The following is a 52203-nucleotide window of genomic DNA, read 5'->3' as shown; positions in this document are numbered from 1 at the left end:
CCCCTCACCCCTCACCCCTCACCCAAGGATCCGCACCATGGCGACCAGCCACGATCAAGGCTCAGCCGAGCTGAGCCTCGACGAGAAGACCGCACTGCTCTCGGGCCGGGACATGTGGACGACCGAACCCGCCGAACGGGCGGGGATTCCCTCACTCGTACTGAGCGACGGTCCGCACGGCCTGCGACGCCAGCGTTCGGACTCCGACATCGGCCTTCACAACAGTCGTCCGGCGACCTGTTTCCCGCCCGCGGTCGCGCTGGCCTCCAGCTGGGATGCGGAACTGATCGGCCGTGTGGGAGAGGCGCTCGGCCGTGAGGCCCGTGCGCTCGGTGTGGACGTACTGCTGGGCCCCGGCGTCAACATCAAGCGCTCGCCGCTGTGCGGCCGCAACTTCGAGTACTTCTCCGAGGACCCGTTGCTCAGCGGCGTGCTGGGTGCGGCGCATGTGGCCGGTGTGCAGAGCCAGGGTGTGGGCGCGTCGGTCAAGCACTTCGCGGCCAACAACCAGGAGACCGAACGGATGCGGGTCAGCGCCGAGGTGGACGAGCGCGCCCTGCGTGAGATCTACCTCCCGGCGTTCGAGCGGATCGTGGTCCAGGCCCGTCCGGCGACCGTCATGTGCGCCTACAACAAGATCAACGGCATCTACGCCTCCGAGAGCCGGTGGCTGCTCACCCGGGTGCTCCGCGAGGAATGGGGCTTCGACGGCCTGGTCGTCTCCGACTGGGGTGCCGTCAGCAACCGTGTCGCCGCGCTGCTCGCCGGCACCGACCTGGAAATGCCCGGCACGCATCGCGACACCGGCGCCGAGGTCGCCGCCGCGGTCCGCTCCGGCGAGCTGGACGAGACCGTCGTCGACACCGCCGTCGCCCGGCTGCGCGGTCTGGCCGAGCGGGTCCGGGCCCGGTCAGGACCCGTGACGGTGGACTTCGACGCGCACCACCGGCTGGCCCGCGAGGTCGCCGCCGACTCCCTGGTGCTGCTGAAGAACGACCACCAGGCCCTGCCGCTCGCTCCCACCGGCCGCCTCGCCGTCATCGGCGAGTTCGCCACGGCCCTGCGCTACCAGGGCGGCGGCAGCTCCCACGTCAACGCCACCCGTGTCGACAGCCCGCTGGAGGAGCTGCGTTCCCTGCTGCCCGAGGCCCAGGTGGACTTCGCGCAGGGCTATGACACCACCGGGTCCGCGGACGCCGGGCAGCTGCGCGAGGAGGCCGTCGCACTCGCGGGCCGGGCCGGGACCGCCGTACTGGTGATCGGCCTGCGCGAGACCGACGAGTCCGAGGGCTTCGATCGCGAGCACCTCAACCTGCCCGCCGATCAGGTGGAGTTGGTGCGCGCTGTGGCCCAGGTGGCCCCACGTACGGTCGTCGTGCTCCTCAACGGTGGCGTGGTGAGCCTGGAGGGCTGGCACGACGAGGTGGACGCCGTGGTGGAGGCGTGGCTGCCCGGGCAGGCGGGCGGCGGCGCGATCGCCGACGTGCTGACCGGCCGGGTCGACCCGTCAGGGCGGCTCGCCGAGACCGTCCCGTTCCGGCTGGGCGACACGCCTTCCTTCCTGAACTTTCCCGGCGAGCAGGGCCACGTCCGTTACGGCGAGGGCGTCATGGTCGGCTACCGCTACTACGAGACCGCCGACGTCGCCGTCCACTACCCCTTCGGCCACGGCCTGAGCTACACCTCCTTCGAGCAGACCGGCTTCCAGGTCACCCCCACCGGTCCGGACACCGCCACGGTGAGGGTCACGGTCACGAACACCGGCGGCCGCTCCGGCAAGCACGTGGCGCAGGTCTACGTCACCGCGCCCAAGCGCCCGGTCAGCAGCCCGGCCCGGGAACTGCGCGGCTTCGCCAAGGTGGCGGTCGCCCCGGGTGAGAGCACCACCGTCGAGATCGCCCTCGACCGCCGCGCCTTCGCCTACTGGGACATCTCCCGCGACGACTGGACCGTCGCCGCCGGGCAGTACGAGGTGCAGCTCGCCGACAACGCCCACGACGTCGTCGCCACCGCCGCCCTCGACCTGGCGGGCGACAACCTGCTGCGGCCGCTCACCCTCGACTCCACCGTCAGCGAGTGGTTCGGCCACCCGGCCGTCGGCCCCGCGCTGACGGCGGCGATGGTGTCCGGCCTCCCCGAGGAACAGGCCGCCGCAGCCGCGGAGGGGAACGCTGACGCGGTTCTCATGCTGTCGTCCATGGCGATGCGTCAGTTCGTCGGCTTCCTTCCTCAGCCGATTCCGGACGAGGTGCTGGAGCGGCTCATGAGGACGAGCGAATCGGCCCCGGAGTCCGCCGGCACCTGATCACCCGCGCCCGGTCCCGGAACCCGGCCTCACCGACCGCGGCCCGCTGTGTCCTGACACACAGCGGGCCGCTTGCTGTCCCCGTCAGCGGCAGCGCGCCGCTTCACGCAGAGCGTCGGCGAAGAAGTCGAGTGATCGCCCGACCTCGGCGAGAGCCGGGGTCCGGTTGAGGTGGCCGTGCGGCATGCCGGCGGCCAGGTAGGTGCTGGCCTCGACCTCGGACGCGGTCAGCTGCCGCGCGAGGAGTTCGGCCGACGGCCGGAGGTCGTCGTACTCGGAGATGAGCAGGTGGACGGGCGGGAGGCCGTGCAGCGGAGCCGCGCCCGGCAGCGCGTCGCGCGGGAGGTCGGTGAGCCGGCCGACGTAGTTCCGCACCATGAACTCGACGTCGGTCGCGGAGAAGCGCATCGTCGGCGGGAGAGCCGTCATCTCGGTGGCCGTGGCACTGTCCAGAACGGGGACGGGGAAGTGCGCGAACGGGTAGGCGAGCAGGAGGAGATCGGCCGGCCGCAGTGCCTGGTCGCGGTCCCGGAGGGCTGAGGACAGCGCCAGGGCCGCGCCCGCACTCGCCCCTCCGAGGGCCACGAGCTCCGCGTCGGCGGCCAGTTCGGTCCTGAGCCAGCGCCACGCGGCGCACACGTCGTCCAGCGGAACCGGGTAGTGGACACCGCCCGTCGCCAGCCGGTAGTCGACGGAGACCACCACCGCCCCGGCCCGCGCCGCCAGTTCGGCCGCGACCACGTGCGCCTCGGGCATGTCGAGGTCACCGCCGAGGAAGCCGCCGCCGTGCGCCCACAGGACGGCCGCGGTACCGGGGCGCCGCGGGGTGTACGTCCTCACCGGCACCGGGCCATGAGGGCCGGCGATCTCAAGGTTCTCGACCGCGACGTCGGGCTGTACCCAATCCGTCGGGTCCCGCATGAACTCACCGAACCGCGACAGCGCGCCCGGGTCGGCGAGATCGGCGAAAGTCATGTCGGCGACGAGGTGCAGTCTCTCCGCGAGATAAGGGTCGAGGGGCATGGTGGCCACTTTCTGTGAGGTCGGGACGTGGGGCCGCTGGGGGTGCCGGAACGGACCGGGTCCGGGAGCGGGTCCGGGTGCGTGTGCGGGTCCGGGTGCGTGTGCCGCGGGCCGTGCGCAGCCGCTCCTCAGCGCCCCTCACAGGACATGGCCCGCCGCCCGGCGGGCTCTGCGAGGGGGCTCCTCGGGGTCCACCGGCGGAGGGCGTGCACGCGCACCGGGTCAGCGGGCTCGGATGTACTGGCCCGGGCGCTCGGGGCGTCCATACGGGCGACCGGGTTCCCTGCGGTGACGCAGGCGATCAGCTTGGCCGGAGTTGCAGCCGGGAACCCTGCCGACGCGGCCGAACCACGGTGGCCGACAGGCCGACAGCGGGCGCGCCGGTTCGGCGCCACCCCCTGCAGCGGCCTCCACCGGGCCGGCGCAGGCCGTCACGCAGACTCGCGGACCTCGAGCCGGATCTGCGGCTCGACCGGGTTCCCGGGGGACTGTGCGCCGTCGAGCGCGACCGTCACCGTGTCCGCGTACAACTCGGCGATCGCGGGGAGGTCCTGGACGACGCTGGTCAGCGGTGGGCAGGACACCGCCGCGGCGGGGCTGTTGTCGACGCCGATCACGGCCATGTCCCGAGGGGCTTGGAGGCCGAGGTGCCGTAGACCGGCCAGCACGGTCATGGCCACGTCGTCGTTGAACGCGCAGATGCCGGTCACGGGGGGATCGGCAGCGAGCCAGGACCGGACGGCGTCGGCGGCCGCGCTCGGGGTCAGCGGGACGGTCCGGACGTCGGGGTCGGGCAGTCCCAGTTCGGCGCACACCTTGCGGACACCGTCCAGGCGCGGCCTGGAGAAGACGGCGACCCGCTCGTCGTCGGGGTACGCGTATCCCAGTCGACCGTGGGAGGCGGCCAGGTGGCGGGCCTGCGCGGCACCGATCGCGTTCGCGGTGGTGATGCTCTCGTCCGACCCGAGTCCTTTGTCGTCGTACAGGGCGGCGATCACCTCGATGCCCGCGGACCGCATCGCCGCCGCGTCGGCGTCGGAGAACGGTTCGAAGGCCAGCACGGCGGCCGGTGTGAGGGCCTTCCAGATCTCGCTCAGCGAGCGGGCGCCCCGGATGCTGGAGTGGACGACGAAGGTGAAGTTGCGTTTCGCGAACGCAAGCGTCAGCTCCTGGATGAGCTGCCCGGCCGCGAAGCCGAGGGGCCAGTCGGGCAGCAGGCCGAGGACGACATCGGAACGCCCGTACCGCAGGGTTCGCGCCGCGGCCGACGGCGCGTAGCCGAGCCTTTCCGCCGCAGCCAGCACCCGCTGACGTGTCGCTTCGGTGATCTTCTGATGCTGCGTGTTGTTGAGGACGAAGCTCACCGTCGCCCGCGACACACCGGCCTCACGGGCCACGTCCGCACTCGTCACCCTGCTGCTCCGCGGTGCCATCGATGACCACCTTCCACGAACCTCTTGCGCAACGCAGGAGACACAGTTAGTTTACGGGCACCCACTATAACGTGTTAGCGACACGTTATAGCTACTCAAAGTAGCCATGATGCGAGGTGGTGCGATGAGACGCCCTCCCGAGTCATCCGGTCGTCGACATTGAAGCAGACGGCCCGTGTCCCTCACGAGACGGAGTAATTCTCCGGGCGAATTGCATACGTGTTGCTCCCTGGGTCCGGGACCCACCGGTACTGCACGCCGTTCTGCGATGCGGCCGTGCTGCGACGACCTGACGGCCGGTCGGCCGCGATGGGCGATCGGCATCACGCGAGCGAGTACCCGGCACCTATGACCCTGTATGACCCCGTATGACCCCGTATGACCACGGCGGATTCCGCCACCCCTGCCGCCGTCACCGGTCACCCCGGTCAGGCGCATCGGCATCGCTCAGTGCCTCTCGCGCTGAGATCCCCATCTGAAGACGCGCAGCCCACAGTCCAGGCCATCCGCCTCGGTGTCCCCGCTCGCGGGCTGCGCGCCCATACCACCCCTGCTCCCCCGGCATCCCATACAACGGAGAACCCTCGATGAAGAGAAGAACCGCACTCCAGGCCTCCATCGGCGTCGCGGCATCGCTCGCGCTCGCGGCCTGCGGCGGCGGCCAGACCAGCGGCAGCGGCAGCGCCGGCCCGGTCGACCTGACCATCGCCCTGTCCTCGGCGCCCAACAGCCTGGACCCCGCGCAGATCGCTGTCGGGCCCTTTCTGAACTACATGGACCCCGCCTACGCGACGCTGCTGACGCGCAAGGCCAACGGCGACCTGGGAGCCGGACTGGCCGACAAGTGGGGCTACGTCGGCAAGGGGAACACCAAGTTCGAGCTCCACCTGCGCAAGGGCGTGAAGTTCGCCGACGGCACGCCGGTCACCGCCGCCGCCGTCGTCGACTCGATCAAGTACTTCCAGAAGGGCAGCGGACCGGGAGGCTCCTGGTTCCAGCCCCTGACCTTCTCCACGCCGGACAGTTCGACGGTGGTGGTCAGCAGCCCGACGCCGAACCCCGACATGGGGGCGCTGTTCACGCCCGCGTACCTGGGCGGGGCCATCATCAGCCCGGCGGGGCTGAAGGACCCGAAGAAGCTCGCCTCGGCGACCTTCGGCGCCGGGCCGTACGTGTACAGCGCCAAGCAGTCGGTCTCCGGCGACCACTACGTCTACGTTCCGAACAAGAACTTCTACGACAAGTCCGCCATCCACTTCAAGAAGATCACCGTCCGTGTGATGCCGAACGTCAACTCGCAGGTGCAGGCCCTGAAGTCCGGGCAGATCGACCTCATGTTCGGCACTCCGGAGGTGGCGCCGACCATAGCCGGCAACAAGTCGCTCACCACGATCAAGAAGCCCACCACCTGGGCGGGCCTGTTCCTCCTGGACCGCGAGGGCACCGTCGTCGAGGGGCTGGGCGATGTGCGGGTCCGGCAGGCGCTGAACTTCGCCATCGATCGTTCCGCGATCACCAAGGCGGTCTACGGCGACTACGGGGCACCGACCTCCCAGCCGACGATGCCCGGTTACGACGGCTACAGCCCCGCGACCGCGGACATGTACCCCTATGACCCGGCCAAGGCCAAGAAGTTGCTGAAGGCGGCGGGATACGGCAAGGGACTGACCATCCCGGTGAACTACGGGTCCTTCGACCCCTCGACGACCAAGATGGTCCAGGCCCTGCAGGACCAGCTCGCCAAGGTGGGCGTCAAGCTGAAGCTGAGGGCCGCGACGAACTTCGGCGGCTGGATCAACGACCTGCTGACGAAGAAGTACGCGGCCACCGTGCTGTCCCCCGGCCAGGGTGGCGATTCCAACTTCTACGCACAGCAGCCGGGCTTCACCAAGACGGGCATCATGAACGTCTTCGGTGTGGCCGACAAGGACGTCGATGCCGCGTACGCCCGGCTTGCCGAGTCCGACCCCCACTCCAGCGGGGCGGCGGCGAAGGATCTCACCGATGTGATCGTGCGCAAGGCGCTCGCGCTGCCGGTGTCCGGTACCGACACGATCGTCATGTACAACACCAAGCTGCACGGGGTGCAGTTCCCCGAGGGCGGCGCCCAGCTGGTCTCGAACACCCTGTGGACCACCCGCTGACGAGGGCCGATGTTTCCCATCATTCTCCGCAGGCTGGCGTTGTCCGTCCCGCTCCTTGTGATCGTCTCGGCGATCACCTTCGTCCTGGAGTCGTTCGTGCCGGGAGATCCGGCACGGACGCTGCTCGGGATCAACGCGACGCAGGAGCAGTACGACGCGCTCAGGGCCGCGATGCACCTCGACCAGCCGGTCGCCGTGCAGTACTGGCTCTACCTCCGCGACCTCCTTCAGGGTGACCTCGGCAACTCGCTGTTCACCAGCGAATCCGTGCTGGATCTGATCGGGCAACGCCTGCCGGTCACCCTAGCGCTGGTGATCGGCGGCACCGTGCTCGCGAGCCTGGTCGGCGTCGTGCTGGGCGTGTACAGCGCGACGCGCGGCCGGTTCAGCCGCCGAGCGTTCGACATCGTGTCCCTGCTGGGCAGCGCAGTGCCCAACTTCTGGATCGCACTGGTGCTGGTCGCCGTGTTCGCCGTCAAGTTCGCCCTCTTCCCCGCTACCGGGTACACCCCGTTCGCCGAGTCGCCGGGGCAATGGGCAGCCGGCCTCGTCCTGCCCGTTGTCTCCCTCTCGATCGGCGGAGTCGCCTTCATCTCCAAGGTCACTCGCGACGCGATGCTGTCCACCCTCGGCCTCGACCACATCAGAACGCTGCGGGCCTGTGGCATCCGTCCCTCCTCGATCGTCTGGAAGCACGCCCTGCGGGGCTGCGGACTGCCGGTGGTGACCACCATCGGCCTCATGATGATCACGTTCATCCCCGGCACGATCCTCATCGAGAACGTCTTCACCCTGCCCGGTCTGGGCACCACGGTCGTGGACGCGACCAACCAGCACGATCTGCCGGTCGTGCAGGGCCTCGCCATCACCTTCACGGTCATGGTGATCGTGGTGAACCTTCTCGTCGACATCCTCTACAGCCTCCTCAACCCCAAGGTGCGTACGGAATGACCACTGCCGAGCCGCCCCCGAAGGCGCGATCGCGGGCGTGGACCAACCCCTTCGCCGGGATCTGGCGCCGTCCCGTTGCTGCCGCGGCGCTCGTCGTGGTCGCCGGGATCAGCCTCGCCGTGGTCCTCGCCCCGCTCCTGGCACCGCACCCACCGCTGACGCAGGACCTGCTCCACACGCTGTCCGGCCCCTCGGCCAACCATCTGCTGGGCACCGACGTCCTGGGCCGCGACGTGCTGAGCCGGCTCCTGTACGGCGGACGGCCGACCCTGATCGGGGTGGGACTGGCCGTGCTCGTCTACGCCTTTTTCGGCATGTCCCTGGGCATGCTGGCCGGCTACCTGCGCGGCTGGACCGACCGCGTCATCGTCGCCGCGCTGGACGTCATGCTCTCGGTTCCCGCGGTCATCATCACGCTCGCCGTCCTGGCGATCTTCTACCAGAGCAACGTCGCCGCCATGCTCACGATCGGCTTCTTCGCCTCCGCGGGCCTGGCCCGGATCATCCGCAGCTCATGCCTCGCGCTGCGCGAGGAACTGTTCGTGGACGCCGCCAGGGTGTCCGGGCTCGGCCCCGCGCGGATCATGGCACGGCACATCCTCCCGAGGCTGACAGGGCAGTTGCTGGTCCCGGTCTTCCTCTTCTCGGGCAACGCCCTCGCCATCCAGACCGGCCTCGGATTCCTCGGACTGGCCACTCCGGCGCCCGCCCCGAGCTGGGGCGGCATGGTCGGCGAGGCCGCCCAGATCATGCAGCAGGACCCCTACCTGCTGTTCGTCTCCGGAGGCGTCATCGGCCTCATGTCCCTGTCCTTCGGGCTCATCGGCGACGGGCTGCGCGACCTCGAACAGGACCGGCGGCAGGCCACCGGTGGCCGGTCGCGGCAGCCGGTTCCCACAGCGGCTCTCCAGGATGCCGCCAAGCCGTCGGAGAAACCGTCGGACGGGGCGGTGCTCGCCGTACGCGACTACTCGATCACCTTCGCCACCGCGCAAGGACCCCGCACCGTCGTCGACTCCATCGGCTTCACGGTCCGCCCCGGTGAGATCTTCGGTCTCGTCGGGGAGTCCGGCAGCGGAAAGACAGTGACCGGCCTGTCCCTGCTCGGACTGCTCCCGCCCAACGGAGCCGTGACGAGCGGCTCGGCCTGGCTGGCCGGCCACCGGATCAGCGGCCTGCCGGAACGGGAACTGCAGCACATCCGCGGTGGCGAGATCGCCCTGGTCTCGCAGGAACCCATGGTGGCACTCGACCCGTACTTCACCATCGGCTCCCAACTGGGCGAGGTCATCCGCCGCACCGGCACCGCACCGGGCGGGAAGGAGGCCGTCAGGGAACGGATCCGCGAGCTGCTGACCAGCGTCCACCTGCGCGACCCAGACGACGTCGCACGCCGGCACCCGCACGAACTGTCCGGCGGCATGCTCCAGCGCGTCGTCATCGCCATGGCGCTGGCCGGCACGCCGAAGGTGCTGATCGCCGACGAACCCACCACGGCACTCGACGTGACCGTGCAGGCGGGGATCCTGGACCTGCTCCGGACACTGCGCGACGAGCGCGGCATGGCGATCATCCTGATCACCCACGACCTGGGAGTGGTGGCCGACACCTGCGACCGCGCGATCGTGATGGAGAAGGGCCACATCGTGGAGGAAGGCTCCATCGAGGACATCTTCTACCGGCCCCAGCACCCCTACACGAGGAAACTCATCGAGAGCACACCCAGCATCGCTCGGACCGAGGGCAGGATCACGTGAGCGCAACACCCGTACTCCAGATCGACGGGCTCGCGGTCCACTACCCCTCCCGCGGCCTGCGCAAGCCCCCCACCACCGTCATCGAGAACGTGTCGTTCGAGGTCGGTCGGGCCGAGACGGTCGCGCTCGTGGGCGAGTCCGGCTCGGGCAAGACCACCATCGGCAGGGCCGTGCTGGGACTGACCCCGGTCAGCGGCGGACGTGTGCTGCTCGACGGCCGGGACATCACCCACCTCACCGGCCGCGCCCGCCGCGCACTGTCCACCGACATCCAGGCGATCTTCCAGAATCCGTACGGCTCACTCAACCCGGCGCTGCCGGTGGGACGGACACTGGCCGAGCCCCTGCTCGCCGGTTCGCCCCGCTCACGAGGCGAGGTCCGTGACCACATCACCGGCCTGCTCCGCCGCGTCGGCCTGCCCGAGGACGCGGCCGACCGCTACCCGGCCCAGTTCAGCGGAGGCCAGCGCCAGCGCATCGCCATCGCCCGCGCGGTCGCCCGGCAACCCAGGATCATCATCTGCGACGAACCGACCAGCGCCCTCGACGTCACCACCCAGGCCGCCGCCCTGGACCTCCTCTCCGAGCTCCAGACCACGCTGGGGTGTGCCTACCTGTTCATCACTCATGACCTCGCCGTGGTCAAGGAGTTCGCGGCGCGCACGCTGGTACTGCAGCACGGACGCATCGTCGAAGAAGGACCCAGCACCGACGTGTGCGACCGGCCACGGCACGAGTACACCCGTCGGCTGGTGGCGGCCGCCCCCGTCCCCGACCCGGTCCTGCAACGCAAGCGCCGTCAGCAGCGGACGGAGGCGGAGGCAGAGGCAACCGCATAACGGACGACACGACCACCGCGGTACGACTGCCCACCGCGGTACGACTGCCACCCGCGCCGGGCGTTCCGGCGGGCGCGGGTGGCGGCCTGACGCGATGGGCAACACGCTCGGCGCCGGGGTGTCCGGCTGCCCGAGGAGTGTCCGCGAAGGACGGGGCTCCCGTGCTGTTGAGGGAGGTACTCCACACCCCGACCCCTCAGCGCGGGGGCCTCGTCGGTTCCGTGTCCTCCCCGAGGGTGTCCGCCGTTGCACGGTGCGGCCGGCGTACGACCGCGACGCCTCCCGCGGGGACGGTGACCGAGCCGGTGACGGGCTTGCCGGTGAGAAGTTCCGTCTCGCCGGAAGGGACCGGGACTTCGGCGCCGTCTCCGGTGTGGTCGATGAGGAACAGGTAGTCGGCCTCGCTGCCGCGGCGCAGGGCCACCTCGATCCCGGCGGGCGCCCGGTGCTGCGGCGTCACGTCGGCCTCCCGGCGGATGCGGTCGAGCAGGGCGGCGAGCGTGTCGGGGTCAGGACGGGTGGCCAGGTACCAGGCGGTTCCGCTGCCATGCTGGTGGCGGGTGACGGCAGGGTGGCCGGCCAGCGGGCCATCGGCGTAGGAGGCGACGGCCTGCGCGCCGGCGGGACGGACCCGTTCCGACCACAGCTCGGCCGTGGCACCCGGAGGCACTTCGCCGGCCAGGCCGGTCGTCTCTCCGGGCAGCAGCGGGAACAACTCGTCGGTGAGCACCCCGAGGACGTCACGGAACGCGCCGGGGTAGCCGCCGAGGCGAACGTGCCCGTTCTCGTCGACCATGCCGCTGTGGAAGCCGACGGCCAGCGTGCCCCCGTGTTCGGTGAACCGGACGAGGTTCGCCGCGGCGGCCTCCGTCACCAGGTACAGCGACGGCACCAGGACGAGTTTGTAGCGGTCGAGCCCCGGGTCGCCGGGGCGTACGAAGTCGACGGCCACCCCTGCCCGCCACAAGGGGGTGTACCAGTCGCGCACCAGGTCCTGGTAGCGCAGTTCGCCGCTGGGCTGCGAGGGCAGTTCCAGCGCCCATCGGGCGTCCCAGTCCCACACGATCGCCACCTGCGCGGGGACGGTGGAGTCCCGTACCTCGGCCAGGGCCTTCAGGTCCGTGCCCAACTGGACGACGTCCCGCCAGACGTGGCTGTCGGTGCCGCTGTGCGGCAGCATCGCCGAGTGCCACTGCTCGGCGCCCGCCTTCGCCGCACGCCACTGGAAGAACGCGATGCCGTCGGCGCCGCGGGCCACATGTGCCAGGGCGTTGCGGCGCATCTCCCCCGGCCGCTTGGCGCGGTTGACCGGCTGCCAGTTGACGGCACCGGTCGAGTGCTCCATGAGGAACCACGGGCCTCCTGCGAGCGACCGCATCAGGTCGCCGCTGAGGGCGATGTCGATCTCCGCCTCCGGGTCGTCGGACATCAGGTAGTGGTCGTTGGAGAGGATGTCCAACTCGGGCGCCCAGCGCCAGTAGTCCAGAGCGTCGAAGGTGCGCAGGACCATGAGGTTGGTGGTCGCGGGGATGTCCGGAGCGGCCCGGCGCAGTACGTCGCGTTCGGCGGTGCACAGTGACAGTAGTTCGTCGGAGCAGAACCGGCGCCAGTCCAGTTGGTGGGTGGGGTTGGGGACCGCGCCGGTGGCGCGGGGCGGCAGGATCTGGTCCCACGCGTAGTACCACTGGCTCCAGAAGGTGGTGCCCCAGGCGTGGTTGAGGGCGTCCAGGTCGTCGTCGTAGCGGGCGCGCAGCCAGGTGCGGAAGGCGGCGGCGCTGGTGTCGCAGTAGCAGGCGGCGTTGTGACAGCCGTACTCGTTGTGGACGTGCCACATGGCGACGGCCGGGTGGGCGGCATAGCGCTCGGCGAGGACACCCGCGATACGCAGCGCCGCGCTGCGGTAGGCGGGGCTGCTGGGGCAGAAGGTCTGGCGGCTGCCGGGCCACAGCCGGCGGCCGTCCCGGTCGACCGGCAGCGCCTCCGGGTGGGCCTTGAAGAACCAGGCGGGCGGGGCGGCGGTGGGCGTGGCGAGGTCGGCGGCGATGCCGTTCTCGTGGAGCAGATCGAGGATCCGGTCCATGCGGGAGAAGTCGTGGACGCCTTCGGCGGGTTCCAGCAGCGCCCAGGAGAAGATCCCGACGCTGACCATGGTCACGCCCGCCTCGCGCATGAGGCGCATGTCCTCGGCCCAGACCTCCTCGGGCCACTGCTCGGGGTTGTAGTCGCCGCCGTAGGCGATGCCGGGAAGCCGAAGGCGACGTGCGGTACTCACTCGTGGTGCTCCGGGGTGTAGGGAAGGGGTGGTGTGTGGGTGGGTCAGCCCTTGTTGGCGCCCAGGGTGAGGCCGCTGACGAACTGCCGCTGGAGCAGGAAGTAGACGATGAGCGTCGGGATCGCGGTGAGCAGGGCGCCGGCGGCGACCAGGTTGGGGTCGGTGAAGTACTGGCCGGAGAGGTTGTTCAGGGCCGAGGTGATCGGCATGTTCTCGCCGGTGGAGATCAGCACGATGGCCCAGAAGAAGTCGTTGTAGATCCAGATGGACAGCAACGTCGCCAGGGCCGCCATCGCCGGCTTGCACAGCGGCAGCACGATCTGCCAGTACAGCCGCCACACGGACGAGCCGTCGACCAGCGCGGCCTCGGTCAGCTCGTGCGGAAGGGAGCGCATGTAGTTGCTCAGTACGAAGGCGCAGAAGCCTGACTGGAACGCCACGTGGATGAGGACCAGGCCGAGCGCGGAGTCGTACAGCTTGCCGCTGACCGTGATGCCGGGCAGGTCGATCAGCAGGTACAGGCGGTACAGCGGGGTGATGATGACCTGCTGCGGCAGCAGGTTGCCCGCCGTGAAGACGAGCAGCAGGAACAGGTTGAGGCGGAAGTCGAAGCGGCTGACGTAGAAGGCGACCATCGACGACAGGAACAGCGTCAGCAGGACCGCCGGGACCGCGATCAGCAGCGTGTTGACGAAGTAGTGCGTCATGCCCGACTGCTGGTACGCGTTCGTGAAGTTCTCGAGGTTCAGCTTGTCCGGCCAGGAGACGTAGCCCTTCTCGCTGGTCTCCGCGTACGGCCGCAGGGCCGCGTACACCGCCCAGAGCAGCGGCGCGAGCCAGGCCAGCGCCGTGCCGGTGAGGAAGACGTGCAGCAGGATCCGGGCGGGGCGGACGGGGATGCGCTTCTTCGGCGCGCCGGTCGCGACGGTGGTGCTCATGCGCGCCGCTCCTTCCGGAAGGTGGCCACCAGGTACGGAATGATCACGACGAGGGAGATCACCAGCAGGACGACGGCGATGGCGGAGCCGTATCCGATGCGGCTGGACTCACCGATGATGTTGTTGGTCACCAGGATCGACAGCAGCTCGGTGCCCTCGGCGCCCTTGTTGAAGACGAACACGAGGTCGAAGGCGCGCAGGGCCTCGATGATGGTGACGACCAGCACGATGGTGTTGGTGGGGCGCAGTGTCGGGAAGATGACGTTCCTGAACGTCTGCCACTCGTTGGCGCCGTCCAGTGCGGAGGCCTCGCGCAGGGACGGGTCGACGCTCTTCAGGCCGGCCAGGTAGAGGATCATCATGTAGCCGGTGTGGCGCCAGGAGGCCGCGATGAGGACGGCCCAGAGGTTGAGGTCCGGGTCGCCGATCCAGTCGATGTAGCGGCCGGGCTCGTTGGCTCCGATGAGGCTGTTGATCAGGCCCGTGTCGGGGTTGTAGACCAGCTGCCAGACGAAGCCGATGACCGCGAACGAGACGACGACCGGCAGGAAGAAGGCCGTCTGGTACGCCCGGCTGAAGCGGATCTTCTTGTCCAGCTGCACCGCGAGGAACAGGCCGAGCGGGGTCGGGACGAGGATCAGCGCCACGAACCAGATGACGTTGTGCTCCACGGCCGGCCAGAACTGGGGGTTGTTGGTGAACAGCTCCGTGAAGTTGTGCAGCCCGACCCATTTGATGGCGTCGAAGCCGATGCCGTCCCAGGTGGTGAAGGCGAGGGCGATCGAGGCCAGGGCCGTCACCCACACGAGAGCGACGTGCAGGATGGTGGGCAGGCCCGCCATCAGGCCCAGGGTGAGCCGGTCACGGCGGGTGAGCAGACGGCGGTGTCCCTGGCCCGCCTTCCTGGCGCTCCTGGCACGGGCGGAGCCCGGAGACGGCACGGCGGCCGCCTCCGGGGACTGGGTGCTGGTGTCGGTGGTACTCATCGGGTTCATCAGGACGCGAAGATCGTCTTCTTCTGGCGCTCGATCGACGAGAGCAGGCTGTCGACGCCCTTGGGGTCGCGGATGAACTTCTGCAGCGCCGGCTGCATCACGGTGGAGGTGAAGTCGGGCCGGCTGTCGCGGTCCATGTACTGGGTGAGGTGCTGGGCGCCGCTGATCATCTCGTACGCCTTCTTCTGCAGGGGGGTGTACGAGGAGGTGTCGGCCTTGGTGGAGGCGGCGACGACGTTCGGGTCGGCCTTGAGGTAGATCTCCTCGGCCTCCGGGGTGCCGAGGAACTCGAGCAGCTTGACCGCGCCCTCGTGGTTCTTCGGGCTCTTGCTGAGCATGTAGCCGTCGGTGGGGGCCTCGACGGTGTCCTGGCCGTACGCCGGGTCGATCTCCGGGAAGGCGAAGAAGTCGAGGTCCTCCAGGTCGGCCTGGTTGGTGAACTGCTGTCCCACGAAGGTGCCCAGCAGGTACATGCCCGCCTTCTTCGACACGAGGGTCTGCGCGGCGTCCTGCCAGGTGCGGCCGACGGCGCCTTCCTGGTGGTACGGGAGGATCTCCGTCCAGTGGTCGAAGGCCTTGCGCACCTTGGCGTCGGTCCAGGATGCCTTGCCCGCCATCAGCTCGACGTGGAAGTCGTAGCCGTTGGTGCGGAAGTTGATCTGGTCGAAGGTGCCGAGCGCGGGCCAGGCGTCCTTGTCGCCGAAGGCGATCGGGACGAGCCCGTCCTTCTTCATCTGCTTGCACAGGGTGACGAACTGGTCCCAGGTGGTGGGGACCTCGTAGCCCTTCTCCTGGAAGACGCTCTTGCGGTAGAAGAGCGCCCAGGGGTACGTGTACAGCGGCACGAAGTAGTACTTGCCGTCCTCGCCCTTGCTGAGCGCCTTCATCGCCTCGGGGAAGTTGCCCCCGATCGTCTTCCACACGTCGTCGATCGGGGTGGCGAGGCCCTTCGCCGCGAAGAACTGCATGCGGTAGCCGGCGAACCAGTGGAACACGTCGTCGGGCGTGCCCTGGAGGTAGGAGTTGATCTGCTCCTGGAACGTGTTGTGGTCCTTGGTGTTCACGTCGACCTTGACGCCGGACTTCTTCGCGAAGGCGGCGTAGATCTCGGCGAACGCCTTCTTCGGCACCGCGTCGGACGCGTTGGAGCCGAGGGTGACGGTCTTCGGGTCGGCGGCCGTACCGCCGCTGCCGCCGCCGCAGGCGCCGAGCAGGGGGATGCCGGCGCCGAGAGCGGCGGCGCCGCCTATGCCGCGCAGGAGGGTGCGGCGGCTGGTGCCCGGCGCAGGCATGGGCTGACCAAGGGAGGAATGGTGCATTTCGGCTCCTGAGGCGCTGTCGTACCCGGGCGCGGCGAATCGGCGCGGGAGTACGACGGGAAGCGGTCGTCGATACGACCAGGAACGAACGCGATCGGACGATCCGATCGGTGGACGCGTCGAAGAGTGAACGTTCCGGCGATCCGCTGTCAAGACTCTGCGGATCACCTGCCGTGCGGAGCAGCCCCCGAAAGCCCGGCGAGCGTGCGGCGGCCTCGGGAATGTCGCGGAAAACGGAAGTGATGCTGTTGGTTCTCTTGACGCGTGCACCTCCGGCTGCGTAGACATGACCGCGCGGTCAGTGACCGCGCGGTCATACAGTTGACCTCGTTCGATACAGGCACTTCGGGAGCCCTCATGACACCAGTGGTGGGACGCGGCGCGGGTTCGCCCGCACCGCGCAGCGCGGACGTGGCCCGTGTGGCCGGGGTCTCGCGCAAGACGGTGTCGCGGGTCCTCAACAACGAGCCGTACGTCTCCGACGAGGTCCGCCGACGCGTTCTCGAAGCCGCCGGGGAACTCGGTTACCGACTGAACCACGCCGCCAGGGCGCTGGCCTCGGGCCGGAACCGGTCCATCGGTGTCGTCGCCCTGGGAACGGCCGGATACGGAACCGCCTCGCTGCTGGTGGGCATCGAGCGGGCCGTACGGGATGCCGGTTACGCACTGCGTGTGGTCAACACGGCGGACGGTGACCCCGAGGGCATCGCGGGCGCCGTGATGTCACTGCTCGAGCAGGGTGTGGACGGTGTCGTCGTCTCCGAGCCCATTGTGGAGGGAGAGGTGTCCGTCAGGGTCGACGTGCCGGTCCTCTTCCTGGGGGCGCCGCCGGCCTTCGCCTCGGCCCGGACCCTGACCGTGGGTGTGGGCGCCTACGCCCTGGCGCGGGCGGCCACCGACCACCTGCTGGACCTGGGGCACACGACCGTTCACCACCTCGCCGGTCCACGACAGTGGTACGCCTCCAAAGACCGTATCGAGGGCTGGCGGGCGGCGCTGGCGGCCCGGGGCGCGCACGAGCCTCCCCTGGTCGAGGGCGACTGGTCACCCGCCTCCGGCTACGCTGCGGGCCGCGAGCTGGCTTCGGACAGCTCCGTGACCGCGGTGTTCGCGGCGGGCGACGAGATGGCCATCGGTCTGATCCACGCCCTGCGGGAAGCCGGCCGCCGTGTGCCGGAGGACATCAGCGTCGTCGGCTTCGACGGCAACCCCGTCTTCGCCTACGTCACCCCTCCCCTGACCACCGTGCGTCAGCCCTTCGACGCCGCGGCACAGCAGGGAATCAGGCTCCTCGTTCATGCCATCGAGGAGCCGGAGACCGACCTGCCTCCGGCGAGCGAACCACCCGTCGAACTCGTCGTCCGCGGCTCGACCGCACCCCCACCGTCCCGGCAGGGCCAGACGGCGCGTCCCACCACCTGAGCAGCACCCACACCCGTCTCAGCAGGGCACAGGGCCACACGCCCGGGCACCACTCCGCCGCCCGACAGCCACCTCACCGTGGGGCTGTCGGGCGCCACCGGCACCGCGACGCCGTCCGGTCCGCCGCGTGTGCCGCGCCGGTCGGCGCCACTCATCGACTCCGCCTCCCCGCCCGGATCAACGCGGGTACGGCGGGCATCGAAACACATCCCCCATCCCTTCCCCCGGGAGCCACACATGTCCCCTGCGCAGACAGGCGCCAGACCCGGCGCCGCTCCGCGTTCCCGTCCCCTCTCCCTCCTGACGTTGATACTTGCCCTGCTCGTCGCGGTAGGGACGCTGACCATGCCCGCCGCGGGCCGCGCGACGGCAGAAGCCCGTCCGTCGCAGACGCTGTACACGCCGCCGTCGAACGCGCTTTCGCCCGGGACGTTCTATCCGCGCGCGATGCGTCTGCAGCACAATGGCTCGGCCAACGGCACCCTGCTCGCCACGTTCGAGCAGTACCGCGTGGACATGCCCGTCTTCCCGATCTACCGCAGCACCGACAACGGCAAGTCCTGGACGAAGATCTCCGAGGTCGCCGACACCCAGAACGGCTGGGGCATGCGCTGGGAGCCCGAGCTGTTCGAACTGCCCCGGGCCATGGGCGGCTTCCCCGCCGGGACCATCCTCGCCGCCGGTGACTCGGTGCCGTACGACCGGTGGGGCGGCAGCAAGATCGATCTGTACGCCAGCACCGACCGCGGCCAGAGCTGGACCTTCGTCACCAACATCGCCACCGGCGGCCCGGCGTTCTCCACCAACGGCTACACCCCCGTCTGGGAGCCCTACTTCGTGCTCTCCGGCGACCGGCTCATCGTCTACTACTCCGACCAGCGCGACACCGACCACGGTCAGGAGATCGTCCACCAGGTCTCCACGGATCTGCGCAACTGGGGCCCGGTCGTGGACGACGTGTCGATGCCCACCTACGCGGACCGCCCCGGCATGCCGGTCGTCACCCGGCTGCCCAACGGCAACTACGTGATGAGCTACGAGTACTGCAACGCCCCCGAGGGCCGGTGCTCCGTCTACTACAAGATCTCCTCCGACCCGGAAGGGTTCGGCTCCGTCACCGGCCGGGTGCTGCGCTCGACCGACGGCGTCATCCCCAGCGGCGCGCCCTTCATCACCTGGCTGCCCACCGGCGGCCCGAACGGCACCCTCGCCCTCAGCGGCGAGAGCCAGGACGACCTGTTCGTCAACACCGAGAACGGCGCCGCGAACGCCTGGACCCGTATGCGCTCCAACGTCGCCGGCGGATACAGCCGGGGCATGCTCCCGCTGGCCGACGGCCACAGCCTGATGGTGCTCAGCGGGGGACGCGCGCGCAGCACCGGCGTCAACTCGGTCACGTACAGCGTCGTCGACCTGGGCGGCGGCATCTCCGACGGTGCCACCTACACCCTGTCCAACGCGAACAGCGACCTGAAGCTCACCATCGCCGGCGGCTCCACGACCAACGGAACCGGTGCGACGCAGCAGGCCACCACCAACGCGACCAACCAGCAGTGGCGCTTCGAACAGCAGTCGTCCGGCTACTTCAAGATCTTCAATGTGGCCAGTGGCAAGGTCCTCGGAGTGGAGAACCAGTCCACCGCCAACGGCGCCAGGATCCTTCAGTGGGACGACAACGGCACCCTCGACCACGAGTGGGCCGTCTCCCCGCACCAGGCCGGCGGCTACACCATCACCAACCGGGTGACGGGCAAGTACCTGGAGATCCCGAACGCGTCCACCGCCACCGGCACCACCGCCGTCCAGTGGAGCGGCACCGGCTGCGCCTGCCAGCGCTGGGACTTCACCCAGACCGCCCTGCCGCCCCTGGGCACCGGGCAGTACGTCCTGGTCAACAAGAACAGCGGTAAGTACCTCGACATCCCCGCCGCCTCCACCACCACCAACACAGCCGCCAACCAGTGGCAGAACTCCGCCTGCTTCTGCCAGCTGTTCACCTTCCAGTCCGCGAGCGGCGGAGCCTGGACCATCAAGAATGTCAACAGCAACCTCAACCTGGACATCCGCGACGGCTCCACCACCGCGGGAGCCGCCGTCGTCCAGAACACCCCCTCCACCGCCGACTCACAGAAATGGACGCTCGTCGAGGCGGGCGACGGCTACTACGAACTCAGGAACGTCAACAGCGGCCTCCACGCGGGTGTCGCCCAGTCCTCCACCAGCAACGGCGCCGCCGTCATCCAGTGGAACGACCTGAACAACGACGACCAGCTCTGGAAGATCGTGCGCATCAACTGACCTTGATGCTTTGGCGATCTGCTGTATGAGAAGGATGAACCGCTCCGGGAACGCTGAAGGCTCGTTCAGCCCCCGGAGCGGTTCAACACCAGTTTCGTGGCGGCTGATCAGCCATCGAGCGGCTCGTACTCGAACCAGTCGAAGTGGACGGGGCCGGCCGAGGCGAACATTCCGATGACCCGGCCGGTGAAGCCGCCGGCGACCTCCGTGGACAGGTACCGACCGTCCAGGGATGTGAGCTCGACGAAGGTGCCGTCCGGTTCCTCGATGCCGATCGAGACGGTGTCCGGGCCGGTGCGCGCATCGTTCACGGTCTGTACGGCGGCCACCTCGATGCGGAGAACCACAGGCACGGGGGGCGTCGGGCGGGACGCCACGACTGTGTTCAACGGACCGATACGGGCGCGCACGTGCACTTCCCCGGACGAGGCCTCGATGTCGTAGTGGTGCTGCTCGTCGAGGCGGACGGCCAGGCCGCCGCGTCCTTCCGCCGCGTCGACCAAGGCGCGCACGCGGCAGGACAGATGCTGCTGCCGCCGGCCCACGAACGTCACGTCGGTCTCGTCGAGCGATCCGCCGCGGGCGTGCAGGGTCAGCCAGCCGGGCCGTTCCTTCGTGGTGCAGGCCTCCGGGGGACGGTGGCGCAGCGAGATCCAGTACGGGGCCAGCCCGCTCATGTCGAAGTCGTCCCGGCCAGGTACGAGGACAGGAGGGTGCAGCGGCCAGGGGGGCGCGGACATCACGGACGACAGTTCGCCGGCGACCGGCCAGCCGTCGACCCAGTCGACCGGCACCAGGAACGTCTCCCGGCCGAGGACGTGCCAGCCAGGAGTGCCGCCGTGCGGCCGCACGCCGAGCAGCACCATCCACCACGTGCCGTCAGGTGCCTGTACCAGGTCCGCGTGGCCGGTGTTCTGGATGGGGTGGTCGGTGCCCCGGTGGGTCAGGATCGGGTTGGCCGGGCACGGCTCGAAAGGGCCCGTGGGCGTGCGGCCTCGGGCGATCGAGACACCGTGGCACCGCTCGGTGCCGCCCTCGGCGATGAGCAGGTACCAGTACTCGCCGATCCGGTACAGGTGCGGTGCTTCCGGGGCCTTGGCGCCGGGGGTGCCGGACCAGAGCCGTCGCGGCGGACCGAGCGTCTCCCCCGTGTGGGGATCGATGCGGACCTGTCCGACTCCGGCACAGGTGCACCAGCAGTTGCCGTCGTCGTCCCAGGCGAGGTCCGGGTCGATGCCGTGCACCCCGGGCAGCGGGACCGGATCGGACCAGGGGCCGGCGGGGTCGGTGGCCGTGAACAGCAGGTTGCCGTCGCCGCTCACGTTCGTGACGATCAGCCAGAAGCGGCCGTCGTGGTGGCGCAGTGTGGGTGCGTAGATGCCCCCGGAGGAAGCGGCGTCAGGGGGCAGGCGCAGTTGGCTCGGCCGGTCGAGGGCGTTGCCGATCTGGGTCCAGTGCACCAGGTCCCGGCTGTGGAAGATGGGCACGCCCGGGAAGTATTCGAAGCTGGAGCACGCGATGTAGTAGTCCTCGCCCGCCCGGCAGATGGACGGATCGGGATGAAAGCCGGGGATTACAGGGTTGTTGACGGCGTTGCCCGTGTCGGGCGTGCTCGGCACCCTCATCGAGTCCTTTCACTGGGTCGACCGCACTGTCGAGAGGTCGGCGGAGAGCCTGGAGCCGCTGGATCCGCCCGGTACGAGTACACCGTCGGGGCGGCCGGGGACCGGGTGAACCCGCTGCCTCCGCGTGGGTCAGTGAGTGCCGGTCGGCCACTCAGAGCTGCGAAACTTTCGCCCTCCAGCTTGAGATAGTTTCCAGTGGAGGTTAGCGACGGCCCTCACCGCGGTCAATGGCCTCGTGAGCCTCTGCCCGTCGAGGTCAGCTCTTGGGCGGAGCGGTACTGGCCCGGACCGTCAGGGTTGTCGCGATCTCCAGCCCGACCTGGGGTGCCTCCTCACCGCGACCGAGCGTGAGCGCCAGCTCCGTCGCGGCCACGGCCATCTCGGTCAGTGGCTGGTGGACGGTGGTCAGGGGCGGGTCCACCCAGGCCACGACCGGCAGGTCGTCGAAACCGACGACGCTCAGGTCGTCGGGGATACGCAGGCCGGCCTCGCGCGCCGCCTGGTAGACACCGAGCGCCTGCAGGTCGTTGGCGGTGAAGATCGCCGTCGGACGGTCGGGCAGGGCCAGCAGGGAACGCGCCGCCGCGCAGCCGTCCTCACCGGTGAGTGGCGCGTGCACGACGAGTCCCGGATCGACCGGCAGGCCGGCGGACCGCATCGCGGAGCGGTAGCCGTCCAGGCGGGCGCAGCAGTACAGCTGGTCCTGGGGGCCGCTGATCATGGCGATGCGGCGGTGCCCGAGTTCGGTGAGGTGGCGGGTCGCTGCCCGGCCGCCGGACCAGTTGGTGGCGCCCACGAAGGGGACGTCGTCCGGCAGTTCCGTGGCCGGGTCGAAGACGACGAACGGGATGCCCTTCGCCTTCAGCTGCTCGCGCTCGGCCTCGGAGAGCTGGGCCACGGACAGAACGCAGTTCGGACGCCGGGAGACCGTGTCGTCCCAGGTGGGCGGGTCCGTGTCGTGCAGCCCGAACTCGGACACCATGACGCCCACGCGGTGCTGGCGGGCCACCCGCTCGACGCCCCGGATGATCTCGACCGCCCACATGTGCTCGAGCTCGCGGAACACGAGTTCCACGACGTTGTTCCGGTTGGCGCCCGCGGGCCTGCGGTAGCCGTGCTTGTTGACCAGTGCCTCGACCCGTGCGCGCGTGTCCGCGGAGACACCCGACTTCCCGTTGATCACCTTGGAAACGGTCGGGACGGACACCCCCGCCGACTCGGCGATGAACGCGATGGTGACCGGCCGGGAAGTGTCGCCCTGCCCGCCGTCCCTGCCCACCGGCCCGTCAGCTGCGTAGTCCGCCAAAGTCGCCTGCCCGATCATCGAACCGCTCGCGCCCGGCGGATGTCTGCCGCGCAAGCCGGTTGAACAGCGTCGTATGGATGTGCCCGGCCATTCTGGCATCTCCTCCTGACGAACCTGTGGCCTCCCACACATCTTCATGTTAATTTCTCCGCCGCTGGACTGCGAAAGTTTCTTTCCCTGGCTTGTATCTCGGTCGGCTTGAAGCCGACCCCGCCCACGTGTCGAACGGGCCTGGCAGGGACCCTCCCGCCAGGGTCTGCGCCGCCCCCAACCGGAAGGTGCACGTGATGACGAGGAGACTGGCAAGGTTCCTTCCGCGACGACGCCGGTCGTCGCGCCCCCCACGAAGACTGACGGCACTCCTCCTGGCGGTCGCCCTGCTGCCGCTGGTGCCCGCCACCGCGCAGGCCGCCGATCCCCCCGTACCGCCGCCCAGTGCCCCGGCCGCCCGCAGCGCGGTGGCAGCCATGCAGCCGGGCTGGAACCTGGGCAACACCTACGACGCCATCCCCGACGAGACCTCCTGGGGCAACCCGCCCGTGACCAGGGCACTCCTGCAGAAGGTCAAGTCGCAGGGTTTCAAGAGCATCCGCCTGCCCGTCACCTGGGGCATCCACCAGGGCGCCGCACCCGACTACACGATCGACCCGGTCTGGATGGCGAAGGTGCGGCAGGTCGTCGACTGGGCGCTGGACGAAGACCTGTACGTGCTGCTCAACATGCACCACGACTCATGGATGTGGGTCAACAACCTCTCGAAGGATCACGACGCCGTTCTCGCCCGCTACAGCGCCACCTGGACCCAGATCGCGGCGGAGTTCCGGGGCAGGTCGGCCAGGCTGGTGTTCGAGAGCATCAACGAGCCGACGTTCAGCGACACCTCCGGTGACGACGAGAACTACCGGCTGCTGGCCGAACTCAACAAGGTGACTCATCGGATCGTCCGTGACTCCGGCGGCGGGAACACCACCCGCCTGCTGGTGCTGCCCACTCTGTACACCAACGCCGACCAGGGCCGGCTCGACGCGCTGGCCACCGAACTGGCCGACCTGCGCGATCCCATGGTGGCCACGACCATCCACTTCTACGGCTGGTGGCCGTTCAGCGTGAACATCGCCGGGTACACCCGGTTCGACGCCACCTCGGAGCAGGACCTCACCGCCACATTCGACCGCGCGTACAACACCTTCGTCGCGCGCGGCATCCCGGTCATCATCGGCGAGTACGCCCTGCTGGCCTACGACCACAACCGCCCCGGCATCATCCAGCGGGGCGAGCAGCGCAAGTACTTCGAGTTCCTGGGCGACTACGCCCGCCGGCGGAACCTCACCACGATGCTGTGGGACGCCGGCCAGTTCCTGAACCGCAACACCCTGCAATGGCGGGACCCGGAGCTGTTCGCCCAGATCAGGTCGAGCTGGACCACGCGTTCGGGAAGCGCCTCCAGCGACATGGTGTTCCTCCCGAAGTCGAGTGCCATCACGAGCCGGACACTGACGCTGAACCCGAACGGCACCGACTTCCAGGGACTGCGGCACGGCTCCCGCAACCTCGTGAGAGGCAGGGACTACACCGTCTCCGGCAACCAGCTCACGCTGACGGCCGCCGCGCTCACCGAACTGGCCGGAGACCGGGCCCATGGAGTCAACGCGACGCTGGAGGCCAGGTTCTCCCGCGGCGTGCAGTGGCGGATCGATGTGATCAGCTACGACCGACCGGTCCTGTCGAACGCCTTGGGGAGCACCAGCGGTCTGACCATCCCCACGCAGTTCCGGGGGGACATGCTGGCGACCATGGAGGCCAGGTACGACGACGGGAGCAACGCGGGCCCGGCGAGCTGGACTTCCTACCAGCAGTGGGACACCGCCTTCTCGGCGTACACCGGCGACTCCATCAAGCTGACCTCCGAGTTCGCCAACTCGCTGAAGGACGCCTCCCGAGTGACGCTCACCTTCCACTTCTGGAGCGGCGCCACGGCGACGTACTACGTCACCAAGACGGGCAGCACCGTGACCGGCAGGACCGTCTGACAGCGCGCGCCGGGGTGGAGCAGGAGGCGGCAGACCAGGGCAGGCTGAGCCTGGTCTGCCCACCCGTGAGGACGTGGACCGCGAGAGCGACCTGGTGCAGCTGATCCGCGAACAGCACGCGGGCGCGGTCGTCCTGGTCGGCGGAGCGGTGCAGGACGACGACTACCTCAAGCGCATGGCCATACGCCAGGGCCCTGGACGCCGCGGGCTGTTCACTGCCCGGAGGCGAGGACGTAGGTGTTCAAGGTGCCGACCGTGCCGAGTGGCGTGGGGGAGCCCAGGTCGTAGCGGTCCACGGCGAGGTAGTTGGGCTTCTTGCGCGCGGCAGGCGTGCAGAAGCCCTGCGCGCGGTTGAGGAGTTTGCCGTTGTCCGTCTCGGCAGTGGAGCTGATCGTGTAGTCCCGGAAGTGGTTCATCACGAACAGCGGGTGGAAGGCGGTCGAGTCCACGGTCAACGGCCGGCCGGTGCCCCAGCGGCTGTAGCAGGACCAGTCGGAGTCACCGAGCCCGCCGCCCATGGACCAGTAGTTCTCGACGGTCCACTCACGCTGGTACATCACGCCGAAGGTGTCGCGGGTGGTCCAGCCGTTCGCGGTGTCGCTCGCCCGCGTCCGGTCGCTGAAGATCAGCAACTGCTTGCCGCGCGCCGCGAGGTCCGCCATGGTCGGCCAGCCCTTGGTCGCCACGCCCTCCTGGTCGGGCCGGTACAGCACGTCGGACAGCCCACTCACGGAGGCAAGGGAGGACCTCAGCACATCGGAGGAGGCGTAGTCCTCCAGGAACACGGTGACGAACTGGCCCGGGTTGGCCTTGAGGAAGTCGACGATGCGCTGCACGTCGGTGGCGAGGGGGACGGGGTTGCTCACGCCGTCGCAGCTGTTGTGGCAGAGCACGGCCTGCCCGGAGACGGTGTAGTCGTCCAGCATGAAGCCGCGGACGCCGTCGCTGAGTTGTTGGCTGATGCCGTGGTTCTGGTTGGGGAAGAGGCTGACCGGGAACGAGGCGAAGTTGCCGTCGGCGCCGTTGGCGAAGGCGTTGTGCGCGGTGAGGAACGTGACCTGGTCCAGGGTGCGTCTGTCGGCGGACGGCATCGCGGTGGTCGCGTACGTCACCGGGGTGAGGTACCAGCGGGCGAGGTCACCGGCGGAGCCCAGCTGTACGGCGCTGGTGTCGGAGGAGGACCCGGTGAGGTACTGCGAGGTGCCTGGCACGCTCACGGTGTAGGTGCTGTCCGCGCCGGGGGTGATCGTCCAGGTGGTGCCCTCCGCCCCGCAGGCGGCGGTCACCGCGGAGCTGCCGCTGCGGCCGAGGCAGGTGTCGGACTCGTCGGCGTTCTGCAGCCGGTGGCCGCCCTCGACCGCAACCAGGGTCCACTGCTGGTGGTCCTCGTTGCCCTTCGGGTTGTGGGCGGCGACCGTGCCGCCGCTGTCGGCCGCGTTCAGGCCGGTGGTGTAGTTCTGCAGGTATACCGAGTAGGCGGGGACGGCCGCCGCGGCCTGGCCCGTGAACAGTACGGGCAGGGTCAGGGTGAGCGCGGCGGTACCGCACAGGGCGCGCAGGGGGCGCAGACGCACGGGGGTTCCTTTCACTCCGGCATGTGATGTCAGGGTCATGACATACCGGAAGTGGCGGGTGCTGTACCAGACCTGATGCCTGAACTCACAGCTCCGCCCTGGAAGCCGACGTCCACGTCGACCTGCGGCCTCGACGTCATCGCGACGGTGCGTGATCGCGTCTGTCGGGCCAGGTGCACCCCGGTCCGGGCAGGCCGCGCAGCTCGACGATCCGCACGAGTCGCACGCTCTCCTCGGCGGAAGGTCGTTCCCTGTTGCCACCCGCGGCTGTTTTTCGCGTGGCGGGCGGACGTCAGGACGGACCTCAGCTCTTGACGGCCTCTGCGATCCGTAGGGCGGCCTGGGCGGGCGTGAGGTGTGTGGTGTCGACGACCTCGGCCTCGCCGTGCAGCCACGTGCGGGCCGCCTCGGCGTAAGGCTCGAGGTATTTGAGGCGGAACGGGGAGGGACCAAGAAGGGTGTCCCCCTCGATGCGCCCGCGGAGGGTGTCCTGGTCGGCGTGGAGGACGAAGTGCCGTACCGGGATGGAATGTCGGGCGAGGCCCGTGCTGATCTCGCGCCAGTACTGCTCGACCAGGACGGTCATGGGCATCACCAGGGTGCCGCCGGTGTAGTCGAGTACGCGGCGGGCGGTCTCGACGACGAGCTGCCGCCACGGCGGCCAGTGCTGGAAGTTGTCCGTCCCGGGCAGTCCCGGCGTGATGTCCATGAGTGTCTCGCCGACCTTCTCGGCGTCGAACACGCGGGAATCCGGGATCAGTTGCTGCACGAGTGGACTGGTCGTCGTCTTGCCCGCGCCGTGGGTGCCATTGATCCATACGATCATGGGGCCCGATGCTAGCGCCGTCAGCGCCGTCAGCCCGTGCCTGCCGCGGACCGCGCCTCACCCGCGCCCGAACCAGCGTGGGTGAGGCGCAAGGGCCGCCCCAGGATCAGCGAACACGGCCAGTGGGTGCAGTCGGCTGTGCTCCGACCGGGGTGAGATGTCTCCACCTCCGGGCTGAGCGACACCGCGAAGGTCCGGCGCCAGAGCACCGGCCCATGAACGGGTGGGCTCCCCTGACGGACGTCTCCGCATGCACGCGAGCACAGACGGGGAGAGGCTGGTGGCATGGCCGAACACTCCGGTGATCATGTACCCGCCTGACGGGTCCGGCGGCCGGCGGACACGTGCCGACGAGCAGACACCGGCGCCGCCTGCTTCTTGCGGGATCCGGGTGGGCCGCGGCCAAGGCCCCGGGCGGGGCCGGCGAGCTTGGGCGAGGTGATCTCCAGCAGTGGAGAAGCGGGTGATGCAGCTCAGCGAGAGCGATGACGATCCGCTCGGCCTGCACCTGGCCGCCCTGGCAGTGCTCGACGAGCAGGGGACCGTGGTCGGATGGAGTCGGCGGGCCCAGGACCTGATCGGCTACCCGGGCCCCGACGTGATCGGCCGTTCGGCATTCGAGGTGCTGGTCGATCCCGGTGATCTGCCGGCCGTCAAGGATGCCGCGGTGCGATGCAGGAGAGCCGGTGGCTGGTTCGGGCTGGTCACGGTGCGGCATCGCGGCGGGCACGGGGTGGAATTGGGACTGAGGGTCTCCGCCCTGTCACGTGACCAGCTCCGCGAGTGGTTCCTCGCCGGAGCACCCGCGGCTGATGTCCTGGCGTGGCAGAGGGACCGCGCGGTTCTCGACGGGTTGTACCGCCGGTGCCCGATCGGCCTGGCGGTGCACAGCCCCGACATGAAAGTTCTGCGCGTCAACCGGGCGATCGAACGGTTCACCGGCGTTCCGGCCGCGGACTTCCGGGGCCTGCCCACCGGCGTCATGCTCATCCCCGACGATGCGCGCAAGGCCGTGGACCGGGTGCGCCAGGTGATACGGACGGGGAGAGCACAGGTCTACTCGGAACAGTACGTTCGCCTGGAACGGGACCCGGCGCGAGAGCGCGTCGCATCGGTGTCGTCCTTCCCCATGGAGGATGCCGCCGGCCGGATCCTGGGCGTGGCCGAGATGATCGAGGACATCACCGAACGCCACCGTGCCCAGCACCGGCTCGCGCTCCTCGCCGAAGCCAGCACCCGGGTCGGGACGACCCTGGACGTGGGCCAGACCGCCCGGGAACTCGCCGACGTATTCGTCCCCCACCTCGCCGACCACACAACGGTGGACCTGTTGCAGCTGGTCACCCGCGGCGAGGAGCCGGCGCCTGCCCCGGCGGGCGCAGTGGTACGGGCGGGCGCATCCAGTGTCGGCACGCACGAACCCGGCCCGCTCGACCCGCGGGGCGAGCCGGTCGAGTACGCACCGAACGCACCCCAGGCCAGATGCCTGGCCACCGGCCGCCCCATCCTGGAACCGGTCTTCCCCTCCGACTGGCAGTCCCGCACACCAGGTCCAGGCCGGCCCGTTCCGGAACCCGGCTCACATTCCTTGATCGTCGTACCGCTGGCGGCGCGGGGCCTGGTACTGGGCGTGATGAGCCTGTGGCGTTCGCGCCGCCCCGATCCGTTCGAAGCCGACGATCTCACCCTGGCGCAGGAGCTGGCCTCGCGCGCAGCCCTGGCCATCGACAACGCCCGGCGCTTCGCCCAGCAGCAGCAGACCGCGTTCACCTTGCAGAGCAGCCTTCTGCCCAGCGCGGTGCCGCAGCAGTCGGCCGTCGAGGCGGTCCCGCGCTATCTGCCCGCAGGGGCGGGCCCGGGCCTGGGCGGCGACTGGTTCGATGTCATCGCCCTGTCCGGGGCGCGGGTCGCCCTCGTCGTCGGCGACGTGGTCGGCCGCGGTCTGCACGCCGCCGCCACGATGGGGCGACTGCGTACCGCGGTCCACACCCTGGCCAGCCTCGACCTGGAACCGGACGAAGTGCTCTCCCGCCTGGACGACCTGGTCAACCTGCTGGCAACCGAGCAGGAGGCAGCCGGCGAACGGCCGGTGACTCAGCAGGTCCTCAGCGCCACCTGCCTGTACGCCGTCTACGACCCCGTCTCACGCCGGTGCACCGCGGCACGCGCCGGCCACCCGCCGCCGGTGGTGACCACCCCGGACGGGCAGGCGAGCCTGCTCGACCTGCCCGCCGGGCCGCCGCTCGGTCTGGGCGGTCTGCCGTTCGAGGCCCGGGAGTTCGAGCTCCCGGAAGGAAGCCTGGTCACGCTCTACACCAATGGACTGATCGGCGAGCGGACCATGGACGCCGACGAGGCCCTGGCACGACTGTGCGCAGCGCTGACCCGCCCGGCGGACCCCTTGCAGGAGACGTGCCGGGCAGTGGTGGACGCCCTCGTGCCCGCTCGCCCCGCCGACGACATCGCTCTGATCATCGCTCGCACCCGTGTACTGCCGGAGCAGAACGTCGCCTCCTGGCAGCTGCCCCGGGAAGCCACCGCGGCCACCCGGGCCAGAGCGCTCGTCACCGACAAGCTGACCGAATGGGGACTGGAGCACCTCGCGTTCACCACCGAGCTGATCACCAGCGAACTCGTCACCAACGCCTACCGCTACGCCAGCGGTCCCATGACCCTGCGGCTGATCCGCGAACGCTCCCTGGTCTGCGAAGTCAGCGACGCCAGCCACACCTCACCGCACCTGCGCCACGCCCGCACCACCGACGAAGGAGGACGCGGCCTGTTCCTGGTGGCCCAGATGACCGAACGCTGGGGCACCCGCTACAGCCGCGAAGGCAAGACGGTCTGGACCGAGCAGCCACTACCGGAAGGGGAACCTGTCCCAGGCGTGAGATCTCACTGATGCCGAGGTTCCGCACCGCATGCCCGCAGGCTCGCATACCCATGCCAGTGCCGCCGCCCGGTGACCTGTGAGCCCGCCGTGCTTCCAGGGCGCGACGGGCCGGACCGTTCGGTACGAGACCCGCAGCCCTCGGCCCCGTGCCGACCGGGCACTGGGGCGGTTCGGCCCTCGCCGCCAGGACGCTTGACCCCTGCCCCGGCGGACGTCGGGGAGGGAGCATGAAGGGGCATCGGAGGGTCGGCTCCCCGGGACGGTCGGGAGGGACGACGACGGCTACCCGGCCTCTGGGACCCGTTGGCCCGGCCCGGTGCCCGTCGCAGGCCGCCGTGCTCTGCCGGATCGGACCCGCAGACCCGGCGCGGCAGAACTCTCCGTCGCGCCCCACTCGTGGACGCTGGACGAGGAAGGAAGTGGGCGTGATGACCCGCATCGTCGGCGAGGTGATGACCCGAGAGGTCGTCGAAGCGCGCCGGGAGACATCGTTCAAGAACGTGGCACGGCTGCTGGACCAGCACCGGATCAGCGGACTTCCCGTGGTGGACGACGACGACAAGGTCCTGGGCGTGATCTCCGAGACCGACCTGATCCACGGCCAGGTGGCCCGGTCCGTACCCGGCCGGGTACGGCGGTTCCGGGTCCCGGCACTGCGCCGCTCCGCCCGTCACGCGGCCGCCGTCGCGCGTGCCACGACCGCGGAGGACCTGATGTCGACACCCGCGATCACCGTGCACCCGGAACAGCCCGTCGCGGACGCCGCCCGGGTAATGGAACGCCACCACGTCGAACGTCTCCCCGTCGTGGACGAGGAGGACCGGCTGATCGGCATCGCCACCCGCCGCGACCTGCTGCGCGTCTTCGTCCGCACGGACGAGGAGATCCGCCAGGACGTGCTCGACGTACTGACCCGCACCATGGGCAGCCTGCCGCCCCACACCGTGATCGTCTCGGTCGGGGACGGGATGGCCACCCTGGAAGGACGCCTGGAACTCCGCAGCGACATCCCCCAGGCCGTCCGGCAGACGTGGCGGGTCGACGGAGTGGTCGGTGTCGTCAACAGCCTGACGTTCCGCATCGATGACACCCACCCGCGCGAGAAGCACCCGTCACGCAGGATCGGGCACTACTGGCTGCCCGAGCGCTGACTTTCGACTACGGACGGATGCGCCGGGGAGGAGGGGCCCTGGGAGCAGCAGCTCCCCGGGGCCCGTGCGAACCGTGTGCCGATCAGTCGTGCGGGATCACCGCGACCGGCGCGCCGCCGACCACGGCCTGGGCGTGCGTCTCGACGCCGGGGAACTTCTCCTGCCACGGGCTCAGCACTTCGGTCGGCCTGTGCCGTACCTGCACGGCCGGTTCGGCGTTCACCCCGGGGGTGTTGCGACGACCACGAGAGCTCAAGGGCGTATGGGTACTTCGCCTGCTTCGGCGGCTTCAGGTGGACGAAGGCTGGACGAAGGAACGTCAGTGGGCGTCAAGGAGGCGTCCCAGCGTGCCGGGGCCGGGAAAGTGGATCCAGCCCTCGGTGCGTGCGAGGTCGATGTCCTCGGTTGCGGGCCAAGCGGTGAGCCGGCACCTGATCGCCCTGGCGACGAGGGCGGCGATGAGAGCGTCATAGGCATCACGGCTGGCGGCATACGGGCGCCGTGCCTCCTCGGCAATGCGCAGCCACGGGGCAGCGGCCTGGAGCTCGTCCACCGTGCCGAGCGTCAGGCCCCACTGGTGCCGGGCTGCCGCCGGATACACCTCGGCCACCTGGCCGGCCCCCGTACGGTCGACGGAGTGGCCAAGGCCGCCCAGGAGAGCCTGCAGGCGCGCCCAGCGAGCCGCCACCGCCCCGAGTTTGTCGAAGGAGACCGACAGCGGAGGCCTCGGCGCGTGGGCTGTGACGATCAGGTCGGTATGCCGATAGCGCAGGGCCCGCAGGTCATCGGCGCCCTGCGCGTCACGGCCCGGCCATGTGGGCTGGGGCGCTGCGTGAGCGGACATCGCGGCGGCGAATGCGGCGGGCCAGCCGAAGGGGCAGTCCACTCCGGCCTGGTCCTCCTCCCTCAGGCTCGAGAGCAGCTTCAGCAGCTGCTCGTCGGTGCATCCCAGGAGAGGGGCACGGGCCACGGCCCCTCCCGCCGACCATTCGATGACTGCGGCAGCGGTACGGGGAGGGCTCGCGGAGAGGTCGACGCCGAGGGTGCGCATGCCTTCAGCATGCCGACACGGGCGCGGTCACCGCAGTCACAGCAGGACAACCGCCCGAGTACGACACAACGGTGCACCACCGCGTCGTCGCAGCGCCCCGGTCGGGACCGGCCGTCACGGGCACCGGCTCTACCGGACGGGCGAAGCCCGGCGAGGGTGAAGCGGGGCACCGCCTCCTCGGCCCCGTTCCTCGAGCCGGTCGAACGACCTGAGGGCCTACGGCCTCACGGACACTGTCGGCGCCGAGCGGATCTTCCCCACCCTCCCGACGGCCGTGGCCGCGTACCGGAAGTGGTCCAGCGGCCGGTAAAGCGTACGAGGTCTTCGGCCCCGCCCTGTGACTGCCTGGCACCGCCGTCCTGTCGGCCCGACCCGGCCCACGGGTTCCGGCTCGCTATCGGTTCCGATGTGCCCCGGGGCCCGTGGACGGTGTGCGTACGGCGAGAAGAGCGACGTCGTCGTGGCCGTCGCTCGGGTGGTGGTCGGCCAGGGTGCCGCAGAGCGCGTCGAGGGGCAGCCCGGCGTGTGCGGCGGCGGTGGCGGCGAGCGTGCGCAGGCCGGTCTCCAGAGGGCGCCCAGGGTGTTCGACCAGGCCGTCGGTGAACAGCAGAACCGTGTCTCCGGGCGCCAGCGGATGGATGTGGTCCGGACGTGGCAGGCGGGCGTCGACGCCCAGCGGTACGCCGGGTTCGGCCTGCAGGTAGCGGGTGCGGCCGTCAGCGCCGATGGCCAGGGGCGGCAGATGGCCGGCCGTCGACCAGTGCAGGCGCCAGCCGTCGCCGGCGGGTTCGATGCGGGCCAGGCAGGCGGTGGTGACGGGGGCCTCGGTGATGGCGTGCAGAGTCTCGTCGAGCCGGTCCAGCACCAGGCTCGGCGGGGTGCGCAGGTCGTACAGCAGGGCGCGGAGCATGTTGCGGATCTGAGCCATCGAGGCGGCCGCGGTCAGGTCATGGCCCACCACGTCGCCGATGATCGCGGCGCAGGATCCGTCCGGGAGCAGCAGGGCGTCGTACCAGTCGCCGCCGAGGTGGTGGCCGGGGGCGGTGGCCGCCCGGTACTCCGCGGCCGCGGTGAACGGGGCCAGGTCGGGCAGGGTGGGCAGCAGCAGCCGCTGGAAGTGCTCGGCGGATGCCCGTACCTGCTGGTACAGGCGGGCGTTCTCGATGGCGATGCCGGCGGCCCCGGCCAGCGCGAGCACGACGGCCGCATCCTGCTCGTCGAACGGTTTGCCGTCCCGCCGGTCGGACAGGTACAGGTTGCCGTAGGTGCGCCCGTGCACACCGATGGCCACCCCGAGCAGGGTGCGCATCCCCGGGTGCCCCGCGGGGAAGCCGGCCGCGTCCGGGTGGTGCGGCACGTCGTCCACGCGCAGCGGTACGTGCTGGTCGATCATGTGCCCGAGCAGACCACTACCGCGCGGAGGGTTGACTCCGGCGAGGTCATGACGCTGCTGTTCGCTCAGACCCAGCGGGATGAACTCCTCGAGGCCGGCCCGGTTCTCCTTGAATACGGTGAGGGCCCCGTACCGGGCGTTCACCAGGTGCATCGACGCGCTCACAATCTGCCGCAGCACCACCGGCAACTCCAGCTCCCGGCTGACCGCAAGCACCGCATCCAGCAGGCCCTGCATCCGTTCCTGAGCTCGGGTGAGTTCTCTGAACTGCTCGGCGATGCCGCCCAGGTCCGCGTCCCAGGTCGACCCGGGCACCTCGATCGGGCGCTGAGGCTCAAGCCCCTCGTCACCGTCCACCGGCACCTCACCCCTTCCGGGATACACACCAGGTACCGCGGCCGGATGCGGCCACACCGCACACCCTAGAACAGGCGTCGCCCGCCCGCCCCGCCGAGCGCACCAACGACGAGGAACGCCGGCCTGTCATCCGCCGGCCAGCCCGGTGAGCGCCTGGCCGGCCCGCCCGAGCGCGTGATCTCCGCGTCCCCGGCATGGCCCGCTCGGCGAGAAGCCGGCGCCCCAGGCCAGGACGCGGAGCTGTTGGTCCTGGACAGCGCCGGCATCGGCCCACAGGAGGTCCCCGGCGGTACCGGTCTGTACCGCCTGCGCCACAGCACCACCCCGTCGTCTTCGCACCGGCCCCGACCCCCTACCGGGGGCAGAAGCCAGGGGCGCGCCGCGCAGCGGAATGATCCTCACGCACGCCGCCCTGACGTCTGGTACGGAGTCGCTGATCTCAGCAATTGTTGAGGTCATCACCGCTGGTTTCGGGCAACCTGGTCCTCCTGTGCGGATTCGGCGTGGCCGGTGCCGCAGGCGAGGATGGGCCCATGTTGTCGACGAGTGGGTGGATGCGGTGCGCCAAGGGTCGGCCGGTGGGGTCGTGCTGCCACCCTGCCAGGGAGGGGACGGCACGATGAGTACGCCGCTGTACCAGCTGAAGGCCGAGTTCTTCAAGACGCTCGGTCACCCGGCGCGCATCCGGGTACTGGAGCTGTTGAGTGAGCGCGAGCACGCGGTGGCGGAGATGCTGCCCGAGGTGGGCATCGAGCCGGCGCACCTCTCCCAGCAACTCGCGGTACTGCGCCGGGCGAACCTGGTCGCGACCCGCAAGGAGGGCTCGACCGTGTACTACTCCCTGACCAGCCCCTACGTGGCGGAACTGCTCAGGGTCGCCCGCACGATCCTGTCCGGCGTGCTGGCCGGGCAGGCCGAACTGCTCGCCGATCTGCAGGCCGCCCAGACGGAGGCGAAACCGCCGTCGTAGCGACGGCCCTCGATCGGCGGTCGCCTCCCGAGAGCTCAAGACGAAGCAGGATCCACACGTGCGGACTGGGCCCGGGTGGTGTCGGGCCACAGCACCTCCGGGAGTCAGGAGCGCCGGTCGGCTCCACCCGGGGTGAGGGCCGGCTGGAGGTCTGCCTGCTGGAGTTCGGCAAGCAACCCGCTCTGGCCGGTGATCAGTTCGGTCAGGATCCGGCGAGCCGCGCGCAACAACTCGGCCACATCACCACCGGCAAGCGAGTAGCTGACGGTAGAGCCCTCCCGCACGGAGACCACGATCCCCGAGCGGCGCAGTACGGCCAGTTGCTGGGAGAGGCTGGACGGTTCGATCTCGATCTCGCTGAGCAGGTCGCGTACCGGGACGGGGCCGTTCTGCAGCAGTTCCAGGACCCGGATGCGTACCGGGTGTCCGAGCATGCGGAAGAACTCGGCCTTGGCCTGGTAGAGGGGGACCTGCATGATGATTGGCTCCCTGCCGCATTCGACGGGCTGTGTCTGGGCACAGCGGCCCTGTACGTACCACCGCAGGCGGTGTTGCGGACCGATCCTCGTACATCCGGCCCCGCACACCCCTGGGATTGACCTGATCTGGATGTGCCCAGTTGAAGAAATCTTCAAGTCCTGGGCGTGCGGAGCCATGGACAACGCAGCCTTCTACACGTCCAGTTGGGCCTCGATGCGCTTGAGCTGGTGGCGGGCCATGGCCAGGTTCGACTTAGCCCTGTCGAGCACGAGGTAGAGGAACAGGCCGTTGCCGCTACGGCTCTTGAGCGGCCGGAGGATGTGGTACTGGCTGCCGAGTGTGATCAGCACGTCCTCGATCTCGCCCTTGAGGCCGAGGTGTTCCATGGTGCGGGTCTTGGCACGGATCACGTCCGTGTTGCCGGCCGCCGCGACACTCAGGTCGAGGTCCTTGCTTCCCCCCAGAGTGCCGAGCGCCATACCGCTGGTGTAGTCGACCAGAGCAGTCCCCAACGCGCCCTCGACCGAGGCCATTATCTCCTTCAGGGAAATCTCCACATTGCTCATACCAGCATCTCCTCCTTGTCACTGCGCGGCTCGGGCATCGCTCGCCTCGCCGATGCCCGGACCTTACGGAGTGCCCGCGGCCGGCAGTCCCGTTGTTCCGGTACTGATCGAGGTGGAGCCCCGGATTGTTGGAGGATGTGATACCTGTGACCGCCCATGTTCGGGGTGACTGCCGTTCTGGTGCACCGTCGTGGCGTCCGTAGGCGGTGGCCTGGCGCTCCCAGGTGGTGATGCCGTCCCGACCTCTCGGCCGGCGGTCCGATGTCGGTGCCCAGCGCACCCGCCCCGCTGAGGGAAGCCACCAGGCGTCCGGTCGGGATCAGGAATCGAGAAGCGCCGCCACGGATGCGCGCCTAGCCTGCTCGCCATGGACATCACCATTCACACCAGCTCGCTGCCGCACGACGACCCGGACGCGTCGCTCGCCTTCTACCGCGACGTCCTCGGCTTCGAGGTCCGCAGTGACGTCGGGCAGGGCAGGATGCGCTGGATCACGGTCGGCCCGGCCGGTCAGCCCGACACATCCCTCCTCCTGGCGCCGCCGGCGGCCGACCCGGGAGTCACCGAGGACGAGCGCCGCACGATCACCGAGATGATGGCCAAGGGAACCTACGGCTGGATCCTGCTGGCCACCCCTGACCTCGACGCCACGTTCGAGAGGGTGCAGGCCGGTGACACGGAGGTCGTCCAGGAGCCGACGGAGCAGCCGTACGGCATCCGTGACTGCGCCTTCCGCGACCCCGCGGGCAACCTGGTCCGCATCCAGGAGCTTCGCTGAGCAGTATGAGCAGTACGGGCTGGGGTGCCTGTCTCAGCGGGCGCCCCAGGCGCTCGTAGGCGTCGATGACTGAGGAGAGAAAGGGGAGTCCTCCCATGTGTAAGGCCGAGTGGCGGCGTGCACGCGTCGAGGCGCAGCGCCTGACCGATCTCGCGCGGCTGCGCCGTGTCCGAGACCGAATCGACAGGGAGTACGCGCAGCCGCTGAACGTGGAAGCGCTCGCCCGCGATGTGAACATGTCCGCCGGGCACCTCAGCCGGCAGTTCCGGGCCGCCTACGGCGAGTCGCCGTACGCGTACCTGATGACGCGTCGCATCGAGCGCGCGACGGCGCTGCTGCGGCGTGGCGACCTCAGCGTTACCGAGGTCTGCTTCGCGGTCGGCTGCGCGTCGCTGGGCACGTTCACCACCCGCTTCACCGAGCTGGTCGGCATGCCGCCCGGGGCCTTCCGGCGTCGCGCGGCGGATGGGTCGGCCGACCGTGCCGATGCCGCGAGTACGACCGGTGATGCGGGGCCCGCGGTCACGGTGGAGGGAATGCCGGCGTGCGTGGCGAAGCAGGTGACGAGACCGGTCAGGAATCGAGAAGCCCCGGCTGCTGAACAGCCCCTAGCGTGATGGCCATGGAAACCACCGCATCCACCACGTCCATCGCGTCCGTCACCCTCGAGGTGGCCGACCCCGAGGCAGCCCTCCGCTTCTACACCGCCTTCGGCGTGGACACGCACATACGCCTGCGGGCGTCCGAGGCGCGCTCCACCGGCTTCCGCGGCTTCACCCTGGCGCTCACGGTGTCCGGGCCGGCCACCGTCGACAGCTTCCTCGGCGCCGCCGTGGACGCCGGCGCCACGGTGCTGAGGCCCGCCGCGAAGTCGCTGTGGGGCTACGGCGGCGTCGTCCAGGCGCCGGACGGGACGATCTGGAAGGTCGCGACCTCGGCGAGGAAGGACACCGGCCCGGCCACCCGCGAGATCGACGAGATCGTCCTCCTGCTCGGCGTCGAGGACGTGAAGGCCGGCAAGCAGTTCTACGTCGGCCGGGGCATGACCGTGGCCAGGAGCTTCGGCGGCAAGTACGCCGAGTTCGCCTCCGGCGAGTCCGGTCCCGTCAAGCTGGCGCTGTACAAGCGCCGCGGCCTGGCCAAGGACCTCGGCGTCCCCGCCGACGGCACGGGCTCGCACCGCGTCGTCCTCGGCAGCACCGGCGGGCCGTTCACCGACCCGGACGGATTCGCCTGGGAGGCCGCCACGTCGCCGACCCCCGCGCCGTCCACGGCGTCTGCGCTGTCCTGACTCCCGGACCTGAACTCCCGCCCCGGCCTGCCTCATCCCCGTACGAGAGGACAATCTGCCATGCAGCACACGACGTCGTCTGCCGAGAACTCCGGCACGGCCACCGACACGTACAACGGATTCACCGCCGAGGAGCGGGCGGCGTTGAAGGAGCACGCGCAGGAACAGAAGAAGGCGGCGGCGCGGCGCGGTTCGCGGGCGGAGAAGGAGGCGGCAGCGGAACGGGATGTGCTCGCGAAGATAGCCGAGATGCCGGAGGCGGACCGGCTCCTCGCCGAGCGGATCCACGCCATCGTCAAGGCCGCCGCTCGGGACCTCACGCCCAAGCTCTGGTACGGGATGCCCGCCTACGCCAGAGACGGCAAGGTCATCTGCCACTTCCAGAGCGCGCAGAAGTTCAAGTCGAGGTACGCCACGCTCGGATTCAGCGACCAGGCGGCGCTCGACGACGGCGCCATGTGGCCGACCGCCTACGCCCTGAAGGAGTTGACCGCAGCCGACGAACAGCGCATCAGCGCACTCGTCAAGAAGGCGGTGGGCTGAGGCCGACCGACCGGGGCGGAGCCGGCGGCGGGAGCGACCTGCCCCCGCGCGATGCTCCCACGCGTGGCGCATCGCGAGCACCGGCCGTACGGAGGGACGACCCCCGGTCGCGGTCAACCACGGCCACGATCGTGTCGATCACGGCGCGACGGAATAGCTGAGGTCCAGCGCGGTGAGCGAGACAGGTGCCAACCGCAGCCACATCGTGCCGCGTTCGCCCGGATCGTCGTACAGGTAGTGCACGAAGCGCTCATCCCACTGGGTTTCGTCCGCTCCCAAGTAGCGGGTGAGCTTACGACGCCCCCTCGGCACGTCGAAGGGCACAAGCTCGGCCCGGCCTCGAGCGATCACCTGCCGGACGCGCCCCGTCGCGAGATCGCATTCATCCACTACAAGGGCGACGCTCGGGTCCTCCTTCACACGGTCGAACAAACGCGCCCAGGGTCCCGTCAAGGTCCAAAAGGCGCCTTCTTCCCAGAGGTCCCAGACGGGGCGCACCGTCGGCCCGCTCGTCGCGATACGAGCGGTGAGCGGCTGCTGCAGGAAAGGGTCCACATCGAAATCACGAGATGCCACAGCTTCAATCTTCCGACGCCCACTGCCACTTGACCACTCCGCCCTCCGATCTCTTCACCGCGGTGAACGCCTGCTTCGTCCCAGGGTCCTTCTGTGCCCTGGTGCGGGCCAGGCGGTAGGGCTCCGTGGGCCCGGTCCGACTCAGACCGCGTCGGAACTGCTGGAACCAGGTGTGCTGTCCGGAGAGGTTGGTGACGCGGTCGGCTGGGGTGCGGCCGCCGATGAGTCCTACCAGCCCTTCGAGTCCGGCTTCCATTCGTGGACGAGGAGCCCGAGCAGCACCTCGTCCAGGAACTCGCCCATCACCCAGGCCGAGGAGCGCAGCACGCCCTCGCGGACGAAGCCGTTGCGCTCGGCGGAGCGCAGCATCGCGATGTTGTCCGACAGCGTCTCGATCTGCAGCCGCTGCAGGCCGCGCACGACGAAACCGTAGTGGCACAGCCCCGCGACCACGTCGGTGCCGTAGCCCTTGCCGCGGGACGACGGCAGCAGCCCCAGCCCGATGTGCGCGGACCGGTTGTGGTTGTCGATGCCCCACAGCGTCGCGGTGCCGATCAGGGTGCCGCCGTCCAGCTCCACCACCGAGAACGGGACGCTCCCCTGCTCCTCGTCGTCCACCACGAGCCGCGGATCCTTCGAGCCGGGCGTGATCGGCCGCCACGGCCCGCTTTCGGCCCTCGAGGCATTGACCACGTCGTCGTAGAGTTCGGCCCGCAGGATCGGGATGTCGTCCTCGTGCCGGGCCCTGAGCCCGACCTTGCCGCCCTTCAACATGCAAGCTTCCTATCCGACCGGGCCGAGTGGCAGCAAACCAATAAAAGATCGCCTCAGCCGCGCCTCAGCGACTGCGAGGGGCCCGGTGGACTCAGTGGAGGCAGAGGCAGAACGGATGGCCGGCCGGGTCCGCGTAAATCCGCCAGTTGGCCCCCGGGCGGAGCTGGTCCGTCCGCTCCAGCACGGTCGCGCCGAGGGCGAGCGCCCGTTCCTCCTCGCCGTCGAGGTCGTCCACGTCGAAGTCCAGGTGGAGCTGCTGCGGGCGCTCCTGGCCGGGCCATTCGGGCGCTCGGTAGCCGTCCGCCCGCTGGCAGGCCAGCGGCGTCCCCTCGAACCCGTGCACCTCGACCCAGTCGGCATTCTCCGGATCCGCGACCACCCGCCCGCCGAGCAGGTCCGCGTAGAACTCCGCGAGCCGTACCGGATCGGCGCAGTCCAGCGCAACCGCCTGCAGCTTTCGAATCACTTCCGACGCCCCTCGCTCTTCAGCCGCTTCCTCGACAGTCCCGTACGGGAGGGCTCGTACCCGCCGTGGTGGCGGGCATGCGCGACGGTACGCCGGCCCGCATGCTGCTGTCCGGCAGGCGGGCACGGTCGGCCGGCTGGCTGGCCGGCTGGCTGGCCGGCTGGCCGGCAAGGGCAGAAGGGGGCCGTCCGCAGGAGCCCCGGAAGCGCCGAGGACAGCGCCGGTGAGCGCCGGTGTCCGTATGGCTTCTACGCCAGATGTCAGACCCGTGACACAGCACCGAGGGCCGACTTCGCCGCAGACGCCGCACATCTCGACAGCAATGCTTGACGGCACCATATCCCCGCCGTTGCATGGCGACGGGCAGTATCTCGGCAGCACATGGAGAACTGCTCGGCAGCAGGACAACCAGGGGGAAATCATGTCGCGTGCCGTCGCCGAACTCCAGCAGATTCCGTTCTCACAGCTCATAGGCGCCCCACTCAAGGCGGCCGTCGAAGCCCAGGCTCTCGCAGCGCAGTCGACGATCGAATTCATTCACAAGGTCGGTTTCAAACAGCCGTCCGGGAACGACGCCCCCGACCTTGTATTCGACGATGTCACGAAGGATGCGTCGGCGGGCGAGCTCCGGTCGGTGACCTTCAGCTACACCAAGAAGGACGAGAACGAGGGAACGAACGAATTCTCACTCACGGTCCCATTTCTCGCGATCACTCCGATCCCCTTCATCAGGATCGACGAGGTAACGATCGATTTCAACGCCAAGCTCACCGACTCGGTGCAGCGGAAGACGAGTTCCGAGTTCAATCTCGATTCGGAAGTCAAGGGCAGTTACAGCGCTTTCTGGAGCCCCATCAAGGTCGAGGCGCGCGTTTCCGCGACGTACAACCAGAAGTCGAGCAGCAGCGAGCGTCAGCAGCGCGAGTACACCCTGCAGATCCATGTGCGAGCAGTGCAGGACGAGATGCCCGCCGGGCTGTCGCGGATGCTCGACATACTTGAGCAGGCGATCCAGGAGCAGCCGAAGTCCGACCAGCCGTGACCAGGCTGGGTGAGGTACTCGGAGCGCTGCTGACCGATGTGGTGCGGGCACGGCTGGCGGCGGACGCGTTGACCGCGCGCGCCGTGGATGCCTACCGGGACGATCCGATACTCGCGTCCTTCTCCGTGCCACGGGTCACGGTCGCCGACATGACCGTGCGGCTGGCGTTCTCCGCCGCCGACGTCGCCGTTCCCGAGCCGCCACCACTGGATGTCGTACGCGCCGCCAGGCAGTGGAACGTCACCATGCGGGACAAGGTGCTGCCGCGATTGCTGTCGGGGCGGGAGGAACTGGGTCTGGACGAGGCCGTGAAGCAGTGGCGTGAGGCGCTGCGCCGCGACCCGGTGGCCCTTGATGCCGAGGCCTTGCAGCGGGCCGTGGACGGGGACAGTGGCCCGCTGGTGGACTCGGCACTCGGCCAACTCCTGGAGCGGCTGCGGGCGCTGCCGCGGGCACTCCAGGCCCGGCTGGAGCAGTTGCGGCTCAAGGAGGAGCTGCGCCCGGAGCTGCACCGGGAGGCCTCGTCGCTGGCGGAGCAATCCCGGCAGTGGCAGGCGGCCGAGCAGGCACTGCGTTCTCGGGTCGAGGTGGAAGTGACCGCCGACCAGTTGGAGCAGCGACGCCCGGAGACACTCCAGCACATCGAGCTGACGGTTTCCCTCGTCGACATCGAGGAACTCATCGGTCCGGCTACCGACACGGAGGCCTGAGCCATGCCGATACGGGACGTGTCCACGCTGGGGCTCGACGAGCTCCTGGGTGCCCTGTTGTCAGCGGTCGTCGGCGGCCAGCGCGAGGCCACGGCGGGGACGCTCGCCCTGGTCGAGCAGATCGGCCTGGTGCGCGACGCCGAAGGCACCGAGCGCTTCCGCACAGTGACCATCCGCTACACCAAACTCGACGAGAACCAGGAGCCCAGCGAGTTCGCCCTCGAGGTCCCGCTGCTGGCCATGGTGGCGATTCCGACCCTGACAGTGCGCGAGGCCAAGATCTCCTTCACCTACGACGTGACGCGGACCGCCGTCGACCGCCCGGCCGAGCAGATCCGCGCGGAGCGGGAGTCGGTCCCGCGGGCCCTCGCCGACGTCTCGCTCCGTCCAGTCGTACTCAAGGGGTTTGTGCCCCGGTCGCGCACGGTCACCAGCCGTGAAACCCGTGAGACAGCGGGCATCGACATCGAGGTCACGGTCGAGAGCGTGCCACTGCCGGTGGGCCTGGAGCGGCTGCTCGACCTGACGGAGCTGACGGTGGCCCGGCCCGCCGGAGACGACGGGGGCGAGCCGCGATGACCGGCAACCACGTGGCGAGCAGCGTGGAAGCGGCGGCGCAGGCTCTGGACCGGCTCGAACAGTCGCTGCGGGCGGGTGGATTCCCGGAGGGCACCACTGCCTACGAGTGCATGGCCGAAGTGCTGCTCGCCCAGCGGCTGTTCCCCGACGGCCCGTCCGCAACCGGTCCGGATCCCGCGGTGCTGCGCGGCTTTGAGCAGATCGGCACGACCGCCGGGCGCATCTACGGTCTGCTGCAGCCGTACGTCGCCGTGATGCGCCGACTGGCGGCCCTCGCCCCGGCTGCCGCCGTCGACGCCGCTCCCGCGGCCCCTGCCGTCCCCCCGGACGTCAGCGCCGCCGTCCTTGCCGCGTTGCGTCGCCGTGGCCGACGCGGCGCATCGGTGTCCGTGCTCTGCCGTACCACCGGACTGGCTGCCGGGGTGGTCGAAGCCGCGCTCGACGCCCTGGTCGGCCACGGCATCGCCCGTACCCGCGACGGTGGTGGCGTCCGCTCCTTCTTCGTCCATGAAACCAGGGGAGCCAGAGGATGACCGCGCCCGCCACCACTGAGCAGATCTCCGCGACGGTCGGCGTCGGCGGCACCAACACCGCCGCCGATGTCCGGGTGGTCCAGGACCTCCTCAACCGTGCCGCCCGCGCGAATCTGGCGGTCGACGGCGACTGCGGTCCGGCCACCCGCGAGGCCATCAGGTCCTACCAGTCCGGCTTCCTCCGTGTCCCCGACGGCCGTATCGACCCCGGCGGTCTGACCCTGCGCCGGCTCACCGCGGACGCCGGCGGCCGCTCCGCCTCGCCACGCGATACCCCCGCGGCCACCCCCGGACCCGGCGGCGGCCCCCGCCTCACCCAGTTCGCCCGCCAGGGGCCGGGCCACTACGCATACGCGGACAGCGAGCGCCAGTACGGCACCGACACGATGACGCAACTCCTCACCGGCACTGCCGCCGCCCTGCACCGCGCCGGTCTGGAGATGGGAGTCGGCGACATCAGCTTCGCCCAGGGCGGCCTGATGCCCCCGCACAAGACGCACCAGGACGGCCGCCACGTCGATCTGCGCCCACTGCGCACGGACAACGCCCGAGGACCGGTCTCGATCGGTGACCCCGTCTACAGCCGGGACGGCACCCGCGTCCTGGTCGAGAGTCTCCTCGCCAACCCGTCGGTGCGCCGTGTCCTCTTCAACGACACCGAAATCGCGGGTGTACGGTCCTTCGCCGGACACCACAACCACCTGCACGTGGAGCTGGGGCCTTGAACCGCGGTGCGACGTGGCGTGCCGAGGGACCCCAAGCCATTGCAGTGCACCGCCCCCTTCCGTCGCTGCGCGTTCCGGTTCGCGCCCCCGCGGACTGTGACACCAAAGACCGACTGGCCGAGGAAGAGCGGATCGGCCAGACGGCAATGGAGTTACTGAGCGAGGGACATGGTCGGAAGGCGAGGCGACTGCTCGAGCCCAGCGCCCGCGCAGGCAACGTCATGCACCTGGTTCCGCCGTGGTGCGGAGCAGGGCCGGGCAGAGTGCATGTTCGAGCTCGGCCAAGCCTGTGCGGGAGTCTCGGAATCCGCGCGCTATTGGCTGGGACGCGCTGCCGCCGCTGGACATGACGAGGCCATGAACAACTTCGGGGTCCTTCTCCTGAACGAGAATCCGGAACTCGCGGAGTACTGGCTGACAAAGAGCGCGAAAGCGGGTTGTCACGCAGCGCAGTTGAACTTGCAGGAGTGTTCGCGGCGATGACATGAACGTCACCTGACGTGGCGTCACAGTGGGGAGGGGCCATGTCCGGTGATGACAGTAGTCATGTCGCGCCCGATGTTCTCTCGGATCAGGAACTGAACGAGTCCGTTGAAGCGTTCACGTACGCGTCCCGCGCCGCGGGCGCGACGGGAGATGTCCGCATCGAGGCGATGCGGGCGCGCGGAGCATACCTGACGGAGCGATACGGTCGCCGTGGGGACTCCGCGGACCTGGAGGAGGCCGTCGATACGCTGCGCACCGCGGCTCTGGAGGCAGCCGAGGGGACGGTGCTCCGCGCCTCCTGCTGTGACGCACTCGGCAGCGCACTTCGCAGCTGGTGGGGCGTCACCGGCGAACCGGCCTGCCTGTCCGAGGCCGTGCAGGCCCACCAGTCGGCCGTGGACGCCTCGCCCGGGCCCGGTGCGCAGCGGTTGAGGTATCTCAACAACCTCGCGAATGCCCTGATGCAGCTGGCTGAAGTGACCCTCGACAGGGCGCAGCTCGATGCCGGGATCGCCGCGCTGCAGGAAGTCGCCGAGGAGTCTTCTCACGGCGCGGAGGGAAGCCCTCACGCCTCTGGCCGGCCCACAGCCCTGTTGAACCTGGCCCATGCCGTGGTGCATCGGTACCGGTGGGTCCGGGCGAGCGGCGACATCGTCGGCACGGTGATCGCCGACGACGATCTCGACTGGGCCGTGGCAGCATACGAGGAAACACTCGCGGACCTCTCCGCACGTGTGTCCGGTCCGTCGCCTTCCGTGGCCGCGTTCGGTCTGGGACAGGCGCTCATGGAGCGCTGTGGTACCGGACACCACCAGGCAGGAGCTCGCGGCGATCCGCGGATCTTTCGACGCATCGGTCGCCGCGGTAACAGCGGCAGGGGCCAGTGCCGTGTGGGCCATATGGGCATGGTGGGCCCTGCCGCTTGCCTTGCTTCTCGCCGTGGCCTTCTACCGTCTCTTCGCGCTGCCCCGCGCCGAGATGTTTGCCGGCCTCCTGGAAGCCGCGTTCGACGTCCACCGGTGCCTTCTCTACAAGGCTCTGCGCTGGCCAGTACCCACGGACCCCGAATCCGAGCCTCTCCGGGGACAGGAACTCACCGCCTATCTCTGGCGGGGTACCGCCCCGCTCTCCCTGCAGTTCGAGGCCGAGGTAACGCAAGCGCAAGCAGACGATGAGTGAGCGCAGTCGCATGCTTTGCCGGGGTTCCTGACTGAACTGCAGGACCGGCCACATCGACTGTCCTCGCCGCGTCGGTCGGCTCATCCTCCGGTCAGTTCCCTCCCGATGCGCCCCGCCCACTCCTCGATCCGCACGAAGTCCCGGAAGTCCCCGCCCTTTCCGTTGCGGAGGATCATCCGGGCGACCCACCCCTTCGCGCCCTCCTCCAGGCGGCCCCCGAAGGTGACGTGCTCCCTGGCGTCGAGCCGGACCATGGCTTTCCTCACGCCGGGCACGGGAGGGATGTCCCGCTCCGAGGCCGAGGCGTCGAGCGGTCCGCTGCTGAACAGCCACAGCGGGCGTTCGGCGAGTTCGTGGCGGTGGCGGCGGACGAAGCGGCGGGCGTCCTTCTGCCAGCGCCCCGCGTACAGTCCACCGCCGACCACCACGGCGTCGTACGGCGCCACGCTCTCCACGGACCGGGCCGGAAGCGCCTCGGCCGTGAGTCCCTCCTTGCTCAGGACCTCCGCGATGGCTTCCGCTATCCGCGCGGTCGATCCGTTCGTCGTTCCGTAGGCGACCAGCACGCTGTCGGGCATGGCGGTCCGCCTCCTCTCAGCGATTCAGCAGCCGTTGTCAGAGCTTTCGCAGCCAGTCGTCGGCAACGCCGTGCAGGGCCGGCACGTCAGCCGGGAGACGCGCGTCGTCCAGCCGATGGGTGAGCTTGTCGACCACAGCGACAACGCCGTCGATCTGGCGTGTCATGGAGACGGCGATCTCCGTCTCGCTCTTGCGCTCCATGTGTCCGTCGAGGGTGACCACACCTTCCACCACGGAGACATCGACGCTCCGCGGCGCCAGCCACAGCGCACCGACCAGGACCTCGTCGATCACCTCCCGGCGGATGTCCGGGTCCGGCCGCAGGAAGACCTGGAGCAGGTCGCGCCGGGTGACGATGCCGACGAGCCGGTCGTCCTCGTCCACCACGGGCAGCCGCTCCACGCGCCGCTGGGCCATGGTGCGGGCGGCTTCCACGATGGTGTCATCGGCGCGCGCGGTGACGGGCGGCGCGGTCATCAGCTGTCCGGCCGTGCGGGCCCGCGCCTTCGCCGCCTGCCGCCGGGCACTGCGCGTCAGCCCGGCGAACCGGAAGCGACGCTTCGGCTGGAAGGGGTCGGGTGTGTCCGCCTGCCGCAGCATCAGGTCCGTCTCGGAGATGACTCCGATGACCTTCTCGTCCTCGTCGACCACCGGTAGCCCGCTGATCGAGTTGTCGGTCAGCAGCCGGACCACCTCCTTGAAGGGGGTGCCGTATCCGGCGCGGACGACCTCGGGGGTCATCACGGAGCCGACCTTGTTGTGCTTCATGTCCGTCTTCCCTTCTCAGCGGAGCCGACGCAGGTAAGGGTCCTGCGACCTGCGCGGCAGCAGGCGTACGCGCGCGTCGAGCACGGAGACTCCGGCCGGTGTCGCGAGTACGGGGTTGAAGTCGGCCTCGGCGAGCTGCGCCATGTCTGACGCCATACGGGACAGCCGCAGCAGCAGCTGCTCCAGGCCTTCCAGGTCGACCGGGCCGCTGCCGCGCGCCCCGAACAGCAGCGGGGCACAGCGCGGTGCGGTGATCAGGTCGTGCACGTCGTGGTCGGTGAGCGGGGCGAGCCGTGCCGCGTGGTCGCCCAGTACCTCGGTCGCCGTGCCGCCCAGCCCGAACAGCACCAGAGGGCCGAAGACCTCGTCCTGGACGACGCCGGCGAACAGTTCGGTGCTGCGAGGGGCGAGCGGCTGCACGACCACGCCGGTCAGCAGGCCCGCGAACCGGGTGTCGAAGTCCCGGAAGGCGGAGCGTACTTGGGCGTCGCCTTGGAGGTCGAGGTGGACGGCGCGCTGTTCGCTCTTGTGGACCAGCCCCGGCCAGTGGGCCTTCATCACGACCCGGCCGTCGGGACCGCGCAGCCGTTCGGCGGCGATGACGGCCTCGTCCTCGGTCTCTGCCCAGGCCCACGGGAGCTGCGGGATGCCGTAGCAGGCGAGGAGGTCGGCGCAGGTGCGCGGGTCGAGCCAGCCGCCGTCCGGGTGGTTGGCCAGGAAGGTCTCGGCAACCTGGTGGGCGCGAGCCGTGTCGACCCCGTCGAGGTCCGGGACCGTCCCCGGCGGCCGGCTCAGCCAGGCCGCGCGGCGGGCCGCGTGGGCCAGCGCCCGTGCCGCCGCCTGGGGTTCGGCGTACGAGGGGATCGCACCGCCGTCGGTGGCGGGCAGGAGCTTGACGGGCAGGTCCTGTTCGAGCCGTATCGCGGCGACGGGCCGTGCCCGGCGGCCCGGGCCGGCGATGAGGGCCCTGATGAGGTTGTCGCCGGTCGCCGCGGCGACGGCTGTCGGGACGAGGGCCAGCAGGACGGCGTCGATGCCGGCGTGGCGCGTGATCCGGTCCACACAGTTCCTGAGCTGCTCCTCGGTGACCGCGGCGGTCGCGTCGACGGGGTTGCCGACGGCGGCACCGTCCGGCAGCACGGCGAGCAGGTCGTCGACCAGTTCGGGCGGGAACGGCGGGAGGGCGAGTCCGGCCTCGGCACAGGCGTCGGCGGCCAGGACGCCCGCGCCGCCCGCGTTGGTGACGATCGCGACCCGGGTGCCCGCCAGGAGCGGCTGGGAGTGCAAGAGGGCGGCTGTTTCCAGGAGTTCGCCGACCGAACGGGTCGCGGTGATGCCCGCCTGGGTGAACAGCGCCTGCCGGGTCATGGTCCGGGTGGCGGCGGCCGCGGTGTGCGAGGCGGCGGCGCGGCGGCCGGCCTCGGTGCGGCCCGCGTCGACGGTGAGCACCGGAATACGGCGGGTCACCCGGCGGGCGGTGCGGGAGAACGCCCGCGGGTTGCCGAAGGACTCCAGGTGCAGCAGGGCCAGCTCGGTGCGGCCGTCGCTCTCCCACCACTGGAGCATGTCGTTGCCGCTGACGTCGTACTTGTCGCCGAGCGAGGCGAAGGACGACACGCCGATGCCGAGCCGGGACAGTCCGTCGAGCAGCGCGATGCCGACCCCGCCGGACTGTACGGCCACGCCGGCCGTGCCGGGGCGCGGGTGGTCGGCGGCGAAGGTGGCGTCCAGGGCGAGCTTCGGGTCGGTGTGGGAGATGCCGAGGCAGTTGGGGCCGACGAGCCGCATGCCGTGTGCGCGGCACGCCGCCATCAGCGCAGCGGCCTGGTCGCTGTCGAGGCCGGCGGAGACGACGAGGAGGGCTCGTACGCCCGCCTTGCCGCACTCCTCGGCGGTGGTCGGGATCGCCGCGCCGGGCACCGCGACGACCACGAGGTCGGGCGTCCTGGGCAGCGCGCTGACCGAGGGGTAGGAGGGCACGCCGAGGATCGAGGAGGCGCGGGGGTTCACGGCGAACAGTCGGCCGGTGAAGCCGCCGGTGTGCAGGTGGTGGAGGATGGCCCGCCCCACCGACCCGGGCTTGCGCCCGGTGCCGACGACGGCGATGGTGTCCGGCCGCAGCAGTGGGACCAGGCTGGCCACGTTGGCTGCCCGGCCGCGGGCCTCGACGGCCGAGAGGTAGGTGTCGTCCTCGCCGAGTTCGACCGTGCACCGCACTTCCGGGCCCTCGAAGCGGCGGGTGGTGCGCAGGCCCAGGTCGGCGAAGAGCTTGAGCACGTCATGGTTCTCGCTGAGCGCGTCGGCGGTGAACGTGGTGATGCCTTCCGCGCGGGCGGCCGAGACCAGGTGTTCGACGAGGAGGGTGCCGACGCCGCGGTGGTGGAGCCCGTCGGCCACGGCGATGGAGATGTCCGCGGTGGCCGTGTCCTCGCCGCTCGCGTACTCGGCGAGGCCGATCACCTGACCGTGCGTCTCGGCCAGCAGTGCCCGGTAGCCGGGGCGAGGTGGAGCACAGGCCCGGTCGGCGGCCATCGCGGCGGAACGTCGGCTCGCCGCGAAGAACCGCAGGCGGAGGTTCTCCGGGGACATCTCCCCGTACAGCCCTTGCACCTGCTCGTGGTCGCCGGGCTCCACGGGGCGGATGCACACGGTGGTGCCGTCCGCGAGCAGGGCGTGGGCGGTGCGTGGGCCGAGCACGTCGTTCGTCATGGCACGTTCCTCCAAACTTCGTGACACCTCGAGCATCCGGCGGACTGGAGGGTCGCCCCAGGGACTGTCCGGGGGCGGACTTGGGGCCGGTCGGCCCTGATCCGGGCCCCTTTCGCCCGCGCCGGCCTCATCGGAGTGGTCGAACCCGGCAGAGCCACACCGCGCCGGCCCCTGACGTCGGTCACCCACAGGGAGACGTACTCACCCGCGTCGAGGACGAGATGCTCATCGAGCCTCTGCGACCGCTGTCCTCGTGTTCTCTGCCCCGGGGCTCCCAAGGGACGTCACTCGTGCGGAACGACGGCGACGGGGGCGGCGGAGTGGTGCAGCACAGCGTGCGTCACCGGGCCGATGTGAGCGCCGATGGGAGAACGGCGGATCCGGCGGCCCACCACGACCAGGGAGGCCTCCCGGGCCGCGTCCGCCAGGAAGTCGGCGGCCCTGCCCCAGCGGGACTCCTGGACGACCTCGACGGCGGGGTACTTCTCCCGCCACGGACGCAGGACTTCTGTGAGTGCCGTGGTCTGCTCCCTGGTCAGTTGGTCGTGGAGTTCCAGGTCCGCCGGAAGGCCGTACGCGTAGTAGGGAGGTGGGTTCCAGCCGTGGATCACACGGACGGAGGTGTTCCGCAGGGCCGCCGCGTCGAAGGCGAACTCGATCACCGCGTCGTGCGGGTTGTCGATGTCCAGTCCGAGTACGACGGGCCGGTAGGGGGTCGCGGCGGACGGGATACCCGCCGGGTCCGTCATGTGCTCGTCGGCGGCCTGCTCCCCGGCCCGTACGAGGACGACGGACCGTTCGGCGTGGGCCACGACCAGCTGTCCGACCGAGCCGACCAGGAATCCGCCGACCCCGCTCAGCCCACGGGACCCGAGGACGAGCAGCTCGGAGTCCTTCGCCACACGGGGCAGGACCTCGCTGGGCCGACCGGCGAGCTGTTCGACCGTGACCTCGACACCGGGGTGCCGCAGCCGCAGTCCCTCGGCGGCCTCACGCGGGATCCGTGCGCTCCAGTGCTGCTGGGTCTCGGGGCCGAGGAGCGGGGCCTGCGCGATGGGCTCGGGCACCGGTTCCCAGACGTTCACGACACGCAGCGGCAGCTCACGCAGCTTCGCCTCGCGCGCCGCCCACTCCGCAGCGGCTCTGCTCTCCTGTGAGCCGTCGAGACCAACAGTGACAGTGCGGGACATGATCTCCACCTCCTGTGACGGGCATCCGGTGCCAGCTTCGTGGTCAGGGAGTTCTCGGTGCAGGGGCCGCAGGTCCCCGGCCAGGGCCGATGGGCCCCATCGAGACCATCGCCGGTGCGTACGCCGCTGGGCCCGTGGATGACATGGCGTTCGACGTACGGTCGTCGGCCCGGCGTGGGCAGCGCACCGGCGCAGGCGCGGCGGCTGACGCCCGGGCTGGGTGTGCTCCTCGGTTACCGGCGTGCGTGGCTGAAGGGTGATCTGCCGGCTGGGGCGACGGTGGCCGCGTATCTGGTTCCGCAGGGCATGGCGTACGCGGGCGTGGCCGGGCTGCCGCCGGTCGCCGGGCTGCGGACGATCCTGCCCGCGCTCGTCCTGTATCCCTTGCTCGGCTCATCACGTCTGATCTCGGTCGGCCCGGAGTCGACGACAGCGCCGATGACGGCGACCGTGGTCGCCCCTCTCGCTGCCCCACACTGCACGGCTTCCCGGTCAGCAGCAGCGCGAGCGTTCGTGACCACTGAGCCGCGCACCGGCCGCCGGCCGACAGCACCCGGATCGGGTCTGTGCACCCCGAGGCAGGACCGTCACAGCCCCACGCTCAAGAGCGCGCCCCGGCGGTTCCCGTCGGCCTGCAGGGCCGAACGGCCCATCCGTGTCCTCGACTTGGCACCGGTCGGCCCTGCGATACCGTCTGGCCGGCCCATCCCGTCGCGCACCCCTGTCTGTCACTTTCCTGAGGGTGACGAGAAGGAGCGGACCGATGAGCGAAGATCTGCGGACGAAGAGGAAGCCCAAGCGTACGAGCCTGGACCTGTGGCGGTGGCGGAGCAATCCGCTCCGGCGACGCGACGACGTCATGGAAGCGTGGCTCCTTCTGGCCATGTGGGCACTGATCGTGGTGGGTGGAACGCTCGCAGGAGTGGTGATCGCCCGAGCCGCCGACGAGGAGTTCGCACTACAGCGGGCCGAGCGGACCCCGGTCCGGGCCGTGCTCCTCACCGATGTCCCGCGCACCGCTTCCACGGACTCGGGCGTGGGCACCGGCATGGCTCTGGCGAAGGTGCGCTGGACGGCGCCCGACGGCTCCACCCGCACCGACAAGACACTCGTGGACACCGGGCAGAAGGCGGGCACCAGGATCACGGTCTGGACCGACGGGCAGGAGCGCCTGAGCCCGGAACCGTCCACCCCCACCGAAGCGGCCGTCGAGGCCGGCGTTCTCGGAGCCGCAGCCGCCCTCGCCCTCGGCGGCGCCGTCTTCGCCGCCGGCCGCACCGCACGCTGGGGGCTCGACCGACGGCGCATCAAGCAGTGGGGCAGGGAGTGGGACCTGGTGGGTCCGCAGTGGGGGCAC

46 protein-coding genes and 1 pseudogene are annotated in these 52203 nt (G+C 70.0%); 23 read left to right on the top strand and 24 right to left on the bottom strand.

Annotation, left to right across the window (positions count from 1 at the left end):
• The first annotated feature begins 37 nt into the window (after nucleotides 1–37).
• The gene (locus tag FNH04_RS04250) at nucleotides 38–2305 is read left to right on the top strand and encodes a glycoside hydrolase family 3 C-terminal domain-containing protein (protein WP_152780415.1); all 2268 of its coding nucleotides are present in this window, start codon (nucleotides 38–40) and stop codon (nucleotides 2303–2305) included.
• A gap of 84 nt (nucleotides 2306–2389) precedes the next feature.
• On the opposite strand, the gene FNH04_RS04245 is transcribed toward FNH04_RS04250, so the two are convergent.
• Together FNH04_RS04245 and FNH04_RS04240 are read right to left on the bottom strand one after the other, a co-directional pair.
• Nucleotides 2390–3328, bottom strand: a complete 939-nt coding sequence (locus FNH04_RS04245; RefSeq protein WP_152780413.1) for an alpha/beta hydrolase fold domain-containing protein — start codon at nucleotides 3326–3328, stop codon at nucleotides 2390–2392.
• Nucleotides 3329–3759: 431 nt separating this feature from the next.
• Nucleotides 3760–4761: a LacI family DNA-binding transcriptional regulator gene (locus FNH04_RS04240; protein ID WP_152780411.1), complete on the bottom strand. Its 1002-nt coding sequence runs from the start codon at nucleotides 4759–4761 to the stop codon at nucleotides 3760–3762.
• 587 nt (nucleotides 4762–5348) lie between these two features.
• On the opposite strand from FNH04_RS04240, the gene FNH04_RS04235 reads away from it, so the two are divergent.
• Genes FNH04_RS04235 through FNH04_RS04220 form a run of 4 tightly spaced genes read left to right on the top strand, consistent with a single transcriptional unit; the run spans nucleotide 5349 to nucleotide 10452 of the window.
• A complete protein-coding gene (locus FNH04_RS04235) occupies nucleotides 5349–6905 on the top strand; it encodes an ABC transporter substrate-binding protein (protein WP_152780409.1) in 1557 nt (518 codons plus the stop codon).
• Between the two features lie 9 nt (nucleotides 6906–6914).
• A complete protein-coding gene (locus FNH04_RS04230; RefSeq protein ID WP_152780407.1) occupies nucleotides 6915–7856 on the top strand; it encodes an ABC transporter permease in 942 nt (313 codons plus the stop codon).
• Entirely contained in the window at nucleotides 7853–9613 is a 1761-nt protein-coding gene (locus tag FNH04_RS47360; RefSeq protein ID WP_152780405.1) for a dipeptide/oligopeptide/nickel ABC transporter permease/ATP-binding protein, read from the top strand. Before FNH04_RS04230 ends, FNH04_RS47360 begins: the two co-directional genes overlap by 4 nt.
• Entirely contained in the window at nucleotides 9610–10452 is an 843-nt protein-coding gene (locus tag FNH04_RS04220) for an ABC transporter ATP-binding protein (protein ID WP_322722572.1), read from the top strand. Before FNH04_RS47360 ends, FNH04_RS04220 begins: the two co-directional genes overlap by 4 nt.
• Before the next feature lie 196 nt (nucleotides 10453–10648).
• Here FNH04_RS04220 and FNH04_RS04215 read toward each other — a convergent pair whose 3' ends face one another.
• From FNH04_RS04215 to FNH04_RS04200, 4 genes are read right to left on the bottom strand one after another with little or no spacing between them, the layout of a single operon-like run.
• Complete coding sequence (locus tag FNH04_RS04215; protein ID WP_322722571.1) at nucleotides 10649–12724, bottom strand: beta-galactosidase; 2076 nt, start codon at nucleotides 12722–12724, stop codon at nucleotides 10649–10651.
• 44 nt (nucleotides 12725–12768) lie between these two features.
• Entirely contained in the window at nucleotides 12769–13662 is an 894-nt protein-coding gene (locus FNH04_RS04210; RefSeq protein WP_152780403.1) for a carbohydrate ABC transporter permease, read from the bottom strand.
• Nucleotides 13659–14648 (bottom strand): carbohydrate ABC transporter permease, encoded by a 990-nt coding sequence (locus tag FNH04_RS04205; protein WP_152780401.1) that lies wholly within the window; start codon nucleotides 14646–14648, stop codon nucleotides 13659–13661. Before FNH04_RS04205 ends, FNH04_RS04210 begins: the two co-directional genes overlap by 4 nt.
• A gap of 8 nt (nucleotides 14649–14656) precedes the next feature.
• Nucleotides 14657–15976 (bottom strand): ABC transporter substrate-binding protein, encoded by a 1320-nt coding sequence (locus FNH04_RS04200; RefSeq protein WP_152780399.1) that lies wholly within the window; start codon nucleotides 15974–15976, stop codon nucleotides 14657–14659.
• A gap of 357 nt (nucleotides 15977–16333) precedes the next feature.
• Between FNH04_RS04200 and FNH04_RS04195 the strand changes: the two genes are divergently transcribed.
• A complete protein-coding gene (locus FNH04_RS04195) occupies nucleotides 16334–17398 on the top strand; it encodes a LacI family DNA-binding transcriptional regulator (RefSeq protein ID WP_152780397.1) in 1065 nt (354 codons plus the stop codon).
• Between the two features lie 237 nt (nucleotides 17399–17635).
• A complete protein-coding gene (locus FNH04_RS04190) occupies nucleotides 17636–19696 on the top strand; it encodes an RICIN domain-containing protein (protein ID WP_152780395.1) in 2061 nt (686 codons plus the stop codon).
• Between the two features lie 107 nt (nucleotides 19697–19803).
• Here the strand turns inward: FNH04_RS04190 and FNH04_RS04185 are convergent, their stop codons facing one another.
• A complete protein-coding gene (locus tag FNH04_RS04185; RefSeq protein WP_152780393.1) occupies nucleotides 19804–21321 on the bottom strand; it encodes a glycoside hydrolase family 43 protein in 1518 nt (505 codons plus the stop codon).
• 256 nt (nucleotides 21322–21577) lie between these two features.
• Nucleotides 21578–22645 (bottom strand): LacI family DNA-binding transcriptional regulator, encoded by a 1068-nt coding sequence (locus FNH04_RS04180; RefSeq protein WP_152780427.1) that lies wholly within the window; start codon nucleotides 22643–22645, stop codon nucleotides 21578–21580.
• A gap of 269 nt (nucleotides 22646–22914) precedes the next feature.
• On the opposite strand from FNH04_RS04180, the gene FNH04_RS04175 reads away from it, so the two are divergent.
• Complete coding sequence (locus tag FNH04_RS04175) at nucleotides 22915–24657, top strand: cellulase family glycosylhydrolase (protein ID WP_152780391.1); 1743 nt, start codon at nucleotides 22915–22917, stop codon at nucleotides 24655–24657.
• Between the two features lie 212 nt (nucleotides 24658–24869).
• Here FNH04_RS04175 and FNH04_RS04165 read toward each other — a convergent pair whose 3' ends face one another.
• Complete coding sequence (locus FNH04_RS04165; protein WP_386574081.1) at nucleotides 24870–26225, bottom strand: RICIN domain-containing protein; 1356 nt, start codon at nucleotides 26223–26225, stop codon at nucleotides 24870–24872.
• A 310-nt stretch (nucleotides 26226–26535) separates the two neighbouring features.
• On the bottom strand, nucleotides 26536–27057 hold the full coding sequence (locus FNH04_RS04160; protein WP_152780387.1) for an ATP-binding protein: 522 nt from the start codon (nucleotides 27055–27057) through the stop codon (nucleotides 26536–26538).
• A gap of 466 nt (nucleotides 27058–27523) precedes the next feature.
• On the opposite strand from FNH04_RS04160, the gene FNH04_RS04155 reads away from it, so the two are divergent.
• Nucleotides 27524–29959 carry a SpoIIE family protein phosphatase gene (locus FNH04_RS04155; protein WP_152780425.1) on the top strand — a complete coding sequence of 812 codons (2436 nt, stop codon included), beginning with the start codon at nucleotides 27524–27526 and terminating at the stop codon, nucleotides 29957–29959.
• A gap of 419 nt (nucleotides 29960–30378) precedes the next feature.
• On the top strand, nucleotides 30379–31101 hold the full coding sequence (locus FNH04_RS04150) for a CBS domain-containing protein (protein ID WP_152780385.1): 723 nt from the start codon (nucleotides 30379–30381) through the stop codon (nucleotides 31099–31101).
• Between the two features lie 82 nt (nucleotides 31102–31183).
• On the opposite strand, the gene FNH04_RS46365 is transcribed toward FNH04_RS04150, so the two are convergent.
• The 3 genes from FNH04_RS46365 to FNH04_RS04140 all read right to left on the bottom strand — a co-directional run bounded on the left by FNH04_RS46365 (nucleotide 31184) and on the right by FNH04_RS04140 (nucleotide 33782).
• Nucleotides 31184–31357 carry a hypothetical protein gene (locus FNH04_RS46365; RefSeq protein WP_194236546.1) on the bottom strand — a complete coding sequence of 58 codons (174 nt, stop codon included), beginning with the start codon at nucleotides 31355–31357 and terminating at the stop codon, nucleotides 31184–31186.
• A 63-nt stretch (nucleotides 31358–31420) separates the two neighbouring features.
• Nucleotides 31421–32152 carry a DUF429 domain-containing protein gene (locus FNH04_RS04145; RefSeq protein ID WP_152780383.1) on the bottom strand — a complete coding sequence of 244 codons (732 nt, stop codon included), beginning with the start codon at nucleotides 32150–32152 and terminating at the stop codon, nucleotides 31421–31423.
• Between the two features lie 394 nt (nucleotides 32153–32546).
• Entirely contained in the window at nucleotides 32547–33782 is a 1236-nt protein-coding gene (locus tag FNH04_RS04140) for a PP2C family protein-serine/threonine phosphatase (RefSeq protein ID WP_152780423.1), read from the bottom strand.
• Nucleotides 33783–34521: 739 nt separating this feature from the next.
• Between FNH04_RS04140 and FNH04_RS04135 the strand changes: the two genes are divergently transcribed.
• A complete protein-coding gene (locus FNH04_RS04135; RefSeq protein WP_152780381.1) occupies nucleotides 34522–34872 on the top strand; it encodes an ArsR/SmtB family transcription factor in 351 nt (116 codons plus the stop codon).
• Between the two features lie 104 nt (nucleotides 34873–34976).
• Here the strand turns inward: FNH04_RS04135 and FNH04_RS04130 are convergent, their stop codons facing one another.
• Nucleotides 34977–35348, bottom strand: a complete 372-nt coding sequence (locus FNH04_RS04130; RefSeq protein ID WP_152780379.1) for an ArsR/SmtB family transcription factor — start codon at nucleotides 35346–35348, stop codon at nucleotides 34977–34979.
• A 195-nt stretch (nucleotides 35349–35543) separates the two neighbouring features.
• Nucleotides 35544–35918 (bottom strand): roadblock/LC7 domain-containing protein, encoded by a 375-nt coding sequence (locus FNH04_RS04125; protein ID WP_152780378.1) that lies wholly within the window; start codon nucleotides 35916–35918, stop codon nucleotides 35544–35546.
• 367 nt (nucleotides 35919–36285) lie between these two features.
• On the opposite strand from FNH04_RS04125, the gene FNH04_RS04120 reads away from it, so the two are divergent.
• The 4 genes from FNH04_RS04120 to FNH04_RS04105 all read left to right on the top strand — a co-directional run bounded on the left by FNH04_RS04120 (nucleotide 36286) and on the right by FNH04_RS04105 (nucleotide 38530).
• Nucleotides 36286–36696, top strand: coding sequence for a VOC family protein (locus FNH04_RS04120; protein WP_152780376.1), 411 nt, complete (start codon nucleotides 36286–36288; stop codon nucleotides 36694–36696).
• A 95-nt stretch (nucleotides 36697–36791) separates the two neighbouring features.
• Complete coding sequence (locus tag FNH04_RS04115) at nucleotides 36792–37313, top strand: helix-turn-helix transcriptional regulator (RefSeq protein WP_152780375.1); 522 nt, start codon at nucleotides 36792–36794, stop codon at nucleotides 37311–37313.
• A gap of 5 nt (nucleotides 37314–37318) precedes the next feature.
• Nucleotides 37319–37987, top strand: a complete 669-nt coding sequence (locus tag FNH04_RS04110; RefSeq protein WP_386573716.1) for a glyoxalase — start codon at nucleotides 37319–37321, stop codon at nucleotides 37985–37987.
• A gap of 60 nt (nucleotides 37988–38047) precedes the next feature.
• The gene (locus FNH04_RS04105) at nucleotides 38048–38530 is read left to right on the top strand and encodes an iron chaperone (RefSeq protein ID WP_152780373.1); all 483 of its coding nucleotides are present in this window, start codon (nucleotides 38048–38050) and stop codon (nucleotides 38528–38530) included.
• A 138-nt stretch (nucleotides 38531–38668) separates the two neighbouring features.
• On the opposite strand, the gene FNH04_RS04100 is transcribed toward FNH04_RS04105, so the two are convergent.
• The 4 genes from FNH04_RS04100 to FNH04_RS04085 all read right to left on the bottom strand — a co-directional run bounded on the left by FNH04_RS04100 (nucleotide 38669) and on the right by FNH04_RS04085 (nucleotide 40346).
• Nucleotides 38669–39106: a pyridoxamine 5'-phosphate oxidase family protein gene (locus FNH04_RS04100; RefSeq protein WP_322722570.1), complete on the bottom strand. Its 438-nt coding sequence runs from the start codon at nucleotides 39104–39106 to the stop codon at nucleotides 38669–38671.
• 4 nt (nucleotides 39107–39110) lie between these two features.
• Nucleotides 39111–39362, bottom strand: a complete 252-nt coding sequence (locus FNH04_RS04095; protein ID WP_152780372.1) for a hypothetical protein — start codon at nucleotides 39360–39362, stop codon at nucleotides 39111–39113.
• Nucleotides 39335–39880, bottom strand: coding sequence for a GNAT family N-acetyltransferase (locus FNH04_RS04090; RefSeq protein WP_152780371.1), 546 nt, complete (start codon nucleotides 39878–39880; stop codon nucleotides 39335–39337). The genes FNH04_RS04095 and FNH04_RS04090 overlap by 28 nt, the downstream gene beginning before the upstream one ends.
• 91 nt (nucleotides 39881–39971) lie before the next feature.
• A complete protein-coding gene (locus FNH04_RS04085; protein ID WP_322722569.1) occupies nucleotides 39972–40346 on the bottom strand; it encodes a VOC family protein in 375 nt (124 codons plus the stop codon).
• A 322-nt stretch (nucleotides 40347–40668) separates the two neighbouring features.
• Here FNH04_RS04085 and FNH04_RS04080 point away from each other — a divergent pair, with 322 nt between their 5' ends.
• The 5 genes from FNH04_RS04080 to FNH04_RS04060 are packed head-to-tail and all read left to right on the top strand — an operon-like array spanning nucleotide 40669 to nucleotide 43935.
• Nucleotides 40669–41388 carry a DUF2589 domain-containing protein gene (locus tag FNH04_RS04080; protein WP_194236545.1) on the top strand — a complete coding sequence of 240 codons (720 nt, stop codon included), beginning with the start codon at nucleotides 40669–40671 and terminating at the stop codon, nucleotides 41386–41388.
• On the top strand, nucleotides 41385–42098 hold the full coding sequence (locus tag FNH04_RS04075) for a hypothetical protein (protein WP_152780369.1): 714 nt from the start codon (nucleotides 41385–41387) through the stop codon (nucleotides 42096–42098). Before FNH04_RS04080 ends, FNH04_RS04075 begins: the two co-directional genes overlap by 4 nt.
• Before the next feature lie 3 nt (nucleotides 42099–42101).
• The gene (locus FNH04_RS04070; protein ID WP_152780368.1) at nucleotides 42102–42677 is read left to right on the top strand and encodes a DUF2589 domain-containing protein; all 576 of its coding nucleotides are present in this window, start codon (nucleotides 42102–42104) and stop codon (nucleotides 42675–42677) included.
• Nucleotides 42674–43210, top strand: a complete 537-nt coding sequence (locus tag FNH04_RS04065; RefSeq protein ID WP_152780367.1) for a hypothetical protein — start codon at nucleotides 42674–42676, stop codon at nucleotides 43208–43210. The genes FNH04_RS04070 and FNH04_RS04065 overlap by 4 nt, the downstream gene beginning before the upstream one ends.
• Complete coding sequence (locus FNH04_RS04060; RefSeq protein ID WP_152780366.1) at nucleotides 43207–43935, top strand: peptidoglycan-binding protein; 729 nt, start codon at nucleotides 43207–43209, stop codon at nucleotides 43933–43935. The genes FNH04_RS04065 and FNH04_RS04060 overlap by 4 nt, the downstream gene beginning before the upstream one ends.
• Nucleotides 43936–44441: 506 nt before the next feature.
• Here the strand turns inward: FNH04_RS04060 and FNH04_RS04050 are convergent.
• Nucleotides 44442–44969, bottom strand: coding sequence for a hypothetical protein (locus FNH04_RS04050; RefSeq protein WP_152780365.1), 528 nt, complete (start codon nucleotides 44967–44969; stop codon nucleotides 44442–44444).
• 247 nt (nucleotides 44970–45216) lie between these two features.
• Here FNH04_RS04050 and FNH04_RS04045 point away from each other — a divergent pair, with 247 nt between their 5' ends.
• Complete coding sequence (locus FNH04_RS04045; protein WP_152780364.1) at nucleotides 45217–45600, top strand: hypothetical protein; 384 nt, start codon at nucleotides 45217–45219, stop codon at nucleotides 45598–45600.
• A gap of 80 nt (nucleotides 45601–45680) precedes the next feature.
• Here the strand turns inward: FNH04_RS04045 and FNH04_RS04040 are convergent, their stop codons facing one another.
• The 4 genes from FNH04_RS04040 to FNH04_RS04025 form a co-directional block, all read right to left on the bottom strand.
• Nucleotides 45681–46178 (bottom strand): flavodoxin domain-containing protein, encoded by a 498-nt coding sequence (locus FNH04_RS04040; RefSeq protein WP_152780363.1) that lies wholly within the window; start codon nucleotides 46176–46178, stop codon nucleotides 45681–45683.
• Nucleotides 46179–46215: 37 nt separating this feature from the next.
• Nucleotides 46216–46947 (bottom strand): CBS domain-containing protein, encoded by a 732-nt coding sequence (locus FNH04_RS04035; protein ID WP_152780362.1) that lies wholly within the window; start codon nucleotides 46945–46947, stop codon nucleotides 46216–46218.
• Nucleotides 46948–46962: 15 nt separating this feature from the next.
• The gene (locus tag FNH04_RS04030) at nucleotides 46963–49656 is read right to left on the bottom strand and encodes a bifunctional acetate--CoA ligase family protein/GNAT family N-acetyltransferase (RefSeq protein ID WP_152780360.1); all 2694 of its coding nucleotides are present in this window, start codon (nucleotides 49654–49656) and stop codon (nucleotides 46963–46965) included.
• A gap of 284 nt (nucleotides 49657–49940) precedes the next feature.
• On the bottom strand, nucleotides 49941–50846 hold the full coding sequence (locus FNH04_RS04025) for a universal stress protein (RefSeq protein WP_152780358.1): 906 nt from the start codon (nucleotides 50844–50846) through the stop codon (nucleotides 49941–49943).
• A gap of 138 nt (nucleotides 50847–50984) precedes the next feature.
• Here FNH04_RS04025 and FNH04_RS04020 point away from each other — a divergent pair.
• Nucleotides 50985–51362: pseudogene (locus tag FNH04_RS04020) on the top strand (SulP family inorganic anion transporter); the annotation flags it as partial.
• Between the two features lie 247 nt (nucleotides 51363–51609).
• Nucleotides 51610–52203 (top strand): Rv1733c family protein (locus FNH04_RS04015; protein WP_152780356.1); only part of this gene is annotated, 594 nt, incomplete at its 3' end.

The organism is Streptomyces phyllanthi, assembly GCF_009377205.1.
GTDB lineage: Bacteria > Actinomycetota > Actinomycetes > Streptomycetales > Streptomycetaceae > Streptomyces > Streptomyces phyllanthi.
This window is presented reverse-complemented; position numbering and strand designations above follow the sequence as displayed.

Bases quoted from the DNA above. Each gene is read 5' to 3' on its own strand.
- FNH04_RS04250 (WP_152780415.1), top strand. From the start codon at position 38: ATGGCGACCAGCCACGATCAAGGCTCAGCCGAGCTGAGCCTCGACGAG.
- FNH04_RS04245 (WP_152780413.1), bottom strand. From the start codon at position 3,328: ATGCCCCTCGACCCTTATCTCGCGGAGAGACTGCACCTCGTCGCCGAC.
- FNH04_RS04240 (WP_152780411.1), bottom strand. From the start codon at position 4,761: ATGGCACCGCGGAGCAGCAGGGTGACGAGTGCGGACGTGGCCCGTGAG.
- FNH04_RS04235 (WP_152780409.1), top strand. From the start codon at position 5,349: ATGAAGAGAAGAACCGCACTCCAGGCCTCCATCGGCGTCGCGGCATCG.
- FNH04_RS04230 (WP_152780407.1), top strand. From the start codon at position 6,915: ATGTTTCCCATCATTCTCCGCAGGCTGGCGTTGTCCGTCCCGCTCCTT.
- FNH04_RS47360 (WP_152780405.1), top strand. From the start codon at position 7,853: ATGACCACTGCCGAGCCGCCCCCGAAGGCGCGATCGCGGGCGTGGACC.
- FNH04_RS04210 (WP_152780403.1), bottom strand. From the start codon at position 13,662: ATGAGCACCACCGTCGCGACCGGCGCGCCGAAGAAGCGCATCCCCGTC.
- FNH04_RS04205 (WP_152780401.1), bottom strand. From the start codon at position 14,648: ATGAGTACCACCGACACCAGCACCCAGTCCCCGGAGGCGGCCGCCGTG.
- FNH04_RS04200 (WP_152780399.1), bottom strand. From the start codon at position 15,976: ATGCACCATTCCTCCCTTGGTCAGCCCATGCCTGCGCCGGGCACCAGC.
- FNH04_RS04195 (WP_152780397.1), top strand. From the start codon at position 16,334: ATGACACCAGTGGTGGGACGCGGCGCGGGTTCGCCCGCACCGCGCAGC.
- FNH04_RS04190 (WP_152780395.1), top strand. From the start codon at position 17,636: ATGTCCCCTGCGCAGACAGGCGCCAGACCCGGCGCCGCTCCGCGTTCC.
- FNH04_RS04185 (WP_152780393.1), bottom strand. From the start codon at position 21,321: ATGAGGGTGCCGAGCACGCCCGACACGGGCAACGCCGTCAACAACCCT.
- FNH04_RS04180 (WP_152780427.1), bottom strand. From the start codon at position 22,645: ATGATCGGGCAGGCGACTTTGGCGGACTACGCAGCTGACGGGCCGGTG.
- FNH04_RS04175 (WP_152780391.1), top strand. From the start codon at position 22,915: ATGACGAGGAGACTGGCAAGGTTCCTTCCGCGACGACGCCGGTCGTCG.
- FNH04_RS04160 (WP_152780387.1), bottom strand. From the start codon at position 27,057: ATGATCGTATGGATCAATGGCACCCACGGCGCGGGCAAGACGACGACC.
- FNH04_RS04155 (WP_152780425.1), top strand. From the start codon at position 27,524: ATGCAGCTCAGCGAGAGCGATGACGATCCGCTCGGCCTGCACCTGGCC.
- FNH04_RS04150 (WP_152780385.1), top strand. From the start codon at position 30,379: ATGACCCGCATCGTCGGCGAGGTGATGACCCGAGAGGTCGTCGAAGCG.
- FNH04_RS04145 (WP_152780383.1), bottom strand. From the start codon at position 32,152: ATGCGCACCCTCGGCGTCGACCTCTCCGCGAGCCCTCCCCGTACCGCT.
- FNH04_RS04140 (WP_152780423.1), bottom strand. From the start codon at position 33,782: ATGCAGGGCCTGCTGGATGCGGTGCTTGCGGTCAGCCGGGAGCTGGAG.
- FNH04_RS04135 (WP_152780381.1), top strand. From the start codon at position 34,522: ATGAGTACGCCGCTGTACCAGCTGAAGGCCGAGTTCTTCAAGACGCTC.
- FNH04_RS04130 (WP_152780379.1), bottom strand. From the start codon at position 35,348: ATGCAGGTCCCCCTCTACCAGGCCAAGGCCGAGTTCTTCCGCATGCTC.
- FNH04_RS04125 (WP_152780378.1), bottom strand. From the start codon at position 35,918: ATGAGCAATGTGGAGATTTCCCTGAAGGAGATAATGGCCTCGGTCGAG.
- FNH04_RS04120 (WP_152780376.1), top strand. From the start codon at position 36,286: ATGGACATCACCATTCACACCAGCTCGCTGCCGCACGACGACCCGGAC.
- FNH04_RS04115 (WP_152780375.1), top strand. From the start codon at position 36,792: ATGTGTAAGGCCGAGTGGCGGCGTGCACGCGTCGAGGCGCAGCGCCTG.
- FNH04_RS04110 (WP_386573716.1), top strand. From the start codon at position 37,319: ATGGAAACCACCGCATCCACCACGTCCATCGCGTCCGTCACCCTCGAG.
- FNH04_RS04105 (WP_152780373.1), top strand. From the start codon at position 38,048: ATGCAGCACACGACGTCGTCTGCCGAGAACTCCGGCACGGCCACCGAC.
- FNH04_RS04095 (WP_152780372.1), bottom strand. From the start codon at position 39,362: ATGGAAGCCGGACTCGAAGGGCTGGTAGGACTCATCGGCGGCCGCACC.
- FNH04_RS04090 (WP_152780371.1), bottom strand. From the start codon at position 39,880: ATGTTGAAGGGCGGCAAGGTCGGGCTCAGGGCCCGGCACGAGGACGAC.
- FNH04_RS04080 (WP_194236545.1), top strand. From the start codon at position 40,669: ATGCTTGACGGCACCATATCCCCGCCGTTGCATGGCGACGGGCAGTAT.
- FNH04_RS04070 (WP_152780368.1), top strand. From the start codon at position 42,102: ATGCCGATACGGGACGTGTCCACGCTGGGGCTCGACGAGCTCCTGGGT.
- FNH04_RS04065 (WP_152780367.1), top strand. From the start codon at position 42,674: ATGACCGGCAACCACGTGGCGAGCAGCGTGGAAGCGGCGGCGCAGGCT.
- FNH04_RS04060 (WP_152780366.1), top strand. From the start codon at position 43,207: ATGACCGCGCCCGCCACCACTGAGCAGATCTCCGCGACGGTCGGCGTC.
- FNH04_RS04040 (WP_152780363.1), bottom strand. From the start codon at position 46,178: ATGCCCGACAGCGTGCTGGTCGCCTACGGAACGACGAACGGATCGACC.
- FNH04_RS04035 (WP_152780362.1), bottom strand. From the start codon at position 46,947: ATGAAGCACAACAAGGTCGGCTCCGTGATGACCCCCGAGGTCGTCCGC.
- FNH04_RS04030 (WP_152780360.1), bottom strand. From the start codon at position 49,656: ATGACGAACGACGTGCTCGGCCCACGCACCGCCCACGCCCTGCTCGCG.
- FNH04_RS04025 (WP_152780358.1), bottom strand. From the start codon at position 50,846: ATGTCCCGCACTGTCACTGTTGGTCTCGACGGCTCACAGGAGAGCAGA.